General features: G+C 68.7%; 62 protein-coding genes (2 of these 62 only partly in view). 35 read left to right on the top strand and 27 right to left on the bottom strand.

Annotation, left to right across the window (positions count from 1 at the left end; translation table 11 throughout):
- On the top strand, positions 1 to 229 hold the 3' portion of the coding sequence (locus J7495_RS12270) for a CopG family ribbon-helix-helix protein (protein WP_294056796.1). Its footprint begins 41 nt before the window's first position; the window shows 229 of its 270 coding nt (coding positions 42-270); the start codon falls outside the window, past its left edge; the stop codon is at positions 227 to 229.
- The gene (locus tag J7495_RS12265) at positions 226 to 519 is read left to right on the top strand and encodes a type II toxin-antitoxin system RelE/ParE family toxin (RefSeq protein WP_294056794.1); all 294 of its coding nucleotides are present in this window, start codon (positions 226 to 228) and stop codon (positions 517 to 519) included. Before J7495_RS12270 ends, J7495_RS12265 begins: the two co-directional genes overlap by 4 nt.
- Before the next feature lie 5 nt (positions 520 to 524).
- On the opposite strand, the gene J7495_RS12260 is transcribed toward J7495_RS12265, so the two are convergent.
- Both J7495_RS12260 and J7495_RS12255 read right to left on the bottom strand, forming a co-directional pair.
- Positions 525 to 3,773 (bottom strand): PAS domain-containing protein, encoded by a 3,249-nt coding sequence (locus tag J7495_RS12260; protein ID WP_294056793.1) that lies wholly within the window; start codon positions 3,771 to 3,773, stop codon positions 525 to 527.
- Positions 3,774 to 3,876: 103 nt separating this feature from the next.
- Positions 3,877 to 4,320 carry a helix-turn-helix domain-containing protein gene (locus tag J7495_RS12255; RefSeq protein ID WP_294056792.1) on the bottom strand — a complete coding sequence of 148 codons (444 nt, stop codon included), beginning with the start codon at positions 4,318 to 4,320 and terminating at the stop codon, positions 3,877 to 3,879.
- A 70-nt stretch (positions 4,321 to 4,390) separates the two neighbouring features.
- On the opposite strand from J7495_RS12255, the gene J7495_RS12250 reads away from it, so the two are divergent.
- Positions 4,391 to 5,203, top strand: coding sequence for an SDR family oxidoreductase (locus J7495_RS12250; protein ID WP_294056791.1), 813 nt, complete (start codon positions 4,391 to 4,393; stop codon positions 5,201 to 5,203).
- A 141-nt stretch (positions 5,204 to 5,344) separates the two neighbouring features.
- On the opposite strand, the gene J7495_RS12245 is transcribed toward J7495_RS12250, so the two are convergent.
- From J7495_RS12245 to J7495_RS12230, 4 genes are read right to left on the bottom strand one after another with little or no spacing between them, the layout of a single operon-like run.
- Entirely contained in the window at positions 5,345 to 5,728 is a 384-nt protein-coding gene (locus J7495_RS12245; RefSeq protein WP_294056790.1) for a DUF1801 domain-containing protein, read from the bottom strand.
- 13 nt (positions 5,729 to 5,741) lie between these two features.
- Positions 5,742 to 6,152, bottom strand: coding sequence for a DUF1801 domain-containing protein (locus J7495_RS12240; RefSeq protein ID WP_294056789.1), 411 nt, complete (start codon positions 6,150 to 6,152; stop codon positions 5,742 to 5,744).
- Between the two features lie 12 nt (positions 6,153 to 6,164).
- Entirely contained in the window at positions 6,165 to 6,572 is a 408-nt protein-coding gene (locus tag J7495_RS12235; RefSeq protein ID WP_294056787.1) for an SRPBCC domain-containing protein, read from the bottom strand.
- On the bottom strand, positions 6,569 to 6,898 hold the full coding sequence (locus tag J7495_RS12230) for a metalloregulator ArsR/SmtB family transcription factor (protein ID WP_294056786.1): 330 nt from the start codon (positions 6,896 to 6,898) through the stop codon (positions 6,569 to 6,571). Before J7495_RS12230 ends, J7495_RS12235 begins: the two co-directional genes overlap by 4 nt.
- Positions 6,899 to 7,161: 263 nt before the next feature.
- Here J7495_RS12230 and J7495_RS12225 point away from each other — a divergent pair, with 263 nt between their 5' ends.
- Both J7495_RS12225 and J7495_RS12220 read left to right on the top strand, forming a co-directional pair.
- Positions 7,162 to 7,998, top strand: coding sequence for a TIGR00266 family protein (locus J7495_RS12225; RefSeq protein ID WP_294056785.1), 837 nt, complete (start codon positions 7,162 to 7,164; stop codon positions 7,996 to 7,998).
- Complete coding sequence (locus tag J7495_RS12220; RefSeq protein WP_294056784.1) at positions 7,995 to 8,552, top strand: GNAT family protein; 558 nt, start codon at positions 7,995 to 7,997, stop codon at positions 8,550 to 8,552. The genes J7495_RS12225 and J7495_RS12220 overlap by 4 nt, the downstream gene beginning before the upstream one ends.
- Here the strand turns inward: J7495_RS12220 and J7495_RS12215 are convergent.
- The 6 genes from J7495_RS12215 to parE form a co-directional block, all read right to left on the bottom strand.
- Positions 8,536 to 9,867, bottom strand: a complete 1,332-nt coding sequence (locus tag J7495_RS12215; protein WP_294056783.1) for a serine hydrolase — start codon at positions 9,865 to 9,867, stop codon at positions 8,536 to 8,538. The two genes, J7495_RS12220 and J7495_RS12215, sit on opposite strands and share 17 nt — an antisense overlap.
- A 77-nt stretch (positions 9,868 to 9,944) precedes the next feature.
- On the bottom strand, positions 9,945 to 11,153 hold the full coding sequence (locus tag J7495_RS12210; RefSeq protein WP_294056782.1) for a hypothetical protein: 1,209 nt from the start codon (positions 11,151 to 11,153) through the stop codon (positions 9,945 to 9,947).
- Between the two features lie 60 nt (positions 11,154 to 11,213).
- A complete protein-coding gene (locus J7495_RS12205; RefSeq protein WP_294056781.1) occupies positions 11,214 to 12,764 on the bottom strand; it encodes a winged helix-turn-helix domain-containing protein in 1,551 nt (516 codons plus the stop codon).
- Positions 12,761 to 14,314, bottom strand: coding sequence for a winged helix-turn-helix domain-containing protein (locus J7495_RS12200; protein WP_294056780.1), 1,554 nt, complete (start codon positions 14,312 to 14,314; stop codon positions 12,761 to 12,763). Before J7495_RS12200 ends, J7495_RS12205 begins: the two co-directional genes overlap by 4 nt.
- A gap of 62 nt (positions 14,315 to 14,376) precedes the next feature.
- The gene (locus tag J7495_RS12195) at positions 14,377 to 15,093 is read right to left on the bottom strand and encodes a hypothetical protein (RefSeq protein WP_294056779.1); all 717 of its coding nucleotides are present in this window, start codon (positions 15,091 to 15,093) and stop codon (positions 14,377 to 14,379) included.
- Between the two features lie 75 nt (positions 15,094 to 15,168).
- Positions 15,169 to 17,145 carry a DNA topoisomerase IV subunit B gene (gene parE, locus J7495_RS12190; RefSeq protein WP_294056778.1) on the bottom strand — a complete coding sequence of 659 codons (1,977 nt, stop codon included), beginning with the start codon at positions 17,143 to 17,145 and terminating at the stop codon, positions 15,169 to 15,171.
- An 83-nt stretch (positions 17,146 to 17,228) separates the two neighbouring features.
- Between parE and J7495_RS12185 the strand changes: the two genes are divergently transcribed.
- The 3 genes from J7495_RS12185 (at position 17,229) to J7495_RS12175 (ending at position 19,321) form a co-directional block, all read left to right on the top strand.
- Positions 17,229 to 17,771: a demethoxyubiquinone hydroxylase family protein gene (locus J7495_RS12185; protein ID WP_294056777.1), complete on the top strand. Its 543-nt coding sequence runs from the start codon at positions 17,229 to 17,231 to the stop codon at positions 17,769 to 17,771.
- 66 nt (positions 17,772 to 17,837) lie between these two features.
- Positions 17,838 to 18,173: a tail fiber protein gene (locus J7495_RS12180; protein ID WP_294056776.1), complete on the top strand. Its 336-nt coding sequence runs from the start codon at positions 17,838 to 17,840 to the stop codon at positions 18,171 to 18,173.
- Positions 18,170 to 19,321, top strand: a complete 1,152-nt coding sequence (locus J7495_RS12175) for a serine hydrolase domain-containing protein (RefSeq protein ID WP_294056775.1) — start codon at positions 18,170 to 18,172, stop codon at positions 19,319 to 19,321. Before J7495_RS12180 ends, J7495_RS12175 begins: the two co-directional genes overlap by 4 nt.
- A gap of 71 nt (positions 19,322 to 19,392) precedes the next feature.
- On the opposite strand, the gene J7495_RS12170 is transcribed toward J7495_RS12175, so the two are convergent.
- Entirely contained in the window at positions 19,393 to 20,058 is a 666-nt protein-coding gene (locus tag J7495_RS12170; protein ID WP_294056774.1) for a GcrA family cell cycle regulator, read from the bottom strand.
- A gap of 52 nt (positions 20,059 to 20,110) precedes the next feature.
- On the opposite strand from J7495_RS12170, the gene J7495_RS12165 reads away from it, so the two are divergent.
- From J7495_RS12165 to queE, 9 genes are all read left to right on the top strand, one after another.
- The gene (locus J7495_RS12165) at positions 20,111 to 20,953 is read left to right on the top strand and encodes an ABC transporter permease (protein ID WP_294056773.1); all 843 of its coding nucleotides are present in this window, start codon (positions 20,111 to 20,113) and stop codon (positions 20,951 to 20,953) included.
- 145 nt (positions 20,954 to 21,098) lie between these two features.
- The gene (locus J7495_RS12160; RefSeq protein WP_294056772.1) at positions 21,099 to 22,493 is read left to right on the top strand and encodes a patatin-like phospholipase family protein; all 1,395 of its coding nucleotides are present in this window, start codon (positions 21,099 to 21,101) and stop codon (positions 22,491 to 22,493) included.
- A gap of 242 nt (positions 22,494 to 22,735) precedes the next feature.
- A complete protein-coding gene (locus J7495_RS12155; protein ID WP_294056771.1) occupies positions 22,736 to 23,932 on the top strand; it encodes an aspartate aminotransferase family protein in 1,197 nt (398 codons plus the stop codon).
- Positions 23,929 to 24,846, top strand: coding sequence for an ornithine carbamoyltransferase (gene argF, locus J7495_RS12150; protein ID WP_294056770.1), 918 nt, complete (start codon positions 23,929 to 23,931; stop codon positions 24,844 to 24,846). Before J7495_RS12155 ends, argF begins: the two co-directional genes overlap by 4 nt.
- 56 nt (positions 24,847 to 24,902) lie before the next feature.
- A complete protein-coding gene (locus J7495_RS12145) occupies positions 24,903 to 25,334 on the top strand; it encodes a hypothetical protein (RefSeq protein ID WP_294056769.1) in 432 nt (143 codons plus the stop codon).
- Positions 25,335 to 25,393: 59 nt separating this feature from the next.
- Complete coding sequence (locus tag J7495_RS12140) at positions 25,394 to 26,314, top strand: Hsp33 family molecular chaperone HslO (RefSeq protein ID WP_294056768.1); 921 nt, start codon at positions 25,394 to 25,396, stop codon at positions 26,312 to 26,314.
- Between the two features lie 89 nt (positions 26,315 to 26,403).
- Positions 26,404 to 26,814 (top strand): hypothetical protein, encoded by a 411-nt coding sequence (locus J7495_RS12135; protein WP_294056767.1) that lies wholly within the window; start codon positions 26,404 to 26,406, stop codon positions 26,812 to 26,814.
- A 196-nt stretch (positions 26,815 to 27,010) separates the two neighbouring features.
- Complete coding sequence (gene queC, locus J7495_RS12130; protein ID WP_294056766.1) at positions 27,011 to 27,697, top strand: 7-cyano-7-deazaguanine synthase QueC; 687 nt, start codon at positions 27,011 to 27,013, stop codon at positions 27,695 to 27,697.
- 10 nt (positions 27,698 to 27,707) lie between these two features.
- Positions 27,708 to 28,340 carry a 7-carboxy-7-deazaguanine synthase gene (queE, locus tag J7495_RS12125; protein ID WP_294056765.1) on the top strand — a complete coding sequence of 211 codons (633 nt, stop codon included), beginning with the start codon at positions 27,708 to 27,710 and terminating at the stop codon, positions 28,338 to 28,340.
- 253 nt (positions 28,341 to 28,593) lie between these two features.
- Here the strand turns inward: queE and J7495_RS12120 are convergent, their stop codons facing one another.
- The 3 genes from J7495_RS12120 to lipB form a co-directional block, all read right to left on the bottom strand.
- Positions 28,594 to 29,301, bottom strand: a complete 708-nt coding sequence (locus J7495_RS12120) for a hypothetical protein (RefSeq protein WP_294056764.1) — start codon at positions 29,299 to 29,301, stop codon at positions 28,594 to 28,596.
- A gap of 242 nt (positions 29,302 to 29,543) precedes the next feature.
- Positions 29,544 to 29,774: a hypothetical protein gene (locus J7495_RS12115; RefSeq protein ID WP_294056763.1), complete on the bottom strand. Its 231-nt coding sequence runs from the start codon at positions 29,772 to 29,774 to the stop codon at positions 29,544 to 29,546.
- Positions 29,775 to 29,864: 90 nt separating this feature from the next.
- Entirely contained in the window at positions 29,865 to 30,530 is a 666-nt protein-coding gene (gene lipB, locus J7495_RS12110) for a lipoyl(octanoyl) transferase LipB (RefSeq protein WP_294056762.1), read from the bottom strand.
- 110 nt (positions 30,531 to 30,640) lie between these two features.
- Here lipB and J7495_RS12105 point away from each other — a divergent pair, with 110 nt between their 5' ends.
- Together J7495_RS12105 and J7495_RS12100 are read left to right on the top strand one after the other, a co-directional pair.
- A complete protein-coding gene (locus J7495_RS12105) occupies positions 30,641 to 31,447 on the top strand; it encodes a glycerophosphoryl diester phosphodiesterase membrane domain-containing protein (RefSeq protein WP_294056761.1) in 807 nt (268 codons plus the stop codon).
- Positions 31,444 to 32,163 (top strand): hypothetical protein, encoded by a 720-nt coding sequence (locus J7495_RS12100; RefSeq protein ID WP_294056760.1) that lies wholly within the window; start codon positions 31,444 to 31,446, stop codon positions 32,161 to 32,163. The genes J7495_RS12105 and J7495_RS12100 overlap by 4 nt, the downstream gene beginning before the upstream one ends.
- Here J7495_RS12100 and J7495_RS12095 read toward each other — a convergent pair.
- The 4 genes from J7495_RS12095 to J7495_RS12080 form a co-directional block, all read right to left on the bottom strand.
- A complete protein-coding gene (locus tag J7495_RS12095) occupies positions 32,118 to 32,726 on the bottom strand; it encodes a GNAT family N-acetyltransferase (RefSeq protein ID WP_294056759.1) in 609 nt (202 codons plus the stop codon). The genes J7495_RS12100 and J7495_RS12095 overlap by 46 nt on opposite strands.
- An 8-nt stretch (positions 32,727 to 32,734) precedes the next feature.
- Positions 32,735 to 33,589, bottom strand: a complete 855-nt coding sequence (hemF, locus tag J7495_RS12090) for an oxygen-dependent coproporphyrinogen oxidase (protein WP_294056758.1) — start codon at positions 33,587 to 33,589, stop codon at positions 32,735 to 32,737.
- 174 nt (positions 33,590 to 33,763) lie between these two features.
- A complete protein-coding gene (locus J7495_RS12085; protein WP_294056757.1) occupies positions 33,764 to 34,030 on the bottom strand; it encodes a pentapeptide repeat-containing protein in 267 nt (88 codons plus the stop codon).
- Positions 34,030 to 34,488, bottom strand: a complete 459-nt coding sequence (locus J7495_RS12080; RefSeq protein WP_294056756.1) for a TrmH family RNA methyltransferase — start codon at positions 34,486 to 34,488, stop codon at positions 34,030 to 34,032. Before J7495_RS12080 ends, J7495_RS12085 begins: the two co-directional genes overlap by 1 nt.
- 175 nt (positions 34,489 to 34,663) lie before the next feature.
- Here J7495_RS12080 and petA point away from each other — a divergent pair, with 175 nt between their 5' ends.
- The 8 genes from petA (at position 34,664) to J7495_RS12040 (ending at position 41,655) form a co-directional block, all read left to right on the top strand.
- Positions 34,664 to 35,236 (top strand): ubiquinol-cytochrome c reductase iron-sulfur subunit, encoded by a 573-nt coding sequence (petA, locus tag J7495_RS12075; RefSeq protein WP_294056755.1) that lies wholly within the window; start codon positions 34,664 to 34,666, stop codon positions 35,234 to 35,236.
- Positions 35,237 to 35,242: 6 nt separating this feature from the next.
- Positions 35,243 to 36,514: a cytochrome b N-terminal domain-containing protein gene (locus J7495_RS12070; RefSeq protein WP_294056754.1), complete on the top strand. Its 1,272-nt coding sequence runs from the start codon at positions 35,243 to 35,245 to the stop codon at positions 36,512 to 36,514.
- Positions 36,515 to 36,531: 17 nt separating this feature from the next.
- Complete coding sequence (locus J7495_RS12065; protein WP_294056828.1) at positions 36,532 to 37,371, top strand: cytochrome c1; 840 nt, start codon at positions 36,532 to 36,534, stop codon at positions 37,369 to 37,371.
- A gap of 2 nt (positions 37,372 to 37,373) precedes the next feature.
- Positions 37,374 to 37,922: an adenine phosphoribosyltransferase gene (locus J7495_RS12060; protein ID WP_294056753.1), complete on the top strand. Its 549-nt coding sequence runs from the start codon at positions 37,374 to 37,376 to the stop codon at positions 37,920 to 37,922.
- Positions 37,923 to 38,025: 103 nt separating this feature from the next.
- Complete coding sequence (locus tag J7495_RS12055) at positions 38,026 to 38,364, top strand: hypothetical protein (protein WP_294056752.1); 339 nt, start codon at positions 38,026 to 38,028, stop codon at positions 38,362 to 38,364.
- A gap of 48 nt (positions 38,365 to 38,412) precedes the next feature.
- The gene (locus tag J7495_RS12050; protein WP_294056751.1) at positions 38,413 to 39,723 is read left to right on the top strand and encodes a hypothetical protein; all 1,311 of its coding nucleotides are present in this window, start codon (positions 38,413 to 38,415) and stop codon (positions 39,721 to 39,723) included.
- Positions 39,724 to 39,780: 57 nt separating this feature from the next.
- Positions 39,781 to 41,019, top strand: coding sequence for an ectonucleotide pyrophosphatase/phosphodiesterase (locus J7495_RS12045; protein ID WP_294056750.1), 1,239 nt, complete (start codon positions 39,781 to 39,783; stop codon positions 41,017 to 41,019).
- A 186-nt stretch (positions 41,020 to 41,205) separates the two neighbouring features.
- Positions 41,206 to 41,655, top strand: coding sequence for a MaoC family dehydratase (locus J7495_RS12040; RefSeq protein WP_294056749.1), 450 nt, complete (start codon positions 41,206 to 41,208; stop codon positions 41,653 to 41,655).
- Positions 41,656 to 41,838: 183 nt separating this feature from the next.
- On the opposite strand, the gene ychF is transcribed toward J7495_RS12040, so the two are convergent.
- On the bottom strand, positions 41,839 to 42,939 hold the full coding sequence (gene ychF, locus J7495_RS12035) for a redox-regulated ATPase YchF (RefSeq protein ID WP_294056748.1): 1,101 nt from the start codon (positions 42,937 to 42,939) through the stop codon (positions 41,839 to 41,841).
- A 74-nt stretch (positions 42,940 to 43,013) separates the two neighbouring features.
- The gene (locus J7495_RS12030; RefSeq protein ID WP_294056747.1) at positions 43,014 to 43,691 is read right to left on the bottom strand and encodes a hypothetical protein; all 678 of its coding nucleotides are present in this window, start codon (positions 43,689 to 43,691) and stop codon (positions 43,014 to 43,016) included.
- Positions 43,692 to 43,800: 109 nt separating this feature from the next.
- On the opposite strand from J7495_RS12030, the gene J7495_RS12025 reads away from it, so the two are divergent.
- Both J7495_RS12025 and J7495_RS12020 read left to right on the top strand, forming a co-directional pair.
- The gene (locus tag J7495_RS12025; protein WP_294056746.1) at positions 43,801 to 44,376 is read left to right on the top strand and encodes a hypothetical protein; all 576 of its coding nucleotides are present in this window, start codon (positions 43,801 to 43,803) and stop codon (positions 44,374 to 44,376) included.
- Between the two features lie 219 nt (positions 44,377 to 44,595).
- Positions 44,596 to 45,657, top strand: coding sequence for a hypothetical protein (locus J7495_RS12020; protein WP_294056745.1), 1,062 nt, complete (start codon positions 44,596 to 44,598; stop codon positions 45,655 to 45,657).
- A 36-nt stretch (positions 45,658 to 45,693) separates the two neighbouring features.
- Here J7495_RS12020 and J7495_RS12015 read toward each other — a convergent pair whose 3' ends face one another.
- Positions 45,694 to 46,224, bottom strand: a complete 531-nt coding sequence (locus J7495_RS12015; RefSeq protein WP_294056744.1) for a MarR family transcriptional regulator — start codon at positions 46,222 to 46,224, stop codon at positions 45,694 to 45,696.
- A gap of 46 nt (positions 46,225 to 46,270) precedes the next feature.
- On the opposite strand from J7495_RS12015, the gene J7495_RS12010 reads away from it, so the two are divergent.
- Complete coding sequence (locus J7495_RS12010; RefSeq protein WP_294056743.1) at positions 46,271 to 47,335, top strand: hypothetical protein; 1,065 nt, start codon at positions 46,271 to 46,273, stop codon at positions 47,333 to 47,335.
- Here the strand turns inward: J7495_RS12010 and pth are convergent.
- The 3 genes from pth to J7495_RS11995 all read right to left on the bottom strand — a co-directional run bounded on the left by pth (position 47,313) and on the right by J7495_RS11995 (position 49,174).
- Positions 47,313 to 47,888, bottom strand: a complete 576-nt coding sequence (gene pth / locus J7495_RS12005; protein ID WP_294056742.1) for an aminoacyl-tRNA hydrolase — start codon at positions 47,886 to 47,888, stop codon at positions 47,313 to 47,315. The genes J7495_RS12010 and pth overlap by 23 nt on opposite strands.
- A 77-nt stretch (positions 47,889 to 47,965) precedes the next feature.
- The gene (locus tag J7495_RS12000; RefSeq protein WP_294056741.1) at positions 47,966 to 48,562 is read right to left on the bottom strand and encodes a 50S ribosomal protein L25/general stress protein Ctc; all 597 of its coding nucleotides are present in this window, start codon (positions 48,560 to 48,562) and stop codon (positions 47,966 to 47,968) included.
- Positions 48,563 to 48,688: 126 nt separating this feature from the next.
- A complete protein-coding gene (locus J7495_RS11995; protein WP_294056740.1) occupies positions 48,689 to 49,174 on the bottom strand; it encodes a hypothetical protein in 486 nt (161 codons plus the stop codon).
- Positions 49,175 to 49,278: 104 nt separating this feature from the next.
- On the opposite strand from J7495_RS11995, the gene J7495_RS11990 reads away from it, so the two are divergent.
- The 5 genes from J7495_RS11990 to J7495_RS11970 all read left to right on the top strand — a co-directional run bounded on the left by J7495_RS11990 (position 49,279) and on the right by J7495_RS11970 (position 52,970).
- Positions 49,279 to 50,019, top strand: coding sequence for a glutathione S-transferase family protein (locus tag J7495_RS11990; RefSeq protein WP_294056739.1), 741 nt, complete (start codon positions 49,279 to 49,281; stop codon positions 50,017 to 50,019).
- A 35-nt stretch (positions 50,020 to 50,054) separates the two neighbouring features.
- Positions 50,055 to 50,357, top strand: a complete 303-nt coding sequence (locus J7495_RS11985) for a hypothetical protein (RefSeq protein WP_294056738.1) — start codon at positions 50,055 to 50,057, stop codon at positions 50,355 to 50,357.
- A gap of 90 nt (positions 50,358 to 50,447) precedes the next feature.
- Positions 50,448 to 51,158, top strand: a complete 711-nt coding sequence (locus J7495_RS11980; protein ID WP_294056737.1) for a CoA transferase subunit A — start codon at positions 50,448 to 50,450, stop codon at positions 51,156 to 51,158.
- Positions 51,155 to 52,300 (top strand): HAD family acid phosphatase, encoded by a 1,146-nt coding sequence (locus J7495_RS11975; RefSeq protein ID WP_294056736.1) that lies wholly within the window; start codon positions 51,155 to 51,157, stop codon positions 52,298 to 52,300. The genes J7495_RS11980 and J7495_RS11975 overlap by 4 nt, the downstream gene beginning before the upstream one ends.
- Positions 52,301 to 52,322: 22 nt before the next feature.
- Positions 52,323 to 52,970 carry a CoA transferase subunit B gene (locus J7495_RS11970; RefSeq protein WP_294056735.1) on the top strand — a complete coding sequence of 216 codons (648 nt, stop codon included), beginning with the start codon at positions 52,323 to 52,325 and terminating at the stop codon, positions 52,968 to 52,970.
- Between the two features lie 34 nt (positions 52,971 to 53,004).
- Here the strand turns inward: J7495_RS11970 and J7495_RS11965 are convergent, their stop codons facing one another.
- Positions 53,005 to 53,865: the 3' portion of a sulfotransferase gene (locus J7495_RS11965; protein WP_294056734.1), read on the bottom strand. It continues 93 nt past the right edge of the window; the window shows 861 of its 954 coding nt (coding positions 94-954); its start codon lies beyond the right edge, outside the window; the stop codon is at positions 53,005 to 53,007.

Below are 53,865 nucleotides of genomic sequence, written 5' to 3'. Positions count from 1 at the left end.
CGGCCTTGCGGACAAGGTCGATTTGCTGGCCGCTCGGCTTGAGCGTTCGCGCGGCTGGGTCGTGAAGCAGGCATTGGCCGCCTGGGTCGACCAGGAGGAGGAGCGTCACAAGTTGACGCTTGAAGCGCTTGCCGATGTTGATGCCGGCCGGGTGATCGACCATCAGACCGTCTTGGCTTGGGCAGACAGCCTCTCGACCGGCGAGCCGTTACCGCCGCCGGTCGCATGAGGATCGTTTGGACGAGCCGGGCATCGTCCGACCTGATGCGTTTGCATGAACATCTGAGACCGATTGCGCCAGATGCCGCGGCGCGGGTCGTTCAGCAGCTCGCGCGAGCACCCTCGCGCCTGCTCGACTATCCTCGCCTCGGCGAAAAGCTGGAAGCGTACGAACCGCGTGAGGTTCGCCGGATCGTCGTCGGCAACTACGAGATGCGATACGAAATCGCCGATGCGACGATTTTCGTCCTGCGCCTTTGGCATGGTCGCGAGAGCCGGAGTTTCGGGCCGGACGAATAGGGCGCTCACCCCTCCTCGATGATCGCTCGTACCCGGTTCGCCAGCTGCTCCATCGCGAAGGGCTTGGTGATCATCGACATGCCCGGCTCGAGGAAGCCCGACGCCAGCGCGGCATTCTCGGCATAGCCGGTCATGAAGAGCACCTTGAGCTCGGGCCGCACCAGCCGCGCCGCATCGGCCACCTGGCGGCCGTTCAACCCGGGCAGGCCGATATCGGTCACCAGCAGGTCGATCCGCTGCTTCGACTGGAGGATCTCCAGCCCCTTGGGTCCGTCCGCCGCCTCGAGCGCGCGATAGCCGAGCTCGCCGAGCACTTCGACGATCAGCCCGCGCACCACCGGCTCGTCCTCGACCACCAGCACGATCTCGCCCTCGTGCGAACCCGGCGCCTCGGCGAGCCCGGGGGCATGTTCCTCGGCCGGCGCCTCGCCGCGGTAGCGCGGCAAGTAGAGCTTGATCGTCGTGCCGTGGCCGACCTCGCTGTAGATCCGCGCATAGCCTTCGGACTGGCGGGTGAAGCCATAGATCATCGAGAGGCCGAGCCCCGTGCCCTGGCCCATCGGCTTGGTGGTGAAGAACGGCTCGAACGCGCGTGCGATCACGTCCTTGGTCATGCCCGTGCCGGTGTCCGACACGCAGATGCAGACATATTGGCCCGGCCGCACGTCGCGCTCGCGCGCGGCATAGATGCTGTCGAGATGGGCGTTGCACGTCTCGATCGTCAGCTTGCCGCCGTCGGGCATCGCGTCGCGCGCGTTGATCGCGAGGTTGATGATCGCGCTCTCGAGCTGGTTGGGGTCGCAGCGCGTGAGCCACAGCCCGCCACCGAGCACCAGCTCGAGCTCGATCATCTCGCCCAGCGTCCGGCGCAGCATGTCCTCGATCGAGCCGATCAGCGGATTGGCGCGCACCGGCCGCGGATCGAGCGGCTGGCGGCGCGAGAAGGCGAGCAGCCGATGGGTGAGCGCCGAGGCGCGGTTGGCCGAGGTCTTGGCGCCGGTCAGCCAGCGGTCGATGTCGGCCATCCGACCCTGGGCGATGCGGCTCTCCATGATGTCGAGGCTGCCGGTGATGCCCTGGAGGAGGTTGTTGAAGTCGTGCGCGATCCCGCCGGTGAGCTGGCCGACGGCTTCCATCTTCTGGCTCTGGCGCAGCGCTTCCTCGGTGGCGCGCTGCTCGGTGATGTCGCGGCCGACGCCGTGGATGCGGTCCTGGTCGGGCACTGCGGTCCATGCGAGCAGGCGATAGCCGCCGTCCTTCTCGCGATAGCGATTCTCGAAGGCGAGCGTGGCTTCGCCCTCGGCGATCTTGGCGGTCTCGGCCGCGGTGCTGGCGAGGTCGTCCTCGTGGACGAAATCGGTGACCAGCCGGCCGACCATCTCGTCCTCTCTCCAGCCGAGCAGCTGCTGCGCGCTCGGGTTGATCGCAGTGATCCGCCCTTCGAAATCGGAGACGAGCAGGATGTCGCGGCTCAAGGTCCACAGCCGGTCGCGGTCTCGGCTGCTCTCGGCCTCGGCGAGCTTCTGCTCGTGGATGTCGGTGTTGGTGCCGACCCAGGAGGTGATCCGCCCGCGCGAATCGCGGATCGGCATCGCGCGCGCGATGAACCAGCGCCACTCGCCCTGCGCGCTGCGGAGGCGGAACTCGGTCTGGTAGACGTCCCCGTTCGCCACCGCCGCGGCCCAGCGCTCGGCCGCGGCCGGCGCATCGTCGGGATGGACGATCCTCGTCCAGTTCGCGCCGTCGAGCGATCCCGGCTCGTTGCCGCTATAGGCATAGGCCTGGGCGTTGCACCAATCGAGCAGGCCGTCGGCGCGCGCGGTCCACACCTGGTTGGGCATCGACTGGGCGAGCGCGCTGAACCCGGCCTCGCTCTTCTCGAGCGCGCTCTGCACGCGGTGGCGCTCGGTGGTGTCCTGCACCACGCCGACCATGCGCAGCGGCTTGCCCTCGGCGTCGCGCTCGAACTCGGCCTTGCGCGCGATGATCCGTTCCTCGCCGGTGTCGGCGCGGTGGATGCGATATTCGACGTCGAGCGGTCCCTTGCCGGCGAGGCGATCCTTCGCAGACGCGATGCGGGCCTTGTCCTCCTCGAAGAGCAGCCGATCGATCTCGTCGGTGGTCACCGTCTCGCAGGGCTCGACGCCGAAGATCCGGCAGAATTCGGGGGTGCAGGCGATCACATTGGTGGTGACGTCGACCGAGAAGACGCCGACCCCGCCTGCCGCCTGTGCGCGGCGCAGCTCGGCCTCGCGCTCGGCGAGCTGCTCGACGGCGCGGACGCGCTCGATATGCGCCCAGGAGCGTTCGGTGACTTCGCGGATGATCGTCCGCTCATAGTCGCTCCATGCGTGCGGCGCCTTGTCGTGGATCGCCATCAGCGCGGTGAGCCGGCCTTCCTTGACCAGCGGCATGCAGACCGTCGCCGTGACGCCGAGGTCCTGGAAGGCCTTGGCCTCGTGCGGCAGCAGCTGGACGAGATTGTCGTCGATCACCAGCGGCCGCCCCGCGCCGAGTTCCTTGACCGCGAGCTTGCCGAAATCGGCGAGGCGGAAATGGCCGAGGAGCGGCGGCGAGCCCGGCGCGTGCCAGTCGCCGCGAATGGTGAAGCCGTCCTCGTCGGCATCCATGTCGGCATAGGCGCAGCTCGAGACACCGAGGTGCTCGGCCGTCATCCGCGTGGTGATCGCGAGGATCGCGTCGGCGTCGCTGCATACCGAGACCGCGCGGCCGAGCGCGTCGAGGAAGGCGAGCCGCCGCGCGCTCTCCTCCAGCGCGATCCGCGCGCGATAGGCTTCGGTGAACTCGACCACCACCGCCATCACGCCCACCGGCTTGCCCGCCTCGTCGCGCAGCGGCGAATAGTCGAGGTTGAAATAGACCGTCTCGAGCTTGCCGAACCGGTCGAGAACCAGCGGATGGTCGGTGTAGCTCAGCGTGCCCCCGGCGAGCACGACGTTGAGGATGTTGTCGTTGAAGTCCGAGACTTCGTCCCAGCCCGAGCGGACCTCGCTGCCGAGCAGCGCAGGATGGCGCTGGCCGGCGAACTCGGCATAGGCGTCGTTGTAGATCATCGTGCCGCGCTCGCCCCACAGCGTCACGATCGCGACGGGCGAGTCGAGCATCACTTGGAGGTTGGTGCGCAGGCTCTGCGGCCAGGCCTCGATCGGCCCAAGCGGCGTCGCGGCCCAGTCGTGGCTGCGGATCAGCTCGGCAAGCGCGCTTTCGCCTGCGGGAAACTCGCTCGTGGACACTGGGGTGAAATGCTCTCGCCGCCTCGACGGCCCAGGGTAGGGCCATCTCCGGCCGGTACAACGCAGAATCGCACGGGTCGTTGCACAGCCGACATGCTTTGCCTCACGCTTCGCCGGGCATCACGCGGCGGGTGCGGATCCCGGCAAGCGGCCGGCCGGTCGCGCGGTCGACGACGACCGGCTCGATGCGCGCGCCGGTCTCGGCATCGACCGGGTAGCTCGTCTGGCCTTCGCCATAATGGCGCGCGCCCCAGGCGCCGATCGCCTCGAGCACCGGCAGGAAGTCGCGCCCGCGCTCGGTGAGACGATAGTCGTGGCGCGGCGGGCGCTTGCTGTAGCTGTGCTTCTCGAGCAGCCCCGCCTCGACCAGCGCCGCGAGCCGGCGCGAGAGGATGTTGGGCGCGATCCCGAGGCCGGCGCGGAACTGGTCGAAGCGCGTCGCGCCGAGCCCGGCGTCGCGCAGGATGAGCAGGCTCCACGCATCGCCGATCCGATCGAGCGCGCGGCCGATGGGGCAGGTGCCCGCATTTATTTTCCCAGTGTCCATTGCATTTTGATAGTGACATAACTATCAAAATGCAAGTTACTTAATTCCCAAGTGGACAGGAGATACGACCATGAGCAATTCGCTGGGCACCGCCCTCGTCACCGGCGCCTCGACCGGCATCGGCGCCACCTATGCCGATCGCCTCGCGCGGCGCGGCTACGACCTGATCCTCGTCGCGCGCAATGCCGGGCGGATGGAAGCGCTGGCCACGCGGTTGCGCGCCGAGACCGGCGTGTCGATCGACGTGCTGCCGGCCGATCTCACCGCGGCGGAGGATGTCGCGCGGGTCGAGCGCCGGCTGGCCGAGGATTCGTCGATCACGCTGCTGGTCAACAATGCCGGCATGTCGTTGCCGGGCGGGGTGGTCGAATCGAGCCCGGAGCAGATCCGCCAGCTCATCACGCTCAACGTGCAGACGCCCGCGCAGCTCGCTTCGGCCGCGGGCCGGGCGTTCCTCGCGCGCGGCAAGGGCGCGATCGTCAACATCGCCTCGGTGCTGGGGCTCGCGCCCGAGCTGGGCGACGGGAGCTACGGCCTCTATGGCGGCACCAAGGCGTTTCTGCTCGCGCTGAGCCAGGGTCTGGCGGTGCAGGGCCGCGGCAAGGGGCTCTACGTCCAGGCGGTGCTCCCCGGTGCGACGCGCACCGAGATCTGGGAGCGCTCGGGCAAGGACGTCGACAGCATGCCGGCCGAGATGCTGATGGAAGTCGACGACCTGGTCGATGCCGCGCTGATCGGGTTCGACCGCGGCGAGGAAGTGACCATCCCGCCGCTCGCCGACGAAGGCCAGTGGGAAGCGCTGCAGCAGGCGCGGCTGGCGATGGCGCCGGGTCTCAGCCGGCGCGAAGTCGCGGCGCGCTATCGCGAGCCGGTGGCGGCGTAGCTGTCATGGTCGGGGCGCCCGCACATCGTCACCCCGGCCCTGTGCCGGGGCCCACGGCGCCCCTTCGACCGTCCTTCGATCTCTTGTCCGGTGCTCGCCTCCCGGCGGGCCCCGGCACAAGGCCGGGGTGACGGAAAGGACCTACTTCCGCCCCTTCATCCCCACCGCCGCGACTGCCTCGCGGACCAGCGCCTTGAACGCCTCCGCGTCGATCGCCTCGCCTTCGCGGAAGTCGATCGCGCGGCGGACGTTGCCTTCGAGGCTCGAATTGAACAGCCCCTTGGGATCGGCGAGCGAGGCGCCCTTGGCGAAGGTGGTCTTGACCACCGCCTTGTAGGTCTCGCCGGTGCAGAGGATGCCGCCGGCATGGTACCAGGTCGGCACGCCGCGCCACTTCCATTCCTCGACCACTTGCGGATCGGCTTCCTTGATCAGCGCACGCAGGCGAGCGAGCGTCTCGCCGCGCCAGTCGCCGAGATCGGCGATGCGCTGGTCGATCAACTGGGCGGGGGTGGGGTCGGTCATCGGCGGTTCCTTGTCAGGCCAGCCAGCCGGGGATCGCCGCGGCCTGGCGGATCCAGCCGGCGAGCTGCGCCTCGTCGATCGCGTCGTCCTCGCGGATGTCCAGGTAGCGGACGTCGGGCTGTTTCGACGTGCCTGGCGGCAGCGGGTCGAGCTCGGCGCCCTTGAAGAAGGCGACCTTCACGAAGCGCGTGTAGCAATGGAAGCTGAGGAACCAGCCCATCCCCGCCACCCCGTAGAAGGGCGAGTTCCATTTGACCGCCTTGCGCACCTCGGGGAGCGTCCGCGTGATCACCGCGTCGAGCTCGCACGCGACGGCCTGCTTCCAGCCCGGCGTCGCGGCGATATAGGCCTGGACCGGCGCATCGCCGTCGCCCTTGGCGATCCTGGGATTGCCGCCCGGTAGCAGCACGGGTTCCTCGGCCATGCCCGTCTCCCCTTAGTCGACGCGATCGAGCAGCGTTTCCAGCGCGCCGAACATGCGCTGCCAGCCGAACTTGGCACCCTGATACGCCTGTTCCTGGTCGGTGCGGAAGCCGGTCTGCTCCATGCGCAGGTGCGTGCCCTGGGCGCTCGGCTCGAGCGTCCAGGTGACCACGCTCTCGAGTCCCATCGCCGCCCAGCTATAGGCGAGTGCGCGCCCCTGCTCGATCTCGAGCACTTCGCACGCGACAGAGCCCCAGTCGGCAGTGAAGTCGAAGCGGTGGCCGACCTCGGCGACGAAGTCGTTGTTCATCAGCCACTCGGCGATCAGGTGCGGCTGGGTGAGCGCACGCCAGATCTTCTCGGGCGGATGCGCGATGTCGCGCTCGACGGTCACGGTGCGCGTCTCGGCGGCGTCGGTCATTGGTCCATCCTCTTGAGCAATGCTTCCAGGTCGTCGAAGCGGCTTTCCCAGAAGCCGGTCATCTTGCCCGCCCAGTCGACCAGCGGCGCGAGCGAGCCGGGGCGGGCGCTGTAGTGCGTCTGGCGGCCGGCGTGGCGATCGCGCACGAGGCCCGCCTGCTTGAGCACACCGAGATGCTTGGAGACTGCCGGCTGCGACACGCCGGCGCGCGCGGTGAGCCCGCCGACGGTCTGCTCGCCCTCGCGGCACAGCCGCTCGAAGATCGCGCGCCGCGTGGGATCGGCGAGCGTCCTGAAGATGAGGTCGTGCGGGTCGGGGGCGGTCATCACGTATAACTCGCTGGCTATGGGTTTATCCATAACCGTGGAGTTATGGGCCGTCAACTGCCCCTCGAACCGTCATCGATCGGACGGCGGCCGCCGAGGTTCGCCGTCGCTTGCAAAATAGGATTTCGCCTGCTTCCCTTGCCGGCGGCGATCGTTCCGGGCGGCATCGCGAGCGACCGAAAAAATGCCCGGAATCGCCGCGACGCGTCGTGACTCTTGTGACTTTTGACTACACCCGCCCGCGCAACAACCGGAGAGATTCGATGCCCCCGAGCAGCCCCTGGAGCCACAGCCGCAGCGCTTCGATCGCCGACGACATCGACTTCGAGATCAAGGGCCAGGAACTCCAGTTCGTCGAGATCGAGCTCGATCCGGGCGAAAGCGCGGTCGCGGAGGCCGGCGCGATGGTGTGGAAGGACGCCAGCATCGGCATGACCACCGTGTTCGGCGACGGCTCGGGCGGGCAGGGCGGCGGGTTCATGGACAAGCTGCTCGGCGCGGGCAAAAGGCTGGTGACTGGCGAGAGCCTGTTCACCACGGTCTTCACCCACAATGGCTCGGGCAAGGCGCGTGTCGCCTTCGCTGCACCCGTGCCCGGCGCGATCGTGCCGCTCAAGCTCAGCGACCTGGGGGGCACGCTGATCTGCCAGAAGGACGCCTTCCTCGCGGCCGCGCGCGGCGTGTCGATGGGGATCGCCTTCCAGCGCCGGGTGATGACCGGGCTGTTCGGCGGCGAAGGCTTCATCATGCAGCGGCTGGACGGCGACGGCTGGGTGTTCGTCCAGTTCGGCGGCACGATCACCGAGCGCGAGCTGGCGCCGGGCGAGGAGCTCCACGTCGACACCGGCTGCCTCGCCGCGCTCACCCCCAGCGTCGACTTCGACCTCGTCACCGCGGGCGGCGTGCGCAGCGTGCTGTTCGGCGGCGAGGGGCTGTTCTTCGCGCGGCTGCGCGGGCCGGGCAAGGTGTGGATCCAGTCGCTGCCCTTCGCACGCCTCGCCGGGCGGGTGATCGCTACCGCGATGCCCGGCGGCGGGCAGAACCGCGGCGAAGGCTCGGTGCTCGGCGGGCTCGGCCAGTTCATCGGCGGGAACGAGTGAAACAACTCGCGCCTCGCGACACGCCGGTGCTCGAGACCGCGCGGCTGGTGCTCCGGCCGCGCGTGATCGACGATGCCGTGGCGCTGCATCCCGGGTTCGCCGATCCCGAGCTGATGCGCTGGTGGTCGAGCGCGCCGCACACCAGCGTCGAGCAGACGCGCGCGAGCTTCGTCTTCGCCGGCGGCCCCTGGCGCTGCTGGGCGATCACGCTGCGCGGCGACGATACCGCGATCGGCTTCGTCGCGGCGGGCGAGAAGCGCCAGGGCAACGTCACCGAGATCGGCTATATGCTGATGCCGGCGTACTGGCGCACCGGCATCGCCGCCGAGGCGGTGTCGGCAGTGATCGACCAGGTCTTCGCCGAGGGCCAGCGCCGCGTCTTCGCCGATACCGATCCCGACAATCTGCCCTCGCGCGGGCTGCTCGAGCGGCTCGGGTTCAAGCTCGAAGGCTATCTCCGCGCCGAATGGGAGACGCACATCGGCGTGCGCGACACCACGCTCTACGGCATGCTTCGCGAGGAGTGGGAAGGGCGGGCTACTTCGGCGCGCTGAGGTCGGCGGCGCGCGAGATCAGGCTGAGCAATCGATTGAGCTCGACGTCCTTCGTCGTGTCGTTCCAGCTTGCGGTGAGCACGTGCCAGCTGCCGTCCTTGCCCTGGAGCAGCAGCGTCAGGTTGAGCACGCCGGGCTCCGACCCGCCCTTGTAGCCGACATATTGCCAGCGCCCCGCGCTCGCCGGGCCGATGCCGGGGTTCTTGCCCAGGATCGCGCGCGCCTCGGCGCCCGGCCCGCTCGCGGTGTTGCGGCGCAGCCAGTCCATCACGCGGACGAGGTCGGCGGGGGAGTAATACCATTCGATCGTGTCGACATGGATCGGCTTGCCGTCGCGGAACAGGTCGGTGCGGATCGAAGTGACCGGCGCGGCGTCGACCTCGGCGAGCATCGCGCGACGGCCCGCTTCGTCGGTTGCCAGCCAGCGCGCGTCGAGCCCGGCGATGCCCTTCAGCTTGAACATCTCGAGCGTCGAGAGGAACGGCCGGTTGCGCGCGGGATCGGCGACGCCGACCACCGGCATCATCGCCTCCACCTTCTCGCGGCCGAGCGTGCGCAGCAGGATGTCGGTGGCGCTGTTGTCGCTGATCGAGATCATCTTGCCCGCGAGCTCGCGGATCGTGACTTCGGCCCCCTTGGGATAGAAGACATAGGCGCCGCCGGGCAGCTGCGTGCCGTCGAGCGTCTCCTTGTCGTCCCAGTGGCGCTCGCCCGCATTCACTTCGCGGACGAGTTCGGCAAGGATCGTGAGCTTGAACGCCGATCCGATCGCCAGCGGCGTATCGGCATTGCGCGCGGCGTCGATGCGCGGCGCCCCGTCGCCGAGCGTGGCGAAGGCGAAGCCGGTGAGGCCGGGCAGTGCGGCGATCTGCTTGACCACTTCGTCGACGCTTGCGGCGCGCGCGACGAGGCTCGACAGGCCGAAGCCGGTCACCTGATGCGGCTCGGCCTTGTCGACGATGATCTTGCCGCTGCCCACCGCGTCGCGAAAGCCGACGTCGAGCGTCGCTTCCCAGGGCGAGACGATGGTGACACGCTCGATCGCAACGAAGGGCCCGACCGAGCCCATCAACTGCTGGATCATCTGCGCGAACTTGTCCTTGGGGACGGCCGCGCGGAAGTTCGCCGCGAAATAGCTGTCATAGTCGCCCCTGCCATTGAGGATGTCCGGCAGCGCGGCGAGGCGCGCCTTGAGCTCGGGCGAAGCCTCGGGCGCGGCGGGCGGCGAAACCTGCGCCGACGTCGCGACCTGGGCATGGGCGCTAGGCATCGGCGCCGCGACGAGCACGGCGAACAGCAACGGCAGAACACGCATCGGGACCTCCCCGCGGGGCGAGTCGCCCCTCGCGAGCCGATCTACGCCGGAAAAATCATGATATCAAGATTTATGCGTCAGGACCGTCTCTGGCGGATCTGGATTTCGGCGGGCTCGGCATCGTCGCTCGACAGGTCGAGCATCTCTAGCCGGACCTGCGATTCGTGCATGCCCAGCCAGCCCATCGGCGCGGCGGCCTTGCGGAAGGTGAAGCTGTAGCGCTCGACGCGCAGCACGCCGGGGTCGCTCGGGTCACGCTTCAAGGGCGCGTAGCGGCGGGTGCGGATCGAGGCGAGCACGGCGTTGCTCCACGCCGGCTCGACCGGTCCGCCCTGGCGGAGCACGTCGGCGTCGGTGGTGCTGCCGTCGGGCGCGATCCAATAAGTCACGTCGACCCAGCGCGGGTCCTCGGGCTCGCCCTTGGTGCGGCGCGCACCGGCAAGGTCGACGGGCGGCGCCACGACGAGCACCGGCTTCTCGGTCGGCGTGCGGCGCAGCTCGGCGATCAGCGCGTCGGCGGCCTTGCTGTCGCCCAGCCGCGCCTCGAGCCGCGCCTTCATCGCGCGCGCGGCGCTGGCATAGGCGGCCTGTTTCGGATCGGTGCTGGCGATGAGCTGGTCGAGCGCCTCGCCGGCGGATTTGCGCCACGCCGGGTCGGTCGCGGCGAGCTGCGCGCGCATCGAGGCGAGGCGGAGCATCGCGAAGCCCTGGACGGTCGGCTGGCCGATGCGGCGCGCGTCGCCGATCACCTGTTCGTAGCGCTGCTGCGCCTCGGCATAGCGGCCGGTGCTGACCAGCGCGTCGCCGACTTCGATCCGGGCGATCAGCACGCGCGGGTCCTCGCCGCTCACGCCGCTCTCGAGCGCGGTCAGTGCCTTGACCATCCCCTTGCGATAGGCGGCACCGTCGCCGAGGTGCACCGCGATGCGGGCGTCGGCGCGCAGCAGGTCCGAGAAGGGGATCGGATATTGCTTCGCATAGCGCTGGTTGCGCTTCATCGTCGCGGCGAGCGTGCCGCGCGCGCCCTTGTAGTCGCCCGCGACGAACTGGTTCTCGGCATGCGAGACCGCGGCGGCGATGTCCTCGTCGGTCGGGCAGCTGCGCTCGACGCAGGCGTTGAGCACGCGCGCGGTGTCGGCGAGCGACTGGCCGGTGACGACGATCGCGGGGCCTTCGCCGTCCTGGCCCGAGGCTTCGGCGGGCGTCGGCGCGGGAGTCGGCGCCGTCTGCGCGAACGCGGGGGCCGCGATCAGCACCGCGGCGGCCAGGAACAAGCTGCTACGCATATCGGAAAATCCCACCACCCGGTTCTCGACTCGCGCTCAATCCCGACTCTCGGTGGCGCGCTAGCGGCGATAATCCGGCACAATGTGGTTGTCGCGCCAGAATTTGGCGAGGCCGATCGCTTCCATCAGCCGCTCGAAGCGCGGATCGGCCCGTAATGGGGCATAGGGCGGCCAGAAGAGATAGTGCGTCCGGCGATCGTCGCGGCGCGTGAAGCTGCCCTGCTCGGTGGTGAAGCGCACTTCGCCCGGATCGAAGCCGCGCGCGAAGAACAGCGCGTCGGCGATCTCGAAGGCGGTATCGATCCGCCCGAAGGCGCAGGCATAGGCGATCGCATTCTCGGCATGGCCCGAGCCGTGGTGCGCCGACTCGAGTGCGGCGGCCATCGCGGAATCGACCTCGGCTGGGTTCCGCGAGCGCATGGCGCGGGCGACCTTGAGGATCAGTTCGAACTCGGCGGGCGGGATGCCGGGCGGGCGGATCGCGATGTTCTCGGCGAAGGCGATCGCGTCGTTCACGCGGCCGCTGTAGAGCGAGAGGTAGAAGCGCGCGAACCACATCGCGTAATAGCCCGGGAAGAGCGACAGGCTCTCGTCGACGACGCGATCGGCCTCCTCGAGGCGGTTCGCTGCCCAAAGCGTCGTGGCCAGCTGGTAGCGTGGGCTGGGCGCGGTGGGATCGATCGCGGCGAGCTTGCGAAAGGGCCCGAGCGCGGCGTTGCACTGTCCCGTCTGGGCGTAGACCCAGCCGAGCGACTGGACCAGATCGAAATCGTCGGGATGATCGACGAGCGCTGCCTTCACCTTGCGCTCGCGCTCGCCCCAGCTGCCCAGGCCGGGCATCAGCAGGAACTCGGCCTTGAGCGCGGTCGTGTTGCGTGGATCGAGCGCTCGGGCACGATCGAGCGCAGCCTTGGCGTGAGTCATCATCGACGCATCGTCGCGCATGCCGCGGCCGAAATAGGCCCAGGCATAGGCTTCGGCGAGCAGCGCCCAGGCCTCAGCGTTGTCGGGCGCGAGCTCGACGACGCGGCGCATCAGGCCGATCGCGGTCATATTGGCTTCGGTGGTCTGGAGGCGGAGCGCATCGCGGGCGCGCGCCATCAGCGCTTCGGCCTCGGGTGGGAGCTTGGGCTGGGCCGGGCGGCGGAGGAACAGTGCCGCGCCGCCGCCGGCTGCGGCGACTGCGGCCGCGCCTCCGCCGAGCAGCAGCAGGCGGCGGCGGCTCGGATGCGCCGGCCCGGGCGCCGACTCCGGCGCAGGCGCTGGCTCCGCCCTCTCGAGGACCAGCCGATAGCCCACCTTGGTGATCGTCTCGATCCGGAAGCGGCCCTGGCCGATCCCCTCGGCGACGCGGCGCAGGCGCGAAAGCACGCGGTTGATCGCATCCTCGCCCACCACGCGCCCATCCCAGCAACTCTGGCCGAGTTCATCGCGCGTCACCACCGAACCTCTGGCCTGGGCGAGCGCGACGAGCACCTGCATCACCCGCGGCTCGAGGATCTCGGTCGCGCCATCGGCGCTGGTCAGCTCGCGCGTCTCTGGGCGCACCGAAAGCGCGCCGAGCGGGAAGGGCGCCACATGCGCCAGCTCGATCCGGCCGGGCGCGGTCACGTCCGATAGTCCGGGCGCCTGCCGCTTTCGCGCCAATAGCGTTCGAGGCCGAGATCGCCGACCAGCTTCGCGAAGCGCGGATCGCGGCGCATCGGGGCGAGGTGCGGCAGGAAGAGGTACATCGATCGCCGGTCCTCGATCCGCGAATAGGTGCGCGCCTTGGGGTCGAAGCGATTGTCGGGCACGGTGAAGCCTCGGTTGAAGAAATAGGCGTCGGCGACCTCGAAGGTGAGGTCGAGCCGGCCATAGGCGGTGAGATACTGGATGGTGTTCTCGGCGTAGCCCGCGCCCTCGTGCGCCTGGTCGAGCATCACCTCGATCGCGCGCGCCACCTCGGCCGGCGCGCGCGACTTGAGCGCACGCGTGTAGATCAGCACGCGCTCGATCTCGATATCGGGGATTCCCGCGGGGCGGCCGTCGAGATTCTCGCCCATCGCGATCGCCTCGTCGAAACGGCCGGTGAAGGTGTAGGTGTAATAGCGGCCGAACCAGATCGCGAAGTGAAGCGGGAACAGCCGATAGGCCTGGTCCATCGCGCGATCGAGCTCGTCCATCCGGTTCGCGCCCCACAGGCATTGCAGGTGGAAGAACAGCTCGTTGGGCGCGGGCGAGGTCGCGGCGACCGCGCGCGTCATCAGGTCCGCCGCCTCGCGCATCCGGCCGACCTGGACCAGCGTGATGCCCATGTCGTTGGCGAGCAGCCCGTCGTCGGGGCGCTGGTCGAGCCCGACGCGGAGCAGCCGCTCCTGCACCGCCCAATGACCGAGCCGCGGATAGAGCCAGGCCGCGGCGCCATTGGCATAGGCATTGACCGGATCGAGCGAGAAGGTCCGCGCGATCACGTTGCGCGCCTTGTCGGCGAGCTGGGGCGCCATGCGCGGCTCGGCATAGTGCGACTGGAGCGCATAGATATGGGCGAGCAACCCCCAGCCGTCGGCATAATCGGGGTGGAGCTCGGTCACGCGCGTGAGCAGGCCCATCGCGGCGGCATTGCCCTCGATGGTCGCCTGGCGCATCGCATCGTAGCCCGATTTGACCATGCCGGCGACGTCGGCGGGCGGCGGCTGCGGGCCGCGGTCGCGCGGCCAGAGCCACCAGCCGCCCAGCGCGGCCGCCGCCAGCGCGCCGCCGCCGCCGATCACCAGCGCGCGGCGCGACGGGGCCGCCGGCGTTGCCGGTGCCGCTGGCGAGGGCGGCGATGTCTCAGCGGCCGTGCGGACCAGCCGGTAGCCGACCTTGGTGATCGTCTCGATCGCGAAGCTGCCTTCGCCGATCCCTTCGGCCGAGCGGCGAAGGCGCGAGATCACGCGGTTGATCGCATCCTCGCCGACGACGCGACCTTCCCAGCAGAGCCGGGTCAGGTCGTCGCGGCTGACGATCGCCCCGTCGGCTCGGGCGAGCGCGACGAGCACCTGCATCACGCGCGGCTCGAGCACCTCGACCGCGCCGTCGTCGCGCACCAGCTCGCGCGTGCCGGGCCTGACCGCGACGCGGCCGAGCGCGAATCCCGGCGCATGCGCGAGATCGATCCGCCCGTCGCCATCACTCACTCGCCGCTCTCCCCGCTGGCACCCGCCCCTTCATAGAGGCGCGGGCGCGGGGCGTCGATCGATTAGCGGCAGCCGGGCGGGAGTCGCCCGCCGGCGAGGTCCTGACTGACCAGCGGCTTGGTGTTCTCCTCGACGAACTCGCGTGCGAGCAGCAACGAAGCGTCGAACGACAGGTCGGCGACCTGCGTGCCGTCGCGTTCGAAGGTGAAGCGGAGGCGCCCGTGGGGCGGGTCGGCGCCCCTGTCGAGCTTGTCGACGCGCTCGATCGCATAGAGGCTGGTGCCCGGCTTGGGATTGTGGAGGCCCTGGTACCAGATTTGCCTGCCGTCGAGGTAGACGCGCGAGACGAGCGGCTGGTCGCTCGTGCCGGGGATGCTCAGCGTCAGGTCGAGCTCGTAGCTGATGTCGTAATCCTTGCCCCAGTCCTGGCGGAAGGTGGCGGTCTGGCTGAGCCCGAGGTGCTTGCGGTCGGCGATGGTCACGCCGGTGCCGAGCGAGAGCGTGGCGGGCACGAGCGAGGCCGATGCGGTGGCGAACGTGCCTTCGCCGGTCGGCACCGGCTGGTTGTTCTCGAAGGTGAAGCTCGCGCGGTAGCGATGGTCGACGCCGGCGATGGTACGCGCGGCCTGGCAGGTCATGCTGCGCGAGCTGCTGCCGGCGAAGAGGTTGCGCGGGCCCATCGCATCGCGTGGCTGGGCTTCGCTGTCCTGCGCGCTCGCGGGCCCGGCGGCCAAGGCGCTCGTGGCGAGCGCGAAGCCCAGGATGCACCGGCGGATCATCGGCATTCCTCCCCTGTTTTCGCGGGCGAGTTTCCTTGCGGGGAGATGAACGGAGGCTGACTTTCCGATGCTCGATCAGGCGTCGATCGCCTCTTCCTCCAGCCGCGCGGCATTCTCCTGGATGAAGGCGAAGCGGTGCGCCGGGTTGTTGCCCATCAGCCGCTCGACGAGGTCCTTCACCACCGCGCGCTCCTCATATTCCTCGGGCAGGCGGACGCGCAGCATGCCGCGCGTCGCCGGGTCCATCGTCGTTTCCTTGAGCTGGCCCGGGTTCATCTCGCCCAGTCCCTTGAAGCGGCTGACCTCGACCTTCTTGCCCTTGAACAGCGTCGCCTCGATCTCGGCGCGGTGCGCATCGTCGCGCGCATAGGCCGACTTGGCGCCCACCGTCAGCCGATAGAGCGGCGGCTGGGCGAGGTAGAGATGCCCCTGGCGGACGAGGTCGGGCATCTCCTGGAAGAAGAAGGTCATCAGCAGCGTCGCGATATGCGCACCGTCGACGTCGGCGTCGGTCATGATGATGATGCGCTCGTAGCGGAGGTTCTCGGGCACGCAGTCCTTGCGGGTGCCGCAGCCGAGCGCCTGGATCAGGTCGGCGATCTCCTGGTTGGCCAGGATCTTGGCGCTGGTCGCCGAGGCGACGTTGAGGATCTTGCCACGGATCGGCAGGATCGCCTGGGTCTTGCGGTCGCGCGCCTGCTTGGCCGAGCCGCCCGCCGAGTCGCCCTCGACGATGAAGAGCTCGGTGCCCGCGGGATCGTCCGCCGAGCAATCGGTGAGCTTGCCGGGCAGGCGGAGCTTGCGCGCCGAGGTCGCGGTCTTGCGCTTGACCTCGCGCTCGGCCTTGCGCCGCAGCCGCTCGTCCATCCGCTCGAGCACATAGCCGAGCAGCGCCTTGCCGCGGTCCATATGGTCGGAGAGGAAATGGTCGAAATGGTCGCGCACCGCCTTCTCGACCAGCCCCGCGGCTTCGGGCGAGGTTAGCCGGTCCTTGGTCTGCGACTGGAACTGCGGGTCGCGGATGAACACGCTGAGCATCAGTTCGGAGCCGGTCATCACGTCGTCCGCGGTGATGTCCTTGGCCTTCTTCTGCCCGACGAGCTCGCCGAACGCGCGGATGCCGCGGGTAAGTGCGGTGCGCAGGCCCTGCTCGTGGGTGCCGCCGTCGGGCGTGGGGATGGTGTTGCAATACCAGCTGTACGAGCCGTCGCTCCACAGCGGCCAGGCGACTGCCCATTCGACGCGGCCCTGGCCGTCCGGGAAATCCTGCGCGCCCGAGAAGAACTCCGCCGTCGCGCATTCGCGCGTGCCGATCTGCTCCCTGAGATGGTCCGCCAGGCCGCCGGGGAACTGGAACACCGCTTCGGCGGGGGTATCGTCGGTGATCAGCTCGGCGTCGCACTTCCAGCGGATCTCGACGCCGGCGAACAGATAGGCCTTGGAGCGCGCGAGCTTGTAGAGCCGGCCGGGCTTGAACAGCATCTCGCCGAAGATCTCGGTGTCGGGCGTGAAGGCGACCGACGTGCCGCGCCGGTTGGGCGTGCCGCCGAGATGCTCGAGCGGGGCGAGCGTCACGCCGCGGGCGAAGCGCTGGCGGTAGAGCTGCTTCTCGCGCGCGACTTCGATCACCGTGTCCATCGACAGCGCGTTGACCACCGACACGCCCACCCCATGAAGGCCACCGCTCGTGTTGTACGCCTTGCCGCTGAACTTGCCGCCCGAATGGAGCGTCGAGAGGATGACTTCGAGCGCCGACTTGTCGGGGAATTTGGGATGCGGGTCGACCGGGATGCCGCGGCCGTTGTCGACGATGGTGAGGCGGTTGCCCGCCTCGAGCGTCACTTCGATCCGCGTGGCATGGCCCGCGACGGCTTCGTCCATCGCATTGTCGAGCACTTCGGCGGCGAGGTGGTGGAGCGCGCGCTCGTCGGTCCCGCCGATATACATGCCCGGGCGCCGGCGGACCGGCTCGAGCCCTTCGAGGACCTCGATCGAGGAAGCGTCGTAATTGCCGGGCGTGGAGCCGGGGGAAGCGAACAGGTCGTCGGCCATGGCCGAGTATAGGGGCGCAGGAATCGGCTGCGCAAGGCGGGCGGGGGGTTATCCACCGAAAGCCGATGCGATAGGCAGGGGAAATGGTGCTGACGGCGGAAATGGCGGCGGGGGAGACCCGGGGGGATCGGATCCTGCGCGTCGATCATGCCGGCGAGCATGGCGCGGTGTGCGTCTATGCCGCGCAGGCGCGAATCGCACGCTGGCGATCGCCGGGCGCGGTCGCGGGGATCGAGCATTGCCTCGCGCACGAACGGCGCCACCGCGCACTGTTCGCTGCCGAGATCGCGCGGCGCGGGCAGCGGTGGTGCTGGAGCTACGCGCCGTGCGGGGTGCTGGGCACGACGCTGGGTGTGGTGACGGGGCTGCTCGGCCCCTCGGCGATCGCCGCGGCGACGCTCGGGATCGAGCGGGTGGTGCTCTGCCACCTCGAGGACCAGATGGCGAAGCTCGCGACAATCGATCCCGCGGCAGTCGTGGTGATTGCTCAGATTGTCGCCGAGGAGCGTGAGCATCGCGACAACGCTTCACGGGAGGTGCGTGGCCTTGCAGCATGGCTGATCGCGCCGCTCGTCTCGGCCGCCACCGAAGCGGTGATCTGGATCGGCATGCGACGCCCGCTATAGCAGGGCGGCGAATCAGGGAGGGAATGAATGCGCTTGCCGTTCAATGGCTTAACCTTGTGCACCGGCTTGCTGGCGCTGTGCGTCGCTATTCCCGCCGCCGCGCAGCGCTTCGCCGGCGAGATCGTGATCAGCGCCACCGGCCAATGCCCCGCAGGGATGAAGGCGGCGAACGGCGAGCTGCTCTCGGTGCGCGACCATGACGCGCTCTTCCGGCTGTTCGGCACCGCTTATGGCGGCGACGGCGTGAAGAGCTTCGCGCTCCCCGACCTGCGCGCGCAGCAGATCGCGCTCAACAACCTCGCGCGCACCACGCCCGCGCCCGGCGCGACGCGCATGGCGCCGGCGATGCGGACCGACCTGCCGCTCGTCTATTGCGTGGTGCTCGAGGGGGATATGAAATGATCGACAGGCGCACGGCAATGGCGATGCTCGCCGCCAGCCCGTTCGTGCCCAGCGCGGCGGCGGGCGCGACCTTCGGGATTGAAGCGGTCGCGCGGATGGCAATGGCGCGGAGCGGTGCGCGCGGGCTCGCGGTCGCGACGGTGGCGGACGGCCAGGTCACCGGCGTCCACGCCTTCGGCGCGCGAAACGAGGCGGGCGATCCGCTGACCACCGACACGGTGATGTACGGCGCCTCGGTCACCAAGGCAGTGTTCGCCTATACGGTGATGCAGATGGTCGACGAGGGGAAGCTCGCGCTCGACCGCTCGATCGCCGACATCCTGCCCAAGCCCTTGCCCGAATATGGCAATCTCGACGCCTATGGGAATTGGGGCGACCTCGCCGACGACGAGCGCTGGCGCCGGATCACGCCGCGGATCATCCTGACCCACAGCACCGGCTTCGCCAATTTCGCCTACCTCGAGCCCGACGAGAAGCTGCGGATGCACTTCGATCCGGGCACGCGCTACGCCTATTCGGGCGAGGGGATCATCCTGCTCCAGTTCGTGATCGAGCAGGGGCTGGGGCTCGAGCTCGGCGCCGAGATGCAGCGCCGCGTGTTCGATCGCTTCGGCATGGCGAACACGAGCATGAAGTGGCGCCCCGACTTCGCGAGGAACCTCGCCGACGGCTGGACCGCCGAGGGCAAGGTCGAGCCGCACGACGAGCGCAGCCGCGTCCGCGCCGCGGGATCGATGGACACGACGATCGCCGACATGGCGAAGTTCGCCGCGGGCTTCGCGCGGGGCGAGGGGATCAGCGCCAAAGCGCGCGCGGAGATGATCCGCCCGCAGCTGCCGATCACGACGCGCAGCCAGTTCCCGACGCTCGCGCCCGAGCTGCCGCCGGCCGAGCGGCCCAAGGGTGTCTCGGCGGGGCTGGGCGTGGTGACCTTCCAGGGGCCGCAGGGGCCGGGCTTCTTCAAGACCGGCCACAATGAGTCGACCGGCAACCTCTGGGCGACGCTCGACCGCGGCCGCCGCAGCCTGGTGATCCTCGCCAACGACGTCCGCGCCGAGCGCGGCTTCCCCGAGATCACGCGCGCCGTGCTGGGCGAGACGGGCCTGCCCTGGGCGTGGGAATATGGCGAGGCGGCCGCCAAGCCCTGAATGCAAAGCGCCCCGGAAGCCGGGCTTCCGGGGCGCTTCGATTGATCCGTGTCTGCCGCTCGGCGGACGCGTCAACGAACCCTGGGGCCGCCGAAGGGCAGCGGCGGCGGGGGACGGCGGTCGCGGCGCGGGAGCTGCGCCTGATAGGCGTGGCCGCAATGATCGACGCAATAGGGGAAGCCCGGGTTCACCTTGTCGCCGCAGAAATGGAAGTCGGGCTCGCCGGGATGGCCGATCGGCCATTTGCAGACCTTGTCATTGAGATCGAGCAGCGAGGTCTTGCCCGCGATCGCTTCGCTCGGCTTGGCCGGCACGAGGCGACGCGGCGGCGCGGGCGCGATCGGCGCTGAGGCCTCGCCGGGGTTCTGGCGCAGGAAGCCGCCGGGACCGACCGAGCGGAGCACCGGCCCGTCGGGTTTGGACTCGCCCGCAGGGGCTGCCGGCGCCGACGCAGCAGCAGGCGCAGCCGGGGCCGGGGCTGCAGCCGGCGCGGCGGTCGGAGCAGGGCGCGGCGCGGGGGCCGGCGACGGTGCGGCGGGCGCCGGGCGCGGCGTCGATTCGGCCTTGGCTTCGTTGGGCTTCACTGGCGACGGCCGCGCCGGCAGGCCCAGGCGATGCGCCTTGCCGATCACCGCATTGCGGCTCACCCCGCCCAGTTCCTCGGCGATCTGAGTCGCGGTCATCCCGCTGTCCCACATCCGCTTGAGGGTATCGATCCGCTCTTCGGTCCAGCTCACCAGTCTTCCTTCACCTTGCAGGCTGCGCGGGCAGCGAGTACGCGAACGCGCCATGCCCAGCCAGCCAGAAATCGGTCAACAGCTCCCCGAGCCCGGCGTTCCGGTCATCCGCAACGTCAACTGGGGAGGCCTGCGAACGCTCTATATCAAGGAGGTGCGCCGTTTCTTCAAGGTGCAGCTCCAGACAGTTTGGGCGCCGGCGGTCACCACGCTGCTGTTCCTCGTGATCTTCTCGGTCGCGCTGGGCGGCGGCGGGCGCACCGTGGCGCTGCAGGGGCGCGAGATCCACTTCCCCGATTTCATCGCGCCGGGGCTCATCGTGATGGGCATGCTGCAGAACGCCTTCGCCAATGCGAGTTTCTCGCTGCTCGTCGGCAAGATCCAGGGGACGATCGTCGATTACCTGATGCCGCCGCTCTCGACCGCCGAGCTGCTCGCGGCGCTGACCGGCGGCGCCGTGACGCGCGCCTTCTGCGTCGGCGGCGCGGTATGGATCGCGATGTTGCTGTGGCCGGGGGTGCACGTCATCCCGGTGAACGGCTTCGCAGTGCTGTGGTTCGGGCTGCTCGGCTCGGTGTTCCTCTCGCTGATGGGCGTGCTGACCTCGATCTGGGCGACCAAGTTCGACCATGCCGCGGCGGTCACCAACTTCGTCGTCGCGCCGCTCGCCCTGCTCTCGGGCACCTTCTATTCGGTCGACCGGCTCGCACCCGCCTTCCGCACGATCAGCCATTTCAACCCTTTCTTCTACATCATCTCGGGGTTCCGATACGGCTTCCTCGGCGTCGCCGATTCGCCGGTGCTGGTGGGGAGCGTGGTGATCCTCGGGCTCGACCTCGTGCTCGGCCTCACTTGCTATGCGCTGCTGCGCCGGGGCTGGAAGCTCAAGAACTGAGCGAGCGCGAACAATATTGTTCGACTTCGACAGTAAAGATCGGCCATCCTGTTGAAGCGCTTGCGATTTCTTTAGAAGTTGCGGGCAATTGCCGAGGACTCCCCGGCGCCCTATTCTCGCCGAGACCGGGGTGAGGGGGATTGGCATGCGGATTCAAGCATTTCTGCCGGTGATGCTGCTCGCGGGGCTGCTCGCCGGCTGCGTCCAGGACCGGCCGCGCCCGATCGCCGGCTGCAATTATCGCGCGATCCCGATGACGGTGCCCGTCGCGCGGCCCGACGGCACGCCGGGGCTTCAGGCCGGCGCGCCCGGCGCGCTCGGCGCAGGCCAGGAAGCGCCCAGCGACGCCTTCACCGCCCAGATCCAGACGCAGATGGCCCAGCGCCACGCGATCCGCGACGTCGAGCCGGGCGCGGACCACGACCAGTTCCTCGTGCTGAGCGGCGGCGGCGAGCACGGCGCGTTCGGCGCGGGCTTCTTCTGGGGCATGGACAAGGTCCCGACCTACGACATCGTCACCGGCGTCTCGACCGGCTCGCTCCAGAGCACGCTGATGTTCCTCGCCAACAGCCCCGTCCCCGCCGACCGCACCGACTATCGCTGGGTCGACGGCCGTCTCGCCTCGCAGGCTCCGGGCGAGCCGCACCAGTTCCCGATTCGGCCCGGTACCTCGAACCTCGGCGACCTCGCGCTCGCCTATTCGATCGGCAGCGAGAGCGATCTGATGACGCGCAAGCTCGGCGGGCCCGCGGGGATCGTGTTCAAGGGCTCGGCCGCGGGCTTCGGGCCGCTCAAGGCGCGGCTCAAGGCGCTGCTCACGCTCCAGACGCTCGATGAAGTCGGCCGCCAGCGCGACGAGGAAGGCCGCGGGCTCTACGTCGGCGTGGTCAATCTCGACGACGGCTATGGCTATGCGATCGACATGACCGAACTCGGCTCGCGGATCCGCGCGACGCGCGACATGCCGGAGAAGCTGCGATTGCAGGACTGCTATGTCGAGGCGCTGCTCGCCTCCTCGAGCGTTCCGCCGGGGGTGCCGCCGATCACGCTCGAGACCGACCATGGCACGAGCATGTACATGGACGGCGGCGCGCGCTTCGGCGTGTTCCTCCAGCAGCTGCTGCCGGCGATCGGCCATGCCGCGACGAAGGATGCGCGGGTGACGGTGATCGCGAACAATTCGCTCGAGAGCGGGCCGTGGGAGGCCGACGGCAAGCCGGCGCTCAAATGGTCGGCCGCGACCTTTGGCCTCCGCGCGGTCGACCTGCTCGAGGGACAAGTCTATCGCTTCTCGGTCAACGATGCCGAAGGCTTCGGGATCAAGCTCGGCCAGATGCGCATGGCGTATATCTCCAACGCCAACCTGCCCGGGGGGGAAGTACCCGACGACCACCGGTTCGAAGGCAATACCTGCGGCGCCTGGCGCGCGATCGACGCCAAGGCCAAGCCGCTGCAGTTCCACCCCAATTACATGGCGTGCCTGGCGGATTATGGCCGCAGCCGCGGGGTGACGCAGGCCTGGAACCGCGCGGTGCCTTGAGGGGCGCGCTCGCAACCTTCAACCGTCATCCCGGCGAAAGCCGGGACCCAGGGCCACGGGCGAGGTCCTTCGTAACCCTGGGTCCCGGCTTTCGCCGGGATGACGGCTCTGAGCGAAACGAACAGGGGTTGATCCCCCCCGCGCGGACTCGTAAACACCCGCTCCGGGCGGTCCGGACACGGGCCGCCTTTCGTTTTTTCCGGAGTCCTTCCCCAAGCACGCTCGAAGGAGGAGCAGGTTCGATGACGATCACCCCGCTGATGCCAGTCTATCCCCGGTGCGGGGTTCGGCCGGTGCGAGGCGAGGGCTGCTATCTCATCGGCGAACGAGGGGAACGCTATCTGGACTTCGCCGCGGGCATCGCGGTCAACGCGCTCGGCCACGGCCATCCGCACCTGACCAAAGCGATCCAGGACCAGGCCGCAACGCTGATGCACGTGTCGAACCTCTATGGTTCGCCGCAGGGTGAGGCGCTGGCGCAGCGCATCGTCGACAACAGCTTCGCCGACACGGTGTTCTTCACCAATTCGGGCGTCGAGGCGGTCGAATGCGCGATCAAGACCGCGCGCCGCTACCATTATGCCAACGGCAATCCGCAGCGCTACAAGCTGATCACCTTCAAGAACGCCTTCCACGGCCGCTCGCTCGGCGCGATCAGCGCGACCGACCAGCCCAAGATGCGCGACGGCTTCGAGCCGCTGCTCCCGGGCTTCGCTTATGCGAAATTCAACAACCTCGAAGGCGCGCTGGCGCTGATCGACGACCAGACCGCGGGCTTCATGGTCGAAACCGTGCAGGGCGAGGGCGGGATGACCGCGGGCACGCCCGAGTTCATCCAGGGCCTGCGCAGGGCCTGCGACGAGCATGGCCTGCTGCTGATCCTCGACGAGATCCAGTGCGGCTATGGCCGGACCGGCAAGATGTGGGCCTATGAGCATTACGGCATCACTCCCGACATCGCGACCGCGGCGAAGGGCATCGGCGGCGGCTTCCCGCTCGGCGCGTGCCTCGCGACCGAGGAAGCGGCCAAGGGGATGGTGATCGGCACCCACGGCTCGACCTATGGTGGCAATCCGCTCGGCATGGCGGCGGGGCAGGCGATCCTCGACGTGATGCTCGAGCCCGGCTTCCTCGAGCACGTCACGGCGATGGGCGATCGCCTCCGCCAGGCGTTCGAGCAGCTGATCCCCAACCACGACCACCTCTTCGAGGAGATCCGCGGCAAGGGGCTGATGCTCGGCATCAAGATGAAGGAGCCGGCGGTGTCGCGCGATTTCGTGGCGCACCTGCGCGACAACCACGGGCTGCTCACCGTGGCGGCGGGCGAGAACGTCTTCCGCGTGCTACCGCCGCTGATCATCGACGAGAGCCACATCGCCGAGTGCATCGAGAGGCTGAGCGAAGGCGCGCGGGCCTATACGCCCGCCGCCGCGGCGTGAGGGATTTCCTCGACCTTTCGGACGCCGGTCCGGAAGGTCTCGCGGCGATCCTCCACGACGCGCTCGACCGCAAGACCTCGCGCAAGGGCTGGCCGAAAGGCCGGCCCGACGCCGATGCCCCCCTCGACGGCCATGTCCTCGGCATGGTGTTCGAGAAGAGCTCGACCCGCACGCGCGTGTCGTTCGACCTGGCGATCCGCCAGCTGGGCGGCACCTCGGTGGTGCTCGACGCCGGCAACACCCAGCTCGGCCGCGGCGAGACGGTGGCGGACACCGCGCGCGTGCTCTCGGGCTATTGCGACGCGATCATGATCCGCACCGACGAGCATGCGAAGCTCATCGAGATGGCGCGCCATGCCAGCGTGCCGGTGATCAACGGGCTGACCGACGATTCGCATCCCTGCCAGATCGTCGCGGACCTGCTGACGCTGATCGAGGCGGGCAAGGCGCTGCCCGGGCTCAAGGTCGCCTGGCTCGGCGACGGCAACAATGTGCTCGCCTCGATCATCGAGGCGGGCGCGATGATGCACTTCGACGTGGTCGCGGCTTGCCCTCAGGGCTTCCAGCCGAGCGACGCGGTGGTCGCGCGAGGCAACGGCCGGGCGCGCGTGGTCGGCGATCCGCGCGAAGCGGTCGAGGGTGCGGACGTGGTCGTCACCGACACCTGGATCTCGATGGGCCAGGCGCATGCCGACACCAAGCTCGCGGCGATGATGCCCTATCAGGTCACGCCGGCGCTGATGGCCGAGGCCAGGCCCGACGCCGCCTTCCTCCACTGCCTCCCCGCGCACCGCGGCGAGGAAGTGACCGACGCGGTGATCGACGGGCCCCAGTCGCTGATCTGGCCCGAGGCGGAGAACCGGCTCCACGCCCAGAAGGCGATCCTGCGCTGGTGCTTCGAGCAGATCGGGTGAAAGCGCGCATTCCAGCGATTCATGTGGCGGCGGTGTTCGTCGTTGCTACCGCGGGAATGCTTCTTCTCCTGGGAGTAGCCGGCACGCTGGGCATGCGGCCATGGGGTGTCGTCCGGACCGACGGCCTGTTCGACGATGGATATTATCTCGTTTCCCACGGCCGCCGCCTGTTGAAGTGCGGTGCGTTCGCGCTTGCGAATGCCGCCGTCGTGATTGCACTTTCGCGACCTGCCGTGGCCGCGCGACGGCGCCTGCTGTGCTGGATCGTGCTCGTCGGCACCGCGATGGTCTTGATCGGCGGCATCATGGCGGAGACCGATTGGCGGCCGCCAAGGGGCGGGATCTCTGCGTTCGACACCAAGGCGATGCTCGCGCTCGTGACGCGCGATCGCTTTGGGCAGGCGCTGTCGGCGTTCGGCGCGTTGGTGGCAATGCTTGGCTGGCTGTTGCGCGCGGCCGGCTGGGTGGCCCGGTATCGGCGTCCGTGACGGCGCCAACTCCGCAAGCTTGTTGCGATACTCCGCCCGGTACACCATTTGCTGCCACCATGACACAGCCTTCCTCCATCGATCTCGACCGCGTGATCGGCTTCACCATCCCCGCCCGCCAAGCGCGTGGCCGCATCGCGCGGCTGGGGCCGGTGCTCGACACGATCCTGACCGCGCACGCCTATCCGCCCGCGATCGAGGCGCTGCTCGCCGAGGCGCTGACGCTCACCGCGCTGCTCGGCGCGACGCTCAAGGATGCCGAGGGGCAGATGACGCTCCAGGCGCAGACCGATGGCGGGATCGTCAGCCTGATGGTCTGCGATTACAAGTCGGGCGAGCTGCGCGGCTATGTCCAGTATGACGTCGACCGGCTCGCTGCGGCGGGGCCGACGCCTTCGTTGTACGCGCTGTTCGGCAACGGCTATCTCGCGGTGACCTTCGACCAGGCGACCACCGGCGAGCGCTACCAGGGGATCGTGCCGCTCGACGGCGCGTCGCTGGCCGATGCCGCCGAGCATTATTTCGACCAGTCCGAGCAGATTCCCAGCCTCGTGCGCCTCGGCACGCGCCGCGGCGCCGGCGGCAACTGGGTCGCGGGCGGGCTCTTCCTCCAGCACATGCCCGAGGGCGAGGAGGGCCGCGAGCGGATCCATGCGCGCGAGAACCACGCCGAATGGGAACATGTCGAGGCGCTGGGCAGCACGATGGGCGCAGACGAGCTGGCGGATGCCGAAATTCCGCTCGAGACGCTCGTCTGGCGATTGTTCAACGAGGAGGAGGAAGTTCGCGTGCTCGCGGGCGTCGACCTCGTCCGCGGCTGCCGCTGCGATGCGGACTACATCCTGAAAGTGCTCGCGAAATTCCCCCAGGAGGAGCGCGAGGCGATGGCCGACGAGCAGGGGATGATCACCGTCGACTGCGCGTTTTGCGCGCAGAAATTCCCGGTCCCGCTCGCCAGCTTCTCTGCGCCACCGTTGTAAAGCGGCCCGCAATCCCCATAATTCGCATGCGAAATGGAGTGAGTGATTCGAGGAGGAATCGCGAGCTCGGCGGGCGCGGAGATCGGTTGATGGGGCTGTGGCGTGGTTGGCGTCCGGCGGTTGCCGGTGTTGCGGTTCTGGTTCTCTCGGGCGTTGCGCCGGCGCAGCGCAGTCCCGCGACGCTGACGGCGTTGCGCGGGCTCGAGCGGGGCCAGTGGCAGCTCAAGGATACCGAGGACGGCACGACGCGGAAACTGTGCCTCAGCGATCCTTCGACGCTGCTCCAGCTCCAGCACGGCAACACGCAATGCTCGCACTTCGTGGTGGAGGATAGCGCCAGCGCCGCGACGATCCACTACACCTGCCCCGGGCACGGCTATGGCCGCACGACGGTCTCGGTCGAGACGCCCCGGCTGGTGCGGGTCGACACCCAGGGCGTGCTCGACGGCGCGCCGTTCGCGAAGGAGCTCGAAGGGCGGCGCATGGGGGCTTGCGGCTGAGCTTGCCCAATTGCGGCGAAATCGTGTTCAGTCTCCGTTTACCCTTTCCGCGCTAGACCCGATTTCGTTCCTCCGGGAACGCATTCCTCTCTGGCAGGGTATTCCCAGAACTGGGGCCGCGTCGCAGCGGCCCTTTTTTGCAGCTGCGAAGGCGCCGCTTGGACGCGCGGCCAAAATCCTCTAGGCGCGATCGATCATGAGCAACGGCAAGCTGGCAGTCGCCCTCATCTCGGGCGGGCTCGATTCGATGGTCTCCGCGGCACTGGCGAAGGAGGCCGGCTTCGGGCTGCTCGCGCTGTCGATCGACTATAACCAGCGCCACCAGGTCGAGCTCGCCGCGGCGCGGCGGATCGCCTCGGCGCTCGGCGCGGAGCGGCATGTCGTGCTGCCGCTCGACCTGCGCGCCTTCGGCGGCTCGGCGCTCACCGCCGAGATCGACGTGCCCAAGGAAGGGGTGGGGAGCGACATCCCGGTCACCTATGTCCCTGCGCGCAACACCATCTTCCTAAGCCTCGCGCTCGGCTGGGCCGAGGCCGCGGGCGCGCGCGACCTGTTCATCGGGGTCAATGCGCTCGACTATTCGGGCTATCCCGATTGCCGGCCCGAGTTCATCGAAGGCTTCGAGAAGCTCGCCGAGCTGGCGACCAAGGCGGGCGTCGAGGGCGAGCCTTTCAGGATCCACGCGCCGCTCCAGCACATGACCAAGGCCGATATCGTCCGCGAGGCCGATAGGCTGGGGCTCAAGGCCGGGATGAGCTGGTCGTGCTACGACCCGGCGCCGGGCGGGCTGCACTGCGGCCTGTGCGACAGCTGCCGGCTGCGCGCCAAGGGGTTCGAGGAAGCGGGGCTTCCCGACCCGACCCAATACGCGGCGCAGCCCTAGGACCGCCGCGATGGCCTATTCGGTCAAGGAGATGTTCCTCACGCTCCAGGGCGAGGGGGTGAATGCCGGTGCGCGGGCGGTGTTCGTGCGCTTCGCCGGCTGTAATCTGTGGAGCGGGCGCGAGGTGGACCGCGCGAGCGCAATCTGCCGCTTCTGCGACACCGATTTCGTCGGCACCAATGGCCTTGGCGGCGGCAAGTTCGCCGACGCCGAGGCGCTCGCCGACGCGGTCGGGGGCTTCTGGGGCGAGGGCGACGAGGCGCGCTTCGTGGTGCTCACCGGCGGCGAGCCGATGCTCCAGGTCGACGATGCGCTGGTCGACGCGCTTCACGCGCGCGGCTTCCGCATCGCGATCGAGACCAACGGCACGCTGGCGGTGCATCCCGGCATCGACTGGGTGTGCGTGAGCCCCAAGGCGGGGAGCGAGGTGGTCCAGCGCGCGGGCGACGAACTGAAGCTGGTCTGGCCGCAGCCGGGGACCGACGTCGATGCGATCGAGGGCTGGGCCTTCCGCCACTTCCTCGTCCAGCCGATGGACAGTCCCGAGGCGGAGGCGAACACGCGTGCCGCGGTCGACTTCGCGATGGCGCGGCCGCAGTGGCGGCTCACGCTCCAGACGCACAAGCTGCTCGGGCTGCGCTAGAAGCGCTCGGAACCCCAGCGATCGACGCGCCTCGACATCCCGAGTCGGTGCGGCAACCGGGGCTGAAAAGTCACAAGAGTCACAACCCGTCGCCGGGATTCCGCTGTCCGGTTCCTGCCAGGTTCAAAGAGCGGCCGGATTGCTCCAGCCGCGCCAGCCAAGCAGCCGAATTCCTACATTGCAAGCGAAGGCGGCCCTGGGCGCGTCCCAGCGGACGCGGAAGAGGGCCGGAACGCAAAAGCCGCCGTTCCGCTCAGTCCCGCCGCTTCTTCTTCTTGCCGTCATCGGGGACCACGATCACCGGCGCGCCGTCCCAGGCGGGGGCGCCGCACTTCTTGATCTGATAGTCGCTGTCCTTCCAGCAGGTCTCGTCATTCCACGGCGGCGTGCGCATCGCGGGCGGCGGGGGGCGGTTGAAGCGGCGTGGGAAGGCCTGCTCGCCCCAGGGCGCCAGGCTCGCGCGCAGCTCGCGCATCCGCGCCTCGGCGAGGTCGCCGAACTTGCCGCGGGGCGCGAACAGCGCCTCATGCGCGATCGATCCGGCGGCGCTGCAGAAGGTCAACTGGCCCGAGACCGTCGAAAAGCCCGAATAGACGCGCGTGCCGAACCGGTCGAGTTCGGTCAGGCCCAGCTTCTTGTTGTTCTTGTTGATCCGCGTGAAATATTTCTCGAGCGTCGAATAGGAGCTTTTCAGCTCGCCGGCATGGTCGACGATGATCGCGTTGTAATTGTCGCGCGTGAGCAGGGTCGGCTCGAAATCGCATTGCAGCGCTGCGACGTTGAGCGCCGCGCGCAGGTTCCAAACCAGCGCCGCACGCAGCTCCAGCGGCGTCGCGCCGGGCAGCTCCTGGCCGATCATCCCAGGCTCGGCGCCGGTCACCGGCTCACCCTTGAGATCGGGCGACTTGATGAAGAATTGCGCCGAAGCCGGTGCCGCGGGCAGCAGCCCCGCCAACGCCATGCCGATCGCCAGAAATACTCGCGGAGCCCGCATCATCCCCTCACTCGGAAAGTCCCCGCTCAGGGTTACGGGACTTCGTGCGGCGACCCAAGCCCTTTTTGGCACGGATCGTCCCAGCTTGCGGCGAACCGAATCGAGCGCGGGACGAGCGGCCCCCGCCGGGGCTTGCGCGCACAAGAAAAGGGGCCGTCCGGTCGTCCCGGGCGGCCCCTCTGCAATTCACGCCACAGCGCGAAGCGCGATTACATCGCGTTCGTGGTGGTCTCGGTCGTGGTCGTGTTGGTCTCGACAACGGTGCCGTTGCCGGCGTCCGCACCCGCCATCGTGTCCTCGGCGCCGTTCTCGCTCGTCACGACCTCGGTGGTGGTCGTGTTGTTGACGGTGGCAGTGGTCTCGCCGCCGCAGGCGGTAACCATCAGGCCAGCGCCGGCGATCATCGAAACCGCGACGACCTTGGAGAGAATTGCACGCATGTATAGCTCCCTAGATAGTGGATTTGAGCGTCGGAAAAAGCCGTTAAATACCCAAACCGTGCTAGACATTAGACGGTTCGAAGCAGCCCCTCAAGACTCGTTTTCGCCCGGCGCAGCCAGACTCCCCAAAAATGGCAGAAATGTGGCCTCCAGCGCGGCATCGAACGCCGCTGCCGTAGCGTCAACCCCGAGCTGGGCAGCGCTAGTCACGGGAAATTCAGGGATTCCGCACGGCACGATCCCGCCGAAATGGCCCAGATCCGGGTTCAGGTTCACGGCAAAACCATGGAGCGTAACCCATTGGCGGATGCGCACGCCGATCGCGCCGATCTTCGCCTCCGGGCCGCCGTCGGTGGTCCAGATGCCGATCCGGCCGGGCGCGCGATAGCCGTTGACGCCGATCCGCGCGAGCGCGTCGATCACCCAGCCTTCGATCGCATGGACATAGTTGCGCACGTCGCGGCGGCGGTGGCGCAGGTCGAGCACGACATAGCCGATGCGCTGCCCCGGCCCGTGATAGGTGTAGCGCCCGCCGCGACCGGTGCGGAACACCGGGAAGCGCGGATCGAGCAGCTCGGCGGGATCGGCGCTGGTGCCCGCGGTATAGACCGGCGGGTGTTCGAGCAGCCAGACAAGCTCGCGCGCCTCGCCCGCCACCAGTGCAGCGGCGCGCGCCTCCATCTCGGCGAGGGCGAATTCATAGGGGACCGGCGCGTCGCTCACGCGCCATTCGATGTCCGGCAAACCCGATGTCATGCCGGGCAGATGTGCGCTCGGCGGCCCGAGCGCAAGCGCCCGCAGTGCAGCATTGGCAAGCGCGAGACGCGGCGCTAACAGGCTTGGGCTCGCGGAGGGAGCGACTGCGCATGGTGAAGATGGGCACCGTCTGGGACCGGACGGCCGAGTTCGTGACCGACAATCTCTCCGCCATCGTTCCGGTTGCGCTGCTCGCGTTCTTCGTGCCCTTCTCGATCCAGGGCAATCTGGCGACGCTGCGCCAGAATGCCGGTGCCGATCTGGCGGTGACGCTCGAGCTGGTCTCGCTGGCGTTCGGGGTACTCGTGCTGTGGGGCTCGCTCGCGATCGTCGCGATGGCGCTCGGCCTGCGCGATGCGCGTGCCGTGGCGACGCGCCGGCTGCCCGCCGCGCTGCTCGTCTGGATCGCGCTGTTCGCAGCGCTCGTCGCGCCGGTGCTGGTGTTGCTCCTCGTCACCGATACGATCGCGCTCGCGATGGAGATCGCCCAAAATGGGCTCGACTTTGCCGCGCTGGGGCGCGCGATGGCGATCGTCTACGTCTTGCTCATCGTGGCGCCGCTTCTGCTGTGGTTAGGCGCGCGGCTGATCGTCGTCGGCCCGGGCATCGTCGCCGAGCAGCGGCTGTTCAGCGCGATCAGGCGCTCCTTCCAGCTCACACGGGGTCACGGGCTGATGATCGTCGGCGTGATCCTGTTGTACGGCCTGGTGGCTTTCGTGGCGAAGCTCGCCGCGCAGACGGTGTTCGGCTCGATCTTCCAGCTCATCAGCGGGCCTGCCAGCGGCGTCAGCCTAAGCCAGGTGCTCGCCTCGGTGATGGTCGCGCTGGTCCAGACCGCCTTCGCGGTGATCGCGCCCGCCTTCACCGCCAAGCTCTTCCTAGCCCTCACACAGCGCGAAGCCGCCGGAATTCCATGAGACTCACTTTCGAAGGCGTGTTCGCCGAAGCCCGTGCCCTTTGGGAGGCCGAGGGGGACACATTGCTGCGCGTCGCCGGCTTCTTCGGCTTCCTGCCACTGCTTGCCGCGGGGCTGTTCATGGCGCCGCTTCCCGCCAACGCCAGCGACGCCCAAGCCGGGCTGTGGCTGGTCGACACGATGCTGCCCTGGCTGTTCGGCACCAGCGTGATCTGCACCTATGCCTCGCTCGCGCTGCTGCTGCTGCTGCTCGACCCGGGCCCGTCGACGGGCGGCAGGCTGCTCGTCCGCGCGCTCGCGCTGCTGCCGTTCGCGATCCTCGCGATGGTCGTGGTCAACGTGCTCGTCTGGATCGGCCTGCTGCTGATCGTGCCCGGGCTCTACGTGAGCGGCCGCGCCTTCCTGACGCTGCCGACGCTCGCCGCCGGGCCAAGCCGCAACCCGCTCCAGGCGATTGCCGACGCGATCAACCGCAGCACCGGCAACGGCTGGTTCCTCGCGCTGATCGGGCTGATGCCGCTGCTCGCCTCCTATCTCGGCATGGCGGTGTTGCGCGAGCTTCTCGGCATGTTCGGCGAATCGTCGGACGCGATCCAGGCGATCGTTGCGCTGCTCGCCGCGTCGCTCGGCACTGCGGCGCTGATCGCGACTGCGCTGCTCCAGGTCGCCGCCTATCGCTTGCTGTCGCCCAAGCAAGGCCCGAGACAGGGAATGTGAGGCGCGGCCTCGCGGGGCAGCGCGCCGCTCAGCCGGGGATCGTCGAAGGTCTCGACCAGCCGCGCGAAGGGCACGAAGCCGTGGCGCTGGTAGAAGCCGAGCGCGCTCGGATGGTCGAGCGTGCAAGTGTGCACCCAGACGCGGGCGATGCCGCTCCGCCACGCCATCGCCAGCGCCTGGCGCATCAGCCAGCCGCCATGGCCCTTGCCGGTGAGCTCGGGGACGAGCCCGAAGAAGGCCAGCTCGCACTGGCCCTCGGCGCGGAAGTCGAGCTCGACCATGCCGATCTCGATGCCCGCGCGGTCGACCACGGCGTAGATTTCCACGCCTGGGTCCTCGATGATCGCGCGCAACGCCTTGTCGGCCATCACCAGCCGCGAGAACCACAGCCAGGGCTCGCCGACGCGGCGGAACAGCATGCGGTAGCGCTCGACGCTCGGCGACGGCCAATGGACGAGCCGCAGCGGCGAGGGCGCGAGCGGGGCAGGGCGCGGCCGCTCCTTCATCTCGAGCGAGGTGACCACCGCGGCGATCTGGCCGCTGGGGACGCGCGTAAGGCCCATCGCCGCGCCTATTCCCAGGCCGCGAGCGGGGGGAGGCTCATCAGGATCGCGTCGATGTTGCCGCCGGTCTTGAGCCCGAACAGCGTGCCGCGGTCGTAGATCAGGTTGAATTCGGCATAGCGCCCGCGCCAGACGAGCTGCTGCGCCTTCTCGGCGTCGGAGAAGGGCAGTCCCATCCGCCGCCGCACGAGCCTGGGGAAGACGTCGAGGAAGGCGCGGCCGACGTCCTGGGTGAAGGCGAAGCCCGCATCCCAATCGCCCTCGAGATGGTCGTAGAAGATCCCCCCGACCCCGCGATGGACCTTGCGGTGGGGGATGTAGAAATAATCGTCCGCCCATTGCTTGAAGCGCGGATAATAGGTCGGGTCGTGCGCGTCGCATGCGGCTTCGAGCGCGGCGTGGAAGTCGGCGGTGTCGTCGTCGCAGGGGATCGGCGGGTTGAGGTCGGCGCCGCCGCCGAACCAGCGCTTGGTGGTGCAGAGGAACCGGGTGTTCATGTGCACCGCGGGCACGTGCGGGTTGGCCATGTGCGCGACCAGGCTGATGCCGGTGGCGAAGAACTTGGGGTCCTCGCCGGCGCCGTGGATCGTCTTGGCGAACTCGCCCTCGAAGCTGCCGCCGACGGTCGAGACGTTGACGCCGACCTTTTCGAACACCTTGCCCTTCATCACCCCGCGCATGCCGCCCCCTCCATTGTTGGCGCCGGGCTCGCCCGAGGGGTCGGTGCGCTCCCAGGGCGTGTAGGCGAAGGCGGCGTCCGAGCCCGCCTCGCGCTCGATCGCCTCGAACTCGGCGCAGATCGAATCGCGCAGGGATTCGAACCAGGTGCGGGCGGCGAGTTGCTGGGGGTCTAGCGGTTGCATGCGGGGCGGGTAGCAAGCGGCGAGGGCTTATCGCAACCATAAGCCGTCATCCCGGCGAAGGCCGGGACCCAGGGCAGCGAGCGACGTCCTCTGTAACCCTGGGTCCCGGCTTTCGCCGGGATGACGGTGGAAGTGGGCGGGGTGAGTAGGGAGGGGACGGGGAGGGCGTGGCTCTCAGAGATGCCCGCCGCAATCCTTCTCGATCGGTTCATTCAGCCACGCCCCCACGTCGTACCCGAAGATCGTCAGCCCGCTCACATTGGCGTCGGTGATCGTCACGCCCGACAAATTGACGTTGTCGATCCGCGCGCCGGCCAGGTTCACATTGTCGAAGCGCGCGCCCGCGAGGTTGACGTCGTCGAACACCGCGCCGGCGAGCGAGAGGTCGGTGAACTCGGCGCCGTCCATCCGGGCGTGCGCGAAACGCGGTGCGTCGGCCATCAGTCGTTCCCCTCCGGCCAGCCGCCGGTCTGTCGCAGCCCCTCGGCAATCCCGATTCCGGCGGCGACCGCCACGTTGAGCGAGCGCATCCCCGCCAGCAAGGGGATTCGCACCCTGAGGTCGGCGCGGTCGTGGACGAACCCCGGTACCCCGCTTCCCTCGGCGCCGAGCAGCAGCGTGTCGTCTTCCAGGAACCGCGCCTTGGGCAGCGGCACGCTCGCCCTGGTGGTGAACAGCACCAGTCGGCCTGGGATCCGCGCTTCGAACGTCGCCCAGTCGACATGCCGCGCGATCTCGGCTTGGACGGCATAATCCATTCCCGATCGCGCCAGCGCACGCTCGCTCCAGGGGAAGCCCATCGGCTCGATCAGGTCGACCGGAATCCCCAGGCAGGCGGCCGTCCGCAGGATGGTGCCGACGTTGCCGGCGATGTCGGGCTCGAACAGGGCGATGCGCAATCCACGGGCTCCCGTCACGCGATGGTCAAAATGCCTGTTGGCAAAGCCGCATCGCCGCGTCTATCAGGCCCGGCAACCATACCCCGGGGGGCATCGCCGGGGTCTGGCCAAGGGGAGCTCGGACATGAGTTTGCGTGCGCTCCTTCGGCCGGTTCTGATGTGCAAGGGCTGAAGCATGGCAAACGATGTTGGTGTTCCCCCCGAATCAGCCGATCACCTCGAGGATCCCCGTCGCCGCGACTATCTGACCTACGCAGCGGTCGGCGTCGCGGGCGTGGGCGCCGCGGCGACGCTGCTGCCGCTGATCAACTCGATGAACCCCTCGGCCGACGTGCTCGCGCAGTCGACTACCGAGATCGATCTCTCGCAGATCGAGCCGGGCCAGGCGATCAAGGCGCAATTCCGCAAGCAGCCCCTGTTCGTGCGCAACCTGACGCCGAAGGAAATCGACGAGGCCGACGCGGTCGACGCCTCGACGCTGCGCGATCCGCAGACGCTCGAGCAGCGCACCAAGGCGGGCAAGAAGAACTGGCTGATCACGCTGGGCGTGTGCACCCACCTCGGCTGCGTGCCGCTGGGTGCGGGCGAGGGCGAGAACCGCGGGCCGTTCGGCGGCTATTTCTGCCCGTGCCACGGCTCGGCGTACGACACGGCCGCGCGCATCCGCCAGGGGCCGGCACCGAAGAACCTGCAGGTTCCCGACTATAGTTTCACTTCCGACACCGTCGTCGTCGTGGGTCAAGGATAAGCGTCGATGAGCTTCCCCTGGGCAAAGCAATACGAGCCGAACAACCCCGTGATGAAGTGGGTCGACGATCGGCTGCCGCTTCCGCGCTTCGTGTACAACGCGGTGGGCGCCGGCTATCCGGTGCCGCGCAACCTCAACTATTTCTGGAACTTCGGCGTCCTCGCGGGCGTCGCGCTGACCATCCAGATCCTCACCGGCGTCATCCTCGCGATGCACTATCACTCGAGCGCGGCGGAAGCCTTCGTCTCGATCAACGGCGGGATCATGCGCGACGTGAACGCGGGCTGGTTCCTGCGCTTCGCTCACGCCAACGGTGCGTCGATGTTCTTCATCGTCGTCTACATCCACATCTTCCGCGGCCTCTTCTACGGATCGTACAAGGCGCCGCGCGAGATGGTGTGGCTGCTCGGCGTGGTGATCTTCCTGCTGATGATGGCCACCGCCTTCATGGGCTATGTCCTCCCCTGGGGCCAGATGAGCTTCTGGGGCGCGCAGGTGATCACGGGCTTCTTCTCCGCCATCCCGGTGGTCGGCGAGTGGATCCGCATCTGGCTGCTCGGCGGCTATGCGCCGGATGACGCGGCGCTCAACCGCTTCTTCTCGCTCCACTATCTGCTGCCCTTCGTGATCGCGGGCGTGATCATCCTGCACATCTGGGCGCTGCACATCCCCGGCTCGTCGAACCCGACCGGCGTGGAAGTGAAGGACGAGCAGGATACGGTGCCCTTCCACCCCTATTACACCGCCAAGGACGGGTTCGGGGTCGGCGTGTTCCTGATCCTCTTCTCGATCCTCGTGTTCTTCTATCCGGACGCGCTGGGCCATCCCGACAACTATATCGTGGCGAATCCGCTCTCGACGCCCGCGCACATCGTGCCGGAGTGGTATTTCTGGCCCTTCTACGCGATCCTGCGCGCCTTCACCGCGGACTTCCTGCTGCCGGCGAAGCTGTGGGGCGTGCTCGCGATGTTCGGCTCGATCCTGCTGCTGTTCTTCCTGCCCTGGCTCGACAAGTCGCCGGTGCGCTCGGCCAACTATCGGCCGATGTACCGGATCGCCTTCTGGGTGCTGGTGGCGGACGTGCTGGTGCTCGGCTGGTGCGGCGGTTCGGCCGCGACACCGCTGTACATCATCCTCAGCCAGATCTGCGCGGCTTACTATTTCGCGCACTTCCTGATCATCGTGCCGATCATCTCGCGGTTCGAGCGTCCGCGCCCGCTGCCGAACTCGATTACCGAAGCCGTGCTGGGGACGAGCGCCCCCGTGGCCACCGCCTGAAGGACGAATGGACCATGATGTTTTCGCTGTTCATCCGGTCGATCAAGTTCCTGGTGGGGGCTGCCTTCACGGGCGTGCTGCTTTGGGCGCTGCTCTGGACCGTGGTCGGCCTGGTCACCTCGCCGCCCGAGAAGACGGCCGAGGAATGGGTGCACGAGACGCACGAACTGAAGGAGGTTTCATTCGCCTCCGATGGCCCGTTCGGCAGGTTCGACCCGCGCCAGATCCAGCGCGGCTTCCAAGTCTACAAGGAAGTCTGCTCGTCGTGCCACTCGCTCAGCCTCGTCGCCTTCCGCGACCTGAAGCAGCTCGGCTATTCGGACGCGCAGGTGAAGAAGATCGCCAAGGACTGGGCGGCCAAGCAGCCGGTTCAGGATCCCAAGGCCGGCACCTGGGGTGAGCGCGACAACACACCCGCCGACCATATCCCGCACGTCTATTATCCGGGCCAGGGCTCGCCGCCCGACCTCTCGCTGGTCGCCAAGGCGCGGCACGGCGGCGGCGCGTACATCTATTCGCTGCTGACCGGCTATGAGGACAAGCAGCCCGCCGAGCTGCTGAAGAACTTCCCCGGCGCCAAGACGCCCGACGGGCTGTTCTACAATCCCTATTTCGCGAACCTCAACATTGCTATGCCCGAGCCGCTCAAGAGCACTGGTCAGGTGACCTATCTCGACGGCACCGTCGCGACCAAGGACCAGATGGCCAAGGACGTCTCGGCGTTCCTCGTCTGGACCGCGGAGCCGACGATGCAGGCGCGCCATCGCTACGGCGTGGCGGTGGTCCTCTTCCTGCTGTTCGCGACCATCCTCGGCTTCGGTGCCTATCGGACGGTCTGGGCTGGCGTGAAGCATTGATCATGACGGACACCCTCGTCGCGAACGAGGACATCCGGCAACGGATCCGCACGATCCCGGACTTTCCGAAGCCCGGGATCATGTTCCGCGACATCACAACGCTGCTCCTCGACGCCGAGGGGCTGCGGCTGACGATCGACCGGATGGCCGGGCAGGTGGCGGGGCCGATCGACCTCGTCGCAGGCGTCGAGGCGCGCGGCTTCCTGTTCGGCGCGGCGCTGGCGGTGAAGCTCGGCACCGGCGTGCTGCTGATCCGCAAGGACGGCAAGCTGCCCGGCGCGACGATCGCCGAGGATTATGCGCTGGAGTACGGCACCGACCGGATCGCGATCCACGCCGACGCCTGTGCGCCCGGTGCGCGGGTGCTGCTGGTCGACGATTTGATCGCCACCGGCGGCACGGCGCGCGCGGCAGTGCGGCTGCTGCGCAAGGCTGGGGCGGAGGTCGTCCAGGCCTCGTTCGTGGTCGATCTGCCCGAGCTGGGCGGCGCTGAGGCGCTGCGCGACGAGGGGATCGCCGTCACGTCGCTGGTTGCGTTCGAGGGGCATTGAGACGACCCCTGTCGTTCAGCCGCCACCCGGCGCTCGCCGGGACGACGGCTGAGGGGCTTCGCTTTCACGTTGCACGGCGGCGCGACGGGCCTAGATAGCGTCCATGTTCGCCCGCGCGATCCTGATGCTGCTGCTTGCGCTGCAGGCCCTGCCTGTGGCCGCGATGCCGGCGTGCCATGCCGCGCCGCAGCCGATGGCACATCTTGGGGCGCATGAGGGCGCACATGGGGGCGCACATCGAGGCGCACACCACCAGCCGCGCCGCGAAGCCCCGGCGACGCAGGAGCAGCTCTGCCTCGGCTGCATCGCCCCCGCGACGATCGCCGGGCCCGCGCTCGCGCCGCCGCTCGCCTTCGCCCGCCCGGTCGCCGTGATCGAGCGCACCGACGGCCTTGCGCTGCCTGCCAACCCGCCGGCGACGCCTCCGCCCCGTCTCGCCTGAAGCCTCCGCGCCGCTCGCGGCGTTCCCCAAGCTTCACGGAGATTCACGATGACGAAGAGACTCATGCTCGCGGCGGTCGCCGCGGCGGCGCTGACGGCGTTTCCCGCCGCGGCGCAGGATCATAGCGACCACGACGCCCCCGCACCGACCCCGACACTCGCCCCCGATCCCATGGCCGGAATGGACATGCCGATGGACCACGGCGACCACGCCATGGCGCCCGCAGGCAATGCCTCGACCGGCTCGGGCACCTCGCGGCTCCCCGGCGCCGAAGGCGGCATGCACGGGCTGCACCTTTCGACCGGCGACTGGATGGTGATGGCTCATGGCAGCCTGCTCGCGGCCTATACCGACCAGGGCGGACCGCGCGGCGCGAACGGCGCCTATATCGGCTCGATGGCGATGCTCGCGGCCGAGCGCAGCTTCGCGGGCGGAGCGAAGCTGTCGCTCCATACCATGTTCAGCCTCGATCCGGTCAACGGCCAGCGAGGCTATGCCAACCTCTTCGCCACCGGCGAGACTGCGCATGGCATGCCCTTGGTCGACCGCCAGCATCCGCACGATCTGTTCATGGAGCTTTCCGCGCGGCTCGACGTGCCGCTGGGCGGCGGCGTCACTGGCTTCGTCTATGGCGGGCCGGTGGGCGAGCCGGCGCTCGGGCCCTCGGCCTTCGTCCACCGCAGGTCGGCGCGCTACCTGCCGCTGTCGCCGATCGGGCATCACTGGTTCGACAGCACGCATGTGACCTATGGCGTGGTCACCGGCGGGATCGCGACGGGCGGCGTCCAGCTCGAGGCCTCGGCGTTCCGCGGGCGCGAACCCGACGAGCGCCGCTGGGACCTCGAGACGCCGGCGCTCGACAGCTGGAGCGTGCGCGGCACCTGGTCGCCCACGCCCAACTGGACCGCGCAGCTCAGCTACGGCCGGATCAAGGCGCCGGAGCCGCAGCATCCCGGCGAGGACGAGCGCCGCACCACCGCGAGCGTTCATTATGCGCGCGGCGGCTTCTCGGCGATGCTCGGCTTCGCGGTGAAGGATCGCGTGCCGGGCGAGACGCTCACTGCCTGGATCGCCGAGGCGAACTGGGATTTGACGCCGCACCACAGCCTGTTCGGCCGGATGGAGAATGTCGCCAACGACGAGCTCTTCCCGGACCATGCCGATCCGCTCCACGACCGGACCTTCCGGATCACGCGGTTCGAGGGCGGCTATGCCTATCGCATCGCGCTCTCCGACGAGGCCGAACTCGCGCTGGGCGGATCACTCGCCGCTTATGCCAAGCCGGCGGCGCTCGACATGACCTATGGCCGGCATCCGTTGAGCGGGACGGTGTTCGCTCGGCTTTCGCTGGGCGACTGAGCCGAAAGGGCCCGGCCTTGGAAGTGTCACCGAAAGCTGCCAAGTCCGGGCTCGATCATGCACTGGTTCGTCAAGGTCGCCGCCGCGGCGCTCGCCGCCATCCTGCCCGTCTCCGCGAGCGCGCAGCCGCCCGCCGCCGCCGAGCATCGCGAGCCGGTGGTGATCCTCATCTCGATCGACGGCTTCCGTGCCGACTATCTCGACCGCGGGATCACGCCGAACCTTTCGGCGCTCGCCGCCGAGGGCGTGCGCGCGCCGATGCGGCCGAGCTTCCCGTCCAAGACCGCGCCCAATCACTATGCGATCGCGACCGGCCTGCGCCCCGACCGCAACGGCATCGTCGCCAACGCGATGGAGGATCCCGAGCATCCCCGCCGCACTTTCTCGATGAAGGCGACAGAGAGCTACTGGTGGGACGAGGCCGAGCCGATCTGGGTGGCGGCGGAGGAGGCCGGGATCCGATCGGGCACGATGTTCTGGCCGGGCTCGGCAGCGAAGGTGCGCGGCGTCTATGCCTCGGACTGGTGGCCCTACCAGATCGACGTGCCCGAGGCGCAGCGAGTCTCCGGCGTGATCGACTGGCTGCGCCGCCCCGATCCCGCCGAGCGGCCCAAGCTGGTCACGCTCTATTTCGACACGGTCGACACCGCGGGTCATGACTTCGGTCCCGACGCGCCCGAAACCGGTGCTGCGATCCGGGCGGTCGACGCGCAGATCGGACGGCTGCGCGCAGGACTCGCCGCGCTGGACCAGCCGGCGAACCTCGTGCTCGTCGCCGACCACGGCATGGCCGCGATCAGCCAAGACCGCGTGATCCGGCTCAAGGACCTCGTCGATCCCGCCGCCTATCACCTCGTCGAGGACGGCCCCTTCGCGGCGCTCGCCGCGACCGAAGGGCGCCAGGCCGAGCTCGAGGCGGCGCTGCTCAAGCCGCACGACCATATGCGATGCTGGCGCAAGGCCGATATCCCGGCGCGTTTCCACTATGGCCGGAATCCCCGCGTGGCTCCCTATTTCTGCCTCGCCGACCTCGGCTGGCAGATCGAAGCCAAGCCGCACGGCCGCGACTGGAAACCCGATCACGGCAGCCATGGCTGGGACAATGACCTGCCCGAGATGCGCGCGCTCTTCGTCGCGAGCGGACCCGCCTTCGCGCGCGGCAAGGTGCTGCCGGCGTTCGACAACGTCGACGTCTATGCCCTGCTCCGCGACCTGATCGGCCTGCCGCCTGCGAGCGGGATCGACGGCAGCGACGCGCCCTTCCGCGGCGTGCTCCTGACCCGGACCAGCCCTTAAGTGCGACGACTCAAGTAGTTCGACTCAATTTCCAGCCGGGCGTTTCACGGGTAGAAGGGCGCCAAGTTCCGAGGATTTGGTTCCTGACGGGTCCCGGGCCGGGCGGCGTAACTGCCCGGCCCTTTTTCGTGGGCCCGCCCATTTTCCCGGCTTGCCAAAAGTCCGTTTCCAACCGAAACGGAAATCATGATCTACTATGAAGACGTCGAGATCGGCCAGAAGCGCAGCTTCGGCAGCTATGAGGTCACGCGCGAGGAAGTTCTCGATTTCGCGCGGAAATATGATCCGCAGCCCTTCCACCTCTCCGACGAGGCCGCGGCCAAGACGCATTTCGGGCGGCTCGCGGCGAGCGGCTGGCACACTTGTGCGATGACGATGTCGATGCTGGTCAAGCACCTCCAGGCCAATCCCGAGGCTAGCCAGGGTGCGGCGGGCATCGAGGAGCTGCGCTGGCTCAAGCCCGTCTTTCCCGGCGACACGCTGCGCGGCGAGAGCGAAGTGCTGGAAAAGCGCGAGCTCGCCAGCAAGCCGGGCATGGGCATGCTGACGACGCAGACGACGACCTTCAACCAGCATGGCGAACCGGTGATGCGGTTCAGCGGCAAGATCCTGATGCGCAAGCGGCCGCTCGACTGACGCGTACCGGACCTGCCGGCAATGTTGGATCGCCCTGCCTGGCTGGCGCAGCTGGAGCAATCCGGCCGCTCCTTGAGCACGGCAAGGAGCGGGCACCGGAATCGCGGCTACCGGTTGCGACTCTTGTGACTTTCGGGCCGTCGATCCCGCGTCGACTCGGGCCGCGTGTGGAAATCGATCCCTTCAGACGTTGAAGCGGAACAGCATCACGTCGCCGTCCTGCACTTCATACTCCTTGCCTTCGGAGCGGAGCTTGCCCGCGTCGCGCGCGCCGGTCTCGCCGTTGAAGGCGATGTAATCGTCGTAGGCGATCGTCTCGGCGCGGATGAAGCCGCGCTCGAAGTCGGTGTGGATCGCACCCGCCGCCTGCGGGGCCTTGGCGCCGCGCTCGACCGTCCAGGCGCGCGCTTCCTTGGGGCCGACGGTGAAGAAGGTGAGCAGGTGGAGCAGCTTGTACCCCGCCTGGATCACGCGGGCGAGGCCGGTTTCGGAGAGACCGAGCTCGGAGAGGAACTCGCCGCGTTCGTCCGCCGGCATCGTCGCGATCTCGGCTTCGATCGCGGCCGAGACGATCACCGCCTCGGCGCCTTCGGCCCTGGCCTTGTCGAACACCTTGGCGCTCAGCGCATTGCCCGTCGCCGCTTCGCCTTCGTCGACGTTGCAGACGTAGAGCACCGGCTTGGCGGTGAGCAGCTGCGCCTGGAGCAGCATCCGCGCTTCCTCGGCGTCCTTGGGCTGGGTGAGCCGCGCCGGCTTGCCTTCGCGCAGCAGGTCGAGCGCCTGGCCGAGCACCGAGGCGCCGATCTTCGCTTCCTTGTCGCCCTGCGCCGCCTTCTTGGCGAGGTTGGGCACGCGCTTCTCGAGGCTCTCGAGGTCGGCGAGCATCAGCTCGGTCTCGACCGTCTCGGCATCCGCCACCGGATCGACGCGGCCCTCGACGTGCGTCACGTCGCCGTTCTCGAAGCAGCGCAGCACATGGACGATCGCGTCGACTTCGCGGATGTTGGCGAGGAACTGGTTGCCCAAGCCCTCGCCCTTGCTCGCCCCGCGCACCAGGCCGGCGATGTCGACGAAGGCGAGCTGCGTCTCGATCTTCTTCGCCGAGCCGGCGATCGCCGCGAGCTTGTCGAGCCGCGGATCGGGTACGGCGACGTTGCCGACGTTGGGCTCGATCGTGCAGAAGGGATAATTCGCCGCCTGCGCCGCAGCGGTCTCGGTCAGCGCATTGAAGAGCGTCGATTTGCCCACGTTGGGGAGGCCGACGATGCCGCAGCGAAAGCCCATGGAAATGCCTGTTCGAAATGCCGGAGAAGCCGGCCCGATAGCGGCAGCGGGCGGAGAACGCCAGTGCGGGGTTTCTACCGCTGGCTGCGCGCGCGGGCGGACATCATCATGCCGGCGGAGGCAAGCACGAACAGCAGCAGCGAGATGTTGACCAGCGGCGCGATCCGGTCGGCGATGCCGAGCGTCGCCTGCGCTTCGCCCAGATAGAGGCCCACCGGCTGGGCGGCGTGCCCCACCACCGGCATCAGCGCGACGCCGGGAAGCCAGGCAGTCGAGGTGAAGAACAGCGCAGCGAGCGCGACCAGCGGCGTCACCACCTGCCAGATTCCGCCGACGCCTTCGTCGCTGTCGCCGCTCATCGCGACGAGGAGGACGAGCAGGAAGACGAAGGGGATCACGCCGGCGTTGGCGAAGAGCTCGCGCCAGCCGTCGCTGCCCGGCGCGCCGATCGCGCCCAGCAGCGGCAGCGCGCCCGCGGTCATCAGCAGCGCGAAGGGCAGCGCCCAGATCGCGACGCCCTGCGTCAGCGCGCGCGCCGCGATCGCGACGAGCAGCGGCACCAGCACCAGCGCGAGGATCAGCGCGCGGCCATGGACCTCGAACATCCCGGCCATGTCGGCGCAGGCATGATCGGTGCCGAAGCAGCCGGCATTGTGGTTGAGCAACTGGACGAGCAAGGGCGACGACGCGATCAGCGCCGCGAGCAGCGCGAGCAGCATCATCCATCGGCGCATGAAGCGCTCGCCGCTCATCGCGCGACTCGCTTTGATTCAAAGGGCATAAGATACTTCCCCCGGCTTCCAGGCTAGGCGAGAGTGTTTTCCAGGAAGTTAATCCGCGTACGAGGGAAGGGGCGGGGCAATGGCGAAACGGATCGCGGCCTGGGCGGCATGTGCGGCGAGCATCGGCTATGGCGTGCCGCAAATCCTGCAAGTGGCGGGGGTGCTGCCCGATCCGATCGACCGCATCCTGATCTTCGCGCCTTCGCTTGCGCTGGTGCCGTGCTATGCGGTTGCCGTCGCGGCACTGGCGGCTGAGGCCGAAGGGCGCGACCGCGGGTGGCGGTTCGGCGCGCTGGCGCTCGCGCTGCTCTACGGCGCCTGCGCGAGCCTGGTCTATCCGGTGCAGCTGGGCGTGGTGATCCCGCGCGAGCTGGCGCACCAGCAGGGCGCCGAGATTTTCTCCTGCTGCGCCTTCCGCAACCCGCTCACCGTCGTCGACCTGCTCGGCTATACGTATATGAGCCTCTCCACCCTGATGCTCGCGCCCACCTATCGGGGCGCCGCGCGCTGGGCCCTGGTGGCGAACGGGGTGCTCGCGGTGCCGATCTTCCTCCAGCTCTTCTGGCCCTGGCTGATCTGGGCCGCGGCGCCCTGGCTCGTCACCTTCCCGCTCGCCATGGCCCTCGTCGCGCGTGCCGAGCGAGAAGGGGCGTGAAACGCAAGCCTTTGTCTTGCCGCGAATCGCCGCTAGGGAGGAAAAGCGATTGACCGGTTACGGCACCGGCCCGTTGAAAGGATTCGACCGAAACGACACGCGCCCAGACCAGGAACAGGCCGACTCGACGCGGTTCGTTCATCCAAGGTACAGGCGCCAGGGGCCTTTCGAGTGCCGTGAATTTCCAAGGAGCAGGGTAATATGATTCGCCGTTCGTTGATGCTGAGTGCCGCCGTTATTCCCGTTGCGCTCGTGCTCTCGAGCTGCGGCGGCGGCAGCGATTCCGCGACGCCGACCCCCACGCCGACACCGACTGCCACGCCGACCCCGACGCCGGTGAGCTATTCGGCCTTCCCGCTGACCGGCGCGACCGAGTTCGGTACGCTCAACGCTTTCACCAGCTTCACTGGCGATCCCGCCAGCACGACGACGCCGATCACGCTGGGCGCGGCGGGCACCGAGGCGGGCGGCACGCGCTTCCGCGTCGCCGTGCTCCCCGATCCGGCGACCGCGAGCACCGCGACCGGCGGCTCGCCGGTGGTCGTGCGCGAGAACCTCGAGGAGGACCGCTTCAATGCCGTCGCGGCGACGGGTACGGTCAACGAGCTCACCGTGGCGCCGGCGACCACGGTCGACGAATATGTGTTCAACAACACGGCGCTGACCAAGAACACCAGCACCGACACGACGACCACGCCGGTGCTCTTCTCGACCGCCGAGTTCCTGAACAACACGGTGACCGGCAAGGTGACCGCCACCACGGCGCTCGCGCTCACCGAGACCAGCTATACCGGCTGGTACCGCGGCGACAGCGCGACGGGCCAGAAGCGCATCACCTATGGCGCCTGGGGCTATCCCACCGTCGCTTCGGACATGCTGACCACCGGCACCGCGACCTATACCGCGCGCGTGGTGGGCCGTGCGGTGCGCCGCGGCGCCACCGGCGGCCTGGTCAACAAGCTGGGCGGCACGGTGACGGTCAGCGTCGACTGGTCGACCGGCCTCGTCACCACCACGGTCAACATGACGCTGATCGAGACCGGTGGCGCGGTGACGCCGATCGGCACCTTCACCGGCAGCGGCGCGATCGCGGTGGGTGCGACGCAGTTCACCGGAAGCTTCGGCCCGTCGAGCCCGATCCCCGGCACCTTCTCGGGCGCCTTCTTCGGCTCGCATGGTGCCGAGATCGGCATCAGCTTCGCGACCAGCGGCAGCGTCACGCTGGGCGGCACGACCTACGACACTCGCGCCGTCGGCCTGGTGATCGGCAAGAAGAACTGAGCCCGCCGCGCCCGTCGGGGCGCCGGCAGACCAAGATCAGGCCGCGGGCTTCGCCTCGCGGCCTTTTCTTTTGGGCGCCGACATCGCTTCGGTCTGCTCGCGCAGCACGGCGATCGTCGCGCGCAGGTGGCGTTGGATCAGCGCGCGTTCGGCGTCGGTGTAGCTGCCGATGACCTGCTCCATCGCGCCCCGCAGCCCTTCGAACGCCGGGCCGATCTTGCGCGCCAGCTCGGCCTGGCGGAGCGGGTGGATCAGCAGGCTGCGGCGGTCATTGGGGTTGGGCTCGCGCCGCGCATAGCCCGCGCGCTCGAGCCGATCGACGATGCCGGTGATCGCGCCGCTCGACAGCCCCGTCGCGGCGAGCAGCTGGCCCGGCGTCGCGACGCCCAGATCCCACAGCACCGACAGGCACTTCCGCTCGGCCGCCGACACGCCCAGCTGGCGCGAGATCGCTTCCTGGAAGAGAATCACGGCTGTGCTGAGCTCGCGATGCAGCATGTCCACCTGCGCGACCGTCGGCACCCCCGCGGCGCCCCGTCCGGACCCGCTTGTATTTATCTCACTCATGAGATATTTAGTCCATGAGATTCTTTCGACATGAAAGGACACTAGGATGGACGGCCTCGAAAGCGCAAACCAAAAGCGCGGCGTGCTCGCCGAGAGCGCAAACCAAAAGCGCGGAATCCTGTCGCGAATGGCGCCTGCCTTCACGCTGATGCTGCTCGCGCCCCTCATGGCGGAAGTGCTGCCCGGCGCGACGCGGTTCAGCTCGATCTTCGTCTTCCCGATCGAGATGGCGATCTGGGGCGGCGGCGCGGTGATGATCCGCGAGCTGGTGCGCCGCGGGCGGCTAGGGTGGGGAAGCATCGTGCTGCTCGCGCTGTGCCTCGCGATCGCCGAGGAGTTCCTGATCCAGCAGACCTCGGTCGCGCCGCTGGTGATCCGCATCCAGGGCGTCGAATATGGCCGCGCGCTGGGCATCAACTATGTCTACCTGCTCTGGGCGGTCGTCTATGAGGCGGTGCTGGTGGTGCTGCTGCCGGTGATGCTCACCGAGATGCTCTTCCCGTCGCGCCGCCACGCGCCCTGGCTCACCGCGATCGGCTGGGTGGTGCACGTCCTGCTCTTCGCGCTGGCGACGCCGCTCGCCTGGTACGGTTGGACGCAGGTCGCGCGGATCAAGGTCTTCCACCAGGCGCCCTACAGCCCGCCGCTCGCCTTCGTGGTCGGCGCGCTCGCGGCGATCCTGGTGCTGGGCTTCGTCGCGCTCGGGCCGCTGCGCCGCGCCGGCTCGCCCAAGCCGCTGACGCCGCCGGCGCCGACGCTGCTCGCGCTGGGCGGCGCGGCCTGGGCGGCGCTGTGGTTCGGCCTCGAGGTGATCGCGTTCGGCGCGCTGCCGTCGCTGCCCCCGGCGATGGCGGTCGGTCCCGGTCTCGCCGTCTGCGCCGCGCTGGCGACGACGCTCCCCGGCTGGTCGGCGCATTCCGAGTGGAGCGACCGCCACCGCGCCTGGCTGATCGCCGGCACGATGATCGCGACGATGGCGATCTTCTTCCTCGCCGGGTTCGATCCGGTGAACGGCGCCACGGACTTCTGGTTCAAGGCGATCGTCGACGCGATCGCGACGATCCTGTTCGTCCCACTCGTTGCGAAGGTCAGCCGGCGTCCTGCATCCTGAGGGCGACGTCGCTCATGAAGCGCGCGTCGTCGCCGGCGGCCAGCCATTTGGCCTCGGCGGCGATCGCGCCGAGCATGTCGGTGAGCGGGTCGACCTCGGCCTTGGCGAAATTGCCGAGGACATAGCCGGTCACCCGGTCCTTGTGCCCCGGATGGCCGATCCCCAGGCGCACGCGGCGGAAGTCCGGGCCGATGTGCTGGTCGGTCGAGCGCAGGCCGTTGTGCCCCGCGGTGCCGCCGCCGGTCTTGACCTTCACCTTGAAAGGCAGGAGGTCGAGCTCGTCGTGGAACACGGTCACGTCGCCGGGCCCGAGCTTGTAGAAGTCCATCGCCGAGCGCACCGAGCGGCCGCTCTCGTTCATGAAGGTGCCGGGCTTGAGCAGCAGGATCTTGGCCGATCCGATCCGCCCTTCCTGCGTCCAGCCCTGGAACTGCTTCTTGGGGGCTGAGAAATCATGCACTTCGGCGATGGCGTCGAGCGCCATGAAGCCGACATTGTGGCGGTGCATCGCATATTGCGGGCCCGGATTTCCGAGGCCGACCCAGAGCTGCATCTCTAACCCCAAAACGACGATCGCCCCCGCACGGGGTGCGAGGGCGACCTATCGGACATAATCGGGACTGGGAAGGCTCAGCCCTCCGCCGCGGTCTCGTTGTCGCCTTCCTCGGACTTGAGCGAGGAGGGCGCCACGATCGTCGCGATGGTGAAATCGCGATCGGTGATCGCCGGAGTCGCGCCCTCGGGCAGCTTGACCGCCGAGATGTGGAGCGAATCGCCGACGTCGAGGCCCGCGAGCGAGATCTTCACTTCGTCGGGGATGTTCGCCGCATCGACGACCAGCTCGAGCTCGTGGCGGACGATGTTGAGCACGCCGCCGCGCTTGATGCCGGGCGAGCCGGCTTCGTCGAAGATGATCGGAACCTCGACATGCACCTTGGCATGCTCCGAGATGCGCAGGAAATCGACGTGCACGGGGCGATCGCTCACGGGATCGAAGGCAACGTCCTTGGGCAGGGTGCGCTCGCCGTTGATCATCACCACCGAGTTGAAGAAGTGGCCGGTCATCAGGAGCTTGTGCAGCTCCCGCTCGCTCACGTGGATGCCCTTCGGCTCTTCCTTGTTGCCGTAGATCACGGCGGGGACGCGGCCTTCACGACGAAGCGAACGAGAGGCTCCCTTGCCAACCCGGTCGCGCGTCTCGGCCGACAGCTCAAGCATGTCGCTCATGTGTCGTATCCAATGCGCTAGAAGTTCATGTCCGCCGCACCAGGCCTCCAGGGATGACCCTGGCGCAGCAAGCGCGCGCCTATAGGGGCAAAGCCTCCGGGTGGCAAGGCTGTTGGCGGCGGCGCGTCAGCGGTTGATCTCGATCAGCAACACCCAGGCGTTGAGCCCCACCGCGACGAAGGTGAGCAGGATACCGGGCGCGACGAGGCAGAGCCCCGCGGCGGTTCCCGTCCACAGCATCCATCCGCCCGCGACACCGCTGAGCGCCATCGCGACCTGGTTGAGCGCCACCATCTGGAGCGTGCGCGGCAGATGCTCGCTGTCGAGCACCCGGCAATAGCCGATCTCAAGCCGCGCGAGCGCGACCTGCGCGAGCACTCCGATCGCGAGCAGCTCGCCGCCCAGCAGCGACGGAGATTGCCCGGGCACGAGCACCAGCGACGCCGCGACGATGACGTAGAGCAGCATCACCAGCGCCTCGAGCCCACGGTCGGCCATCCGCCCGAGCTCGAGAATCCGCGCCTGGTTGACCGAGACTGCGACGAACAGCATCCCGGCCAGCGCCGCCGCCGCGCCGAGTTCGCCGAGGAAGAATTCGTGCCAGGCCTCCATGGCGCCCTTCGAACGGGCAAGCCGCGGAAAGTCAAGCGAGGTCGCTTGCTACCGCCGGCCGCGAGACCTAGACCGCGCGGGAACGCTGGAGAGGGGAGGTTCGCATGCTCATCATCGGCAGCCATGTCTCGCCCTATGTGCGCAAGGTGCTGGTGGCGCTCGCGCTCAAGGGGATCGACGATTATGCGATCGACCCGATCGTGCCCTTCTTCGGCAACGACGACTTCGAGCGGCTGAGCCCGTTGCGCCGCATCCCCGTGCTGGTCGACGGCGACCTGGTCCTCAACGATTCGACCGTGATCTGCGAATATCTCGACGAAGCCTATCCCGAGCCGCCGATCATGCCGCGCACCCCGCGCGACCGAGCGAAGGCGCGCTGGCTCGAGGAATATGCCGACAGCCGGCTGGGCGACCTGATCATCTGGCGGCTGTTCTTCGCCAGGCTGGTCGCGCCGCGCGTGTTCAGGCGCGAGGTCGACGAAGCGGCGCTCGCGCAGACCCGCGACTGCGACCTGCCGTGCGCGCTCGACTGGATCGAGGCGCAGGCGCCGGCCGAGGGCTTCCTGTTCGATCACCTCTGCACCGCGGACGTCACTTATGGCGCCTTCTTCCGCAACGCGCTGCTCGCCGGGTGGGAGATCGACCCGGCGCGCTGGCCCAGAGCGGCCGCCTGGATCACGCGGGTGTGGGAAGCCCCCGCCTTCGCCGCGACGCTGCCGATCGAAGCCGCGATCATGACCGCGCGCACCCATGAGCGCCGTGCCGTGCTCGAGGCGGTCGGCGTCCGCCTCTCGGACGAGAGCTTCGCCGCAGAAGCGCCGCGCGCGAGCATCATGCTGGGCTGACTTGCGTGTCCAGCGCCATCGGATAGCATGGCGCCATGCTCAGGATCGTGCTCGGCTATGTCGACCTGGCGCAGCTCTTCGCGGCTGCGGTGGTGATCGGCATCCTCGGCACCACCGCTTTGCTGATGATCCTGATGATGCGCCGCGCCCGCCAGGTGAATGCCCATGCCGCCGCGCGCCGCCGCGACGCCGAGGCGGAGGCGCGTTCCGCCGATCCGGCGATCGAGGAATGGGACGAGGCACGCGGGCAGTACGTCCGGCGCGACCCCGAGACCAACGCCGAACTGCTCCGCCAGGGCGCCCGCGCGCGCCAGGCGCCGAGCGTGATCGAGCCCTGATCGGGCTGCTCCCAGAAGTTGAAACCGGGTTCAGGTTGACCGGCGCAGGGGCCTCTGCTTATCGCAGCTGCGAACGAGGAGAGTCGCGCGATGAACAAGCTCTATCCCAACGCCGAGGCAGCGCTGGAAGGGCTGCTGTTCGACGGCATGACGATCTGCGCCGGCGGCTTCGGCCTGTGCGGCATTCCCGAGCGGCTGATCGACGCGATCCAGGCCGCGGGGACCAAGGACCTCACTATCGCCTCGAACAACGCGGGCATCGATAACGAGGGGCTCGGCAAGCTGCTCCGCAGCCGCCAGGTCAGGAAGATGATCTCCTCCTACGTCGGTGAGAACAAGGAGTTCGAGCGGCAATATCTCGCGGGCGAGCTCGAGGTCGAATTCTGCCCCCAGGGCACGCTCGCCGAGCGCTGCCGCGCGGGCGGGGCGGGTATCCCGGGCTTCTATACGAAGACCGGCGTCGGCACGAAGGTGGCCGAGGGCAAGGAAGTGAAGACCTTCGACGGCGAGGACTATATCCTCGAGCGCGGCATCCGCGCCGATCTCGCGATCATCAAGGGCTGGATCGCCGACGAGAGCGGCAACCTCGTCTTCCGCAAGACCGCGCGCAACTTCAACCAGCCGATGGCCACCGCGGGCAGGATCTGCGTCGCCGAGGTCGAGGAGATCGTGCCCACCGGTACCTTCGATCCCGACTGTATTCATCTGCCGGGCATCTATGTGAAGCGGGTGATCGTGGGCTCGCCCTACGACAAGAAGATCGAGTTCCGGACCACCAGGCCCCGCGAGGCAGTGGCATGATCCGCGCGCGTCCGCGGCTCGCTCTCGCGGCGGCGCTGCTCGCCGGGACGCCGCTGCTGGGTGGCTGTATCGCCGCCGTCGCGGTGCCGATCGCCGCGGCCGGCGCGATCACCAAGAAGCGGCTGAACGGTCAGGACGAGCGTCGCGCGGAGCGGGGCACCGGCACGAGCTCCGGCACCGGCGCGGGCATCGATCCGATGTCGGCGGCCGCCGTCCCCGCCGGCCAGTCGCTGCCGGGCAAGACGCCGACGCCGGTTCCTGCGCCGCCGCCCGCAGCGCCTTCCGCGCCGGCGCCGGGCATGCAATATCTCTATGGTTCGGGCGAGGCGGCGGCGCTCAGCCTCCAGGCCTATCAGCTGCTGTGGACCTATCTCGCCGCGCGCGCCGCCGACCGCAAGAACGGCGTCGAGGTGAAGAGCGTCGTCCTGGCGCCCGACGCCACGCTCGACGCGCCCAAGTTCATGCCCTGCGGCAAGAAGCCGCTCGCGGTGGTGCTCGACATCGACGAGACCGTGGTGCTCAACCTCGGCTATGAGAACGACGCCGCGCGCCGCGTCGGCGATTACGACGATGCGCGCTGGAAGCGCTGGGAAGCGACCGGCGCCGACAAGATCGCCGCCGTCCCCGGCGCGATCGAGACGCTCGACGCCGCGCGCCGCGCAGGGATCTCCGTGGTGTTCAATTCGAACCGTTCGGAGGCCAATGCCGGTGGCACGATCGCTGCGTTGGCGATCGCGGGGCTGGGCGCCGCCGAACCGGGAAAGACCTTGTGGCTGCGCGCCGAGGGCCCGGGCACCAGCGGCAAGGACGGCCGCCGCGCCGAGATCGCCGCCAAATATTGCGTCGTCGCGCTCGTCGGCGACCAGCTCGGCGACTTCTCCGACCTGTTCAATCCCGGCGGCGTGCCGGTGCCGATCCGGCGCAGCATGGCAATGAACACGCTGATCGCGAGCATGTGGGGGGCGGGCTGGTTCATCCTGCCCAACCCGGTCTACGGCACTGGATTGCACGGCGGCTTCGACGAGGTCTTCCCCGCCGACAAGCAATGGACCGACCCCGCGGACCCCGTGGCATCTCCACCGGCGCCCGAGGTTGCGCCGACACCCGAACCTGCACCGGCCTCCGCGCCGACGCCGCAATGAACCCGACCAAGAGGAACCGCTGATGCCCTGGACCCGCGATGAAATGGCGGCGCGCGCCGCGAAGGAGCTCGAGGACGGCTATTACGTCAACCTCGGCATCGGCATCCCCACGCTGGTGGCGAACCACATCCCCGAGGGCGTGGAGGTCACGCTCCAGTCCGAGAACGGCATGCTCGGCATCGGCCCCTTCCCGATCGAGGGCGAGGAGGATCCCGACCTGATCAACGCCGGCAAGCAGACGATCTCCGAGCTGCCGCAGTCGGTCTATTTCAGCTCGGCGGACAGCTTCGCGATGATCCGCGGCGGGCACATCGACCTGACCGTGCTCGGCGCGATGGAAGTCAGCGAGGGCGGCGACATCGCCAACTGGATGATTCCCGGCAAGATGATCAAGGGCATGGGCGGCGCGATGGACCTCGTCGCGGGCGTCAAGCGCATCATCGTGGTGATGGAGCACACCTCGAAGGACGGCACGCCCAAGTTCATCCCGGCGTGCACGCTGCCGCTCACGGGGAAGAACGTCGTCGACATGGTGATCACCGATCTCGCGGTGTTCGCGCGGCCCGACCACAAGTCGCCCTTCCGCCTGCTCGAGCTCGCGCCCGGCGTGACCGAGGAGGAAGTCGCGGCGAAGACGACAGCGCATTACGAGGCGCTGGCGGCGGCTTGATCTTCCGTTCCGCCCGCGCTGCGCAGGGGAGAGTTTAGGCGACCGCTTCCTTCACCAGCGCCGAATGCAGCGCCCGCGCCGCATCGGCGAGCCACAGATCGACCTCGTGCACCCCCTGGCGCGGCGCGGGATCATAGAGCCTCGACGTGTCGATCGGGTGGGGAAGGGCCAGCCGATCGCCGAGCGCTGCGAGCGTCGCCGCGTCGCCGGTCTTCAGCCGGTCATAGTCGACGAACACTTGCGCCGCCATCACCTGGCGCGGCTGGTTGAGCAAATGGCGGTGGACGCTGATCCACGCCTTCAGCCAATAATCGAGCGTGTCGGGATCGTCGTCGGCGGTGGGTGCCCCGGGCAGCAGGAACGGCCGCTGATAGGCGCCGAACTCGTGATGCCCGAGCCAGCGCATGAACTCGCCGCGGAATCGGTCGCGCGCCGCGAGCGAGCGTGCGCGCCGGTGCTGCGCGAGCAGCGACGCCGCCTGGTCGAAGGGATCGCGGAACGGATGCACCAGCCGCGCTTCGGGGAACGCCGCGATCAGCGCGGGCAGGCGCAGCACATTGTTATTGTTCTTGGAGAGATAGCGCGTCCGCTCGTAACGCAGGCAAACCAGCCGTACATAACGCGCGAACGCCGCGATGCTCTCCGCTTCGGGGGGTGCCGGCAGGAGGCCCTCGGGCCGGCAATAACGGGCCCCTTCGCGGGCGCGCCAGAAGACTTCCTCGATCGCCTCGGGGCTGTCGAGGTCGTGGGTGAGACCGTCGCCGTGCCCGCGTTCCTGCGCCTCGACGCCGCGCTTCCACTTGCCCGAGACGCGCGCCCAGCCGTTGGGTGCGAGCGGGAAGGGGAGGTCGCGGTAGGAGAGCGCGGCGAATTCATCGGCGCCATGGAGCAGCCG

The organism is Sphingomonas sp. (genome assembly GCF_017745215.1).
GTDB lineage: Bacteria > Pseudomonadota > Alphaproteobacteria > Sphingomonadales > Sphingomonadaceae > Sphingomonas.
This window is presented reverse-complemented; position numbering and strand designations above follow the sequence as displayed.

Coding starts and splice junctions, on each gene's coding strand:
- J7495_RS12265 (WP_294056794.1), top strand. CDS start 226: ATGAGGATCGTTTGGACGAGCCGGGCATCGTCCGACCTGATGCGTTTG.
- J7495_RS12255 (WP_294056792.1), bottom strand. CDS start 4,320: ATGGACACTGGGAAAATAAATGCGGGCACCTGCCCCATCGGCCGCGCG.
- J7495_RS12250 (WP_294056791.1), top strand. CDS start 4,391: ATGAGCAATTCGCTGGGCACCGCCCTCGTCACCGGCGCCTCGACCGGC.
- J7495_RS12245 (WP_294056790.1), bottom strand. CDS start 5,728: ATGACCGACCCCACCCCCGCCCAGTTGATCGACCAGCGCATCGCCGAT.
- J7495_RS12240 (WP_294056789.1), bottom strand. CDS start 6,152: ATGGCCGAGGAACCCGTGCTGCTACCGGGCGGCAATCCCAGGATCGCC.
- J7495_RS12235 (WP_294056787.1), bottom strand. CDS start 6,572: ATGACCGACGCCGCCGAGACGCGCACCGTGACCGTCGAGCGCGACATC.
- J7495_RS12230 (WP_294056786.1), bottom strand. CDS start 6,898: ATGACCGCCCCCGACCCGCACGACCTCATCTTCAGGACGCTCGCCGAT.
- J7495_RS12225 (WP_294056785.1), top strand. CDS start 7,162: ATGCCCCCGAGCAGCCCCTGGAGCCACAGCCGCAGCGCTTCGATCGCC.
- J7495_RS12215 (WP_294056783.1), bottom strand. CDS start 9,867: ATGCGTGTTCTGCCGTTGCTGTTCGCCGTGCTCGTCGCGGCGCCGATG.
- J7495_RS12210 (WP_294056782.1), bottom strand. CDS start 11,153: ATGCGTAGCAGCTTGTTCCTGGCCGCCGCGGTGCTGATCGCGGCCCCC.
- J7495_RS12195 (WP_294056779.1), bottom strand. CDS start 15,093: ATGATCCGCCGGTGCATCCTGGGCTTCGCGCTCGCCACGAGCGCCTTG.
- parE (WP_294056778.1), bottom strand. CDS start 17,145: ATGGCCGACGACCTGTTCGCTTCCCCCGGCTCCACGCCCGGCAATTAC.
- J7495_RS12185 (WP_294056777.1), top strand. CDS start 17,229: ATGGTGCTGACGGCGGAAATGGCGGCGGGGGAGACCCGGGGGGATCGG.
- J7495_RS12175 (WP_294056775.1), top strand. CDS start 18,170: ATGATCGACAGGCGCACGGCAATGGCGATGCTCGCCGCCAGCCCGTTC.
- J7495_RS12165 (WP_294056773.1), top strand. CDS start 20,111: ATGCCCAGCCAGCCAGAAATCGGTCAACAGCTCCCCGAGCCCGGCGTT.
- J7495_RS12160 (WP_294056772.1), top strand. CDS start 21,099: ATGCGGATTCAAGCATTTCTGCCGGTGATGCTGCTCGCGGGGCTGCTC.
- J7495_RS12155 (WP_294056771.1), top strand. CDS start 22,736: ATGACGATCACCCCGCTGATGCCAGTCTATCCCCGGTGCGGGGTTCGG.
- J7495_RS12145 (WP_294056769.1), top strand. CDS start 24,903: ATGCTTCTTCTCCTGGGAGTAGCCGGCACGCTGGGCATGCGGCCATGG.
- J7495_RS12140 (WP_294056768.1), top strand. CDS start 25,394: ATGACACAGCCTTCCTCCATCGATCTCGACCGCGTGATCGGCTTCACC.
- J7495_RS12135 (WP_294056767.1), top strand. CDS start 26,404: ATGGGGCTGTGGCGTGGTTGGCGTCCGGCGGTTGCCGGTGTTGCGGTT.
- queC (WP_294056766.1), top strand. CDS start 27,011: ATGAGCAACGGCAAGCTGGCAGTCGCCCTCATCTCGGGCGGGCTCGAT.
- queE (WP_294056765.1), top strand. CDS start 27,708: ATGGCCTATTCGGTCAAGGAGATGTTCCTCACGCTCCAGGGCGAGGGG.
- J7495_RS12120 (WP_294056764.1), bottom strand. CDS start 29,301: ATGGCGTTGGCGGGGCTGCTGCCCGCGGCACCGGCTTCGGCGCAATTC.
- J7495_RS12115 (WP_294056763.1), bottom strand. CDS start 29,774: ATGCGTGCAATTCTCTCCAAGGTCGTCGCGGTTTCGATGATCGCCGGC.
- lipB (WP_294056762.1), bottom strand. CDS start 30,530: ATGACATCGGGTTTGCCGGACATCGAATGGCGCGTGAGCGACGCGCCG.
- J7495_RS12105 (WP_294056761.1), top strand. CDS start 30,641: ATGGTGAAGATGGGCACCGTCTGGGACCGGACGGCCGAGTTCGTGACC.
- J7495_RS12100 (WP_294056760.1), top strand. CDS start 31,444: ATGAGACTCACTTTCGAAGGCGTGTTCGCCGAAGCCCGTGCCCTTTGG.
- J7495_RS12095 (WP_294056759.1), bottom strand. CDS start 32,726: ATGGGCCTTACGCGCGTCCCCAGCGGCCAGATCGCCGCGGTGGTCACC.
- hemF (WP_294056758.1), bottom strand. CDS start 33,589: ATGCAACCGCTAGACCCCCAGCAACTCGCCGCCCGCACCTGGTTCGAA.
- J7495_RS12085 (WP_294056757.1), bottom strand. CDS start 34,030: ATGGCCGACGCACCGCGTTTCGCGCACGCCCGGATGGACGGCGCCGAG.
- petA (WP_294056755.1), top strand. CDS start 34,664: ATGGCAAACGATGTTGGTGTTCCCCCCGAATCAGCCGATCACCTCGAG.
- J7495_RS12070 (WP_294056754.1), top strand. CDS start 35,243: ATGAGCTTCCCCTGGGCAAAGCAATACGAGCCGAACAACCCCGTGATG.
- J7495_RS12065 (WP_294056828.1), top strand. CDS start 36,532: ATGTTTTCGCTGTTCATCCGGTCGATCAAGTTCCTGGTGGGGGCTGCC.
- J7495_RS12060 (WP_294056753.1), top strand. CDS start 37,374: ATGACGGACACCCTCGTCGCGAACGAGGACATCCGGCAACGGATCCGC.
- J7495_RS12055 (WP_294056752.1), top strand. CDS start 38,026: ATGTTCGCCCGCGCGATCCTGATGCTGCTGCTTGCGCTGCAGGCCCTG.
- J7495_RS12050 (WP_294056751.1), top strand. CDS start 38,413: ATGACGAAGAGACTCATGCTCGCGGCGGTCGCCGCGGCGGCGCTGACG.
- J7495_RS12045 (WP_294056750.1), top strand. CDS start 39,781: ATGCACTGGTTCGTCAAGGTCGCCGCCGCGGCGCTCGCCGCCATCCTG.
- J7495_RS12040 (WP_294056749.1), top strand. CDS start 41,206: ATGATCTACTATGAAGACGTCGAGATCGGCCAGAAGCGCAGCTTCGGC.
- ychF (WP_294056748.1), bottom strand. CDS start 42,939: ATGGGCTTTCGCTGCGGCATCGTCGGCCTCCCCAACGTGGGCAAATCG.
- J7495_RS12030 (WP_294056747.1), bottom strand. CDS start 43,691: ATGAGCGGCGAGCGCTTCATGCGCCGATGGATGATGCTGCTCGCGCTG.
- J7495_RS12025 (WP_294056746.1), top strand. CDS start 43,801: ATGGCGAAACGGATCGCGGCCTGGGCGGCATGTGCGGCGAGCATCGGC.
- J7495_RS12020 (WP_294056745.1), top strand. CDS start 44,596: ATGCTGAGTGCCGCCGTTATTCCCGTTGCGCTCGTGCTCTCGAGCTGC.
- J7495_RS12015 (WP_294056744.1), bottom strand. CDS start 46,224: ATGAGTGAGATAAATACAAGCGGGTCCGGACGGGGCGCCGCGGGGGTG.
- J7495_RS12010 (WP_294056743.1), top strand. CDS start 46,271: ATGGACGGCCTCGAAAGCGCAAACCAAAAGCGCGGCGTGCTCGCCGAG.
- pth (WP_294056742.1), bottom strand. CDS start 47,888: ATGCAGCTCTGGGTCGGCCTCGGAAATCCGGGCCCGCAATATGCGATG.
- J7495_RS12000 (WP_294056741.1), bottom strand. CDS start 48,562: ATGAGCGACATGCTTGAGCTGTCGGCCGAGACGCGCGACCGGGTTGGC.
- J7495_RS11995 (WP_294056740.1), bottom strand. CDS start 49,174: ATGGAGGCCTGGCACGAATTCTTCCTCGGCGAACTCGGCGCGGCGGCG.
- J7495_RS11990 (WP_294056739.1), top strand. CDS start 49,279: ATGCTCATCATCGGCAGCCATGTCTCGCCCTATGTGCGCAAGGTGCTG.
- J7495_RS11985 (WP_294056738.1), top strand. CDS start 50,055: ATGCTCAGGATCGTGCTCGGCTATGTCGACCTGGCGCAGCTCTTCGCG.
- J7495_RS11980 (WP_294056737.1), top strand. CDS start 50,448: ATGAACAAGCTCTATCCCAACGCCGAGGCAGCGCTGGAAGGGCTGCTG.
- J7495_RS11975 (WP_294056736.1), top strand. CDS start 51,155: ATGATCCGCGCGCGTCCGCGGCTCGCTCTCGCGGCGGCGCTGCTCGCC.
- J7495_RS11970 (WP_294056735.1), top strand. CDS start 52,323: ATGCCCTGGACCCGCGATGAAATGGCGGCGCGCGCCGCGAAGGAGCTC.